At 39.5% G+C, this 57,671-nt stretch carries 53 protein-coding genes (1 of these 53 running past the window's edge); 23 read left to right on the top strand and 30 right to left on the bottom strand.

Translation table 11 applies throughout. The features are described 5' to 3' along the window. The 5 genes in view from O0V13_RS14610 to ilvD are tightly spaced (at most 42 nt apart) and all read right to left on the bottom strand, a layout consistent with a single transcriptional unit that may run on beyond the window. Positions 1-948 carry the 5' portion of a 2-isopropylmalate synthase gene (locus O0V13_RS14610; protein WP_268035708.1) on the bottom strand. 561 nt of this gene lie to the left of the window's left edge, so only the first 948 of its 1,509 coding nucleotides appear in the window; it begins with the start codon at positions 946-948; its stop codon lies beyond the left edge, outside the window. A gap of 18 nt (positions 949-966) precedes the next feature. Further along, on the bottom strand, positions 967-2,010 hold the full coding sequence (gene ilvC / locus O0V13_RS14605) for a ketol-acid reductoisomerase (protein WP_268035707.1): 1,044 nt from the start codon (positions 2,008-2,010) through the stop codon (positions 967-969). Positions 2,011-2,052: 42 nt separating this feature from the next. Continuing rightward, on the bottom strand, positions 2,053-2,553 hold the full coding sequence (gene ilvN, locus O0V13_RS14600) for an acetolactate synthase small subunit (RefSeq protein ID WP_268035706.1): 501 nt from the start codon (positions 2,551-2,553) through the stop codon (positions 2,053-2,055). Between the two features lie 8 nt (positions 2,554-2,561). Continuing rightward, positions 2,562-4,256: a biosynthetic-type acetolactate synthase large subunit gene (gene ilvB, locus O0V13_RS14595; protein ID WP_268035705.1), complete on the bottom strand. Its 1,695-nt coding sequence runs from the start codon at positions 4,254-4,256 to the stop codon at positions 2,562-2,564. Positions 4,257-4,260: 4 nt separating this feature from the next. Next, positions 4,261-5,940 (bottom strand): dihydroxy-acid dehydratase, encoded by a 1,680-nt coding sequence (ilvD, locus tag O0V13_RS14590; RefSeq protein WP_268035704.1) that lies wholly within the window; start codon positions 5,938-5,940, stop codon positions 4,261-4,263. Between the two features lie 527 nt (positions 5,941-6,467). Here ilvD and ispE point away from each other — a divergent pair. Next, positions 6,468-7,274, top strand: a complete 807-nt coding sequence (gene ispE / locus O0V13_RS14585) for a 4-(cytidine 5'-diphospho)-2-C-methyl-D-erythritol kinase (protein WP_268035703.1) — start codon at positions 6,468-6,470, stop codon at positions 7,272-7,274. 4 nt (positions 7,275-7,278) lie between these two features. Here the strand turns inward: ispE and O0V13_RS14580 are convergent, their stop codons facing one another. Genes O0V13_RS14580 through tgt form a run of 3 tightly spaced genes read right to left on the bottom strand, consistent with a single transcriptional unit; the run spans position 7,279 to position 10,402 of the window. After that, complete coding sequence (locus tag O0V13_RS14580; RefSeq protein WP_268035702.1) at positions 7,279-8,196, bottom strand: DMT family transporter; 918 nt, start codon at positions 8,194-8,196, stop codon at positions 7,279-7,281. After that, positions 8,197-9,270 carry an LptF/LptG family permease gene (locus O0V13_RS14575; protein ID WP_268035701.1) on the bottom strand — a complete coding sequence of 358 codons (1,074 nt, stop codon included), beginning with the start codon at positions 9,268-9,270 and terminating at the stop codon, positions 8,197-8,199. 1 nt (position 9,271) lies between these two features. Next, on the bottom strand, positions 9,272-10,402 hold the full coding sequence (tgt, locus tag O0V13_RS14570; RefSeq protein WP_268035700.1) for a tRNA guanosine(34) transglycosylase Tgt: 1,131 nt from the start codon (positions 10,400-10,402) through the stop codon (positions 9,272-9,274). A gap of 122 nt (positions 10,403-10,524) precedes the next feature. Between tgt and O0V13_RS14565 the strand changes: the two genes are divergently transcribed. The 9 genes from O0V13_RS14565 to selD all read left to right on the top strand — a co-directional run bounded on the left by O0V13_RS14565 (position 10,525) and on the right by selD (position 24,158). After that, positions 10,525-11,661, top strand: a complete 1,137-nt coding sequence (locus O0V13_RS14565; RefSeq protein ID WP_268035699.1) for a glycosyltransferase — start codon at positions 10,525-10,527, stop codon at positions 11,659-11,661. Then, positions 11,652-12,263 carry a sigma-70 family RNA polymerase sigma factor gene (locus tag O0V13_RS14560; RefSeq protein WP_268035698.1) on the top strand — a complete coding sequence of 204 codons (612 nt, stop codon included), beginning with the start codon at positions 11,652-11,654 and terminating at the stop codon, positions 12,261-12,263. The genes O0V13_RS14565 and O0V13_RS14560 overlap by 10 nt, the downstream gene beginning before the upstream one ends. Beyond that, positions 12,263-12,907, top strand: coding sequence for a 16S rRNA (guanine(527)-N(7))-methyltransferase RsmG (rsmG, locus tag O0V13_RS14555; protein ID WP_268035697.1), 645 nt, complete (start codon positions 12,263-12,265; stop codon positions 12,905-12,907). Before O0V13_RS14560 ends, rsmG begins: the two co-directional genes overlap by 1 nt. Positions 12,908-13,542: 635 nt before the next feature. Beyond that, on the top strand, positions 13,543-16,353 hold the full coding sequence (locus O0V13_RS14550; RefSeq protein WP_268035696.1) for an outer membrane beta-barrel family protein: 2,811 nt from the start codon (positions 13,543-13,545) through the stop codon (positions 16,351-16,353). A 26-nt stretch (positions 16,354-16,379) separates the two neighbouring features. Continuing rightward, the gene (locus O0V13_RS14545) at positions 16,380-17,120 is read left to right on the top strand and encodes a GLPGLI family protein (RefSeq protein WP_268035695.1); all 741 of its coding nucleotides are present in this window, start codon (positions 16,380-16,382) and stop codon (positions 17,118-17,120) included. 167 nt (positions 17,121-17,287) lie between these two features. Next, positions 17,288-21,574, top strand: a complete 4,287-nt coding sequence (gene dnaE, locus O0V13_RS14540) for a DNA polymerase III subunit alpha (protein WP_268035694.1) — start codon at positions 17,288-17,290, stop codon at positions 21,572-21,574. Between the two features lie 130 nt (positions 21,575-21,704). Further along, positions 21,705-22,025 (top strand): thioredoxin, encoded by a 321-nt coding sequence (gene trxA, locus O0V13_RS14535; RefSeq protein WP_268035693.1) that lies wholly within the window; start codon positions 21,705-21,707, stop codon positions 22,023-22,025. Between the two features lie 65 nt (positions 22,026-22,090). Continuing rightward, positions 22,091-23,128 carry a tRNA 2-selenouridine(34) synthase MnmH gene (gene mnmH / locus O0V13_RS14530; protein ID WP_268035692.1) on the top strand — a complete coding sequence of 346 codons (1,038 nt, stop codon included), beginning with the start codon at positions 22,091-22,093 and terminating at the stop codon, positions 23,126-23,128. Continuing rightward, positions 23,118-24,158, top strand: coding sequence for a selenide, water dikinase SelD (selD, locus tag O0V13_RS14525; RefSeq protein ID WP_268035691.1), 1,041 nt, complete (start codon positions 23,118-23,120; stop codon positions 24,156-24,158). The genes mnmH and selD overlap by 11 nt, the downstream gene beginning before the upstream one ends. Here the strand turns inward: selD and O0V13_RS14520 are convergent. Continuing rightward, positions 24,155-24,712: a DUF502 domain-containing protein gene (locus O0V13_RS14520; protein ID WP_268035690.1), complete on the bottom strand. Its 558-nt coding sequence runs from the start codon at positions 24,710-24,712 to the stop codon at positions 24,155-24,157. The genes selD and O0V13_RS14520 overlap by 4 nt on opposite strands. 173 nt (positions 24,713-24,885) lie before the next feature. On the opposite strand from O0V13_RS14520, the gene O0V13_RS14515 reads away from it, so the two are divergent. Further along, positions 24,886-26,529 carry a hypothetical protein gene (locus O0V13_RS14515; RefSeq protein ID WP_268035689.1) on the top strand — a complete coding sequence of 548 codons (1,644 nt, stop codon included), beginning with the start codon at positions 24,886-24,888 and terminating at the stop codon, positions 26,527-26,529. Between the two features lie 75 nt (positions 26,530-26,604). Here the strand turns inward: O0V13_RS14515 and O0V13_RS14510 are convergent, their stop codons facing one another. The 8 genes from O0V13_RS14510 to cmk all read right to left on the bottom strand — a co-directional run bounded on the left by O0V13_RS14510 (position 26,605) and on the right by cmk (position 33,767). After that, positions 26,605-27,231, bottom strand: a complete 627-nt coding sequence (locus O0V13_RS14510) for a 3-keto-disaccharide hydrolase (RefSeq protein WP_268035688.1) — start codon at positions 27,229-27,231, stop codon at positions 26,605-26,607. 170 nt (positions 27,232-27,401) lie between these two features. Then, on the bottom strand, positions 27,402-28,013 hold the full coding sequence (nqrE, locus tag O0V13_RS14505) for an NADH:ubiquinone reductase (Na(+)-transporting) subunit E (RefSeq protein ID WP_073573205.1): 612 nt from the start codon (positions 28,011-28,013) through the stop codon (positions 27,402-27,404). Between the two features lie 15 nt (positions 28,014-28,028). Then, positions 28,029-28,712: an NADH:ubiquinone reductase (Na(+)-transporting) subunit D gene (locus tag O0V13_RS14500; RefSeq protein ID WP_268035686.1), complete on the bottom strand. Its 684-nt coding sequence runs from the start codon at positions 28,710-28,712 to the stop codon at positions 28,029-28,031. A 29-nt stretch (positions 28,713-28,741) separates the two neighbouring features. Next, the gene (gene nqrC / locus O0V13_RS14495) at positions 28,742-29,503 is read right to left on the bottom strand and encodes an NADH:ubiquinone reductase (Na(+)-transporting) subunit C (protein WP_268035685.1); all 762 of its coding nucleotides are present in this window, start codon (positions 29,501-29,503) and stop codon (positions 28,742-28,744) included. Further along, entirely contained in the window at positions 29,490-30,689 is a 1,200-nt protein-coding gene (locus tag O0V13_RS14490) for an NADH:ubiquinone reductase (Na(+)-transporting) subunit B (RefSeq protein ID WP_268035684.1), read from the bottom strand. Before O0V13_RS14490 ends, nqrC begins: the two co-directional genes overlap by 14 nt. 3 nt (positions 30,690-30,692) lie before the next feature. Then, positions 30,693-32,045 carry a Na(+)-translocating NADH-quinone reductase subunit A gene (locus O0V13_RS14485; RefSeq protein ID WP_268035683.1) on the bottom strand — a complete coding sequence of 451 codons (1,353 nt, stop codon included), beginning with the start codon at positions 32,043-32,045 and terminating at the stop codon, positions 30,693-30,695. A gap of 137 nt (positions 32,046-32,182) precedes the next feature. Next, positions 32,183-33,079, bottom strand: a complete 897-nt coding sequence (locus tag O0V13_RS14480) for a 4-hydroxy-3-methylbut-2-enyl diphosphate reductase (protein WP_268035681.1) — start codon at positions 33,077-33,079, stop codon at positions 32,183-32,185. Then, positions 33,063-33,767 carry a (d)CMP kinase gene (gene cmk, locus O0V13_RS14475; RefSeq protein WP_268035796.1) on the bottom strand — a complete coding sequence of 235 codons (705 nt, stop codon included), beginning with the start codon at positions 33,765-33,767 and terminating at the stop codon, positions 33,063-33,065. Before cmk ends, O0V13_RS14480 begins: the two co-directional genes overlap by 17 nt. 130 nt (positions 33,768-33,897) lie before the next feature. On the opposite strand from cmk, the gene ade reads away from it, so the two are divergent. The 4 genes from ade (at position 33,898) to O0V13_RS14455 (ending at position 37,507) form a co-directional block, all read left to right on the top strand. Beyond that, entirely contained in the window at positions 33,898-35,523 is a 1,626-nt protein-coding gene (gene ade, locus O0V13_RS14470; RefSeq protein WP_268035680.1) for an adenine deaminase, read from the top strand. A 149-nt stretch (positions 35,524-35,672) separates the two neighbouring features. Next, positions 35,673-35,867, top strand: coding sequence for a hypothetical protein (locus O0V13_RS14465; protein WP_268035679.1), 195 nt, complete (start codon positions 35,673-35,675; stop codon positions 35,865-35,867). A gap of 73 nt (positions 35,868-35,940) precedes the next feature. Continuing rightward, positions 35,941-37,101 (top strand): DUF4221 family protein, encoded by a 1,161-nt coding sequence (locus tag O0V13_RS14460; RefSeq protein WP_268035678.1) that lies wholly within the window; start codon positions 35,941-35,943, stop codon positions 37,099-37,101. Then, entirely contained in the window at positions 37,091-37,507 is a 417-nt protein-coding gene (locus tag O0V13_RS14455; RefSeq protein WP_268035677.1) for a hypothetical protein, read from the top strand. The genes O0V13_RS14460 and O0V13_RS14455 overlap by 11 nt, the downstream gene beginning before the upstream one ends. Positions 37,508-37,601: 94 nt before the next feature. Here O0V13_RS14455 and O0V13_RS14450 read toward each other — a convergent pair whose 3' ends face one another. Further along, positions 37,602-39,182 (bottom strand): peptide chain release factor 3, encoded by a 1,581-nt coding sequence (locus O0V13_RS14450; protein WP_268035676.1) that lies wholly within the window; start codon positions 39,180-39,182, stop codon positions 37,602-37,604. A 188-nt stretch (positions 39,183-39,370) separates the two neighbouring features. After that, positions 39,371-40,606 carry a sensor histidine kinase gene (locus tag O0V13_RS14445; protein WP_268035675.1) on the bottom strand — a complete coding sequence of 412 codons (1,236 nt, stop codon included), beginning with the start codon at positions 40,604-40,606 and terminating at the stop codon, positions 39,371-39,373. A 143-nt stretch (positions 40,607-40,749) separates the two neighbouring features. Here O0V13_RS14445 and O0V13_RS14440 point away from each other — a divergent pair, with 143 nt between their 5' ends. Further along, complete coding sequence (locus tag O0V13_RS14440) at positions 40,750-41,220, top strand: Dps family protein (RefSeq protein ID WP_268035674.1); 471 nt, start codon at positions 40,750-40,752, stop codon at positions 41,218-41,220. Between the two features lie 130 nt (positions 41,221-41,350). Here the strand turns inward: O0V13_RS14440 and O0V13_RS14435 are convergent, their stop codons facing one another. From O0V13_RS14435 to O0V13_RS14395, 9 genes are all read right to left on the bottom strand, one after another. Next, complete coding sequence (locus O0V13_RS14435; RefSeq protein ID WP_268035673.1) at positions 41,351-42,655, bottom strand: ABC transporter permease; 1,305 nt, start codon at positions 42,653-42,655, stop codon at positions 41,351-41,353. After that, positions 42,648-43,541: an ABC transporter ATP-binding protein gene (locus O0V13_RS14430; RefSeq protein WP_268035672.1), complete on the bottom strand. Its 894-nt coding sequence runs from the start codon at positions 43,539-43,541 to the stop codon at positions 42,648-42,650. The genes O0V13_RS14435 and O0V13_RS14430 overlap by 8 nt, the downstream gene beginning before the upstream one ends. A gap of 11 nt (positions 43,542-43,552) precedes the next feature. Beyond that, positions 43,553-44,440 (bottom strand): hypothetical protein, encoded by an 888-nt coding sequence (locus O0V13_RS14425; protein WP_268035671.1) that lies wholly within the window; start codon positions 44,438-44,440, stop codon positions 43,553-43,555. 78 nt (positions 44,441-44,518) lie between these two features. Next, positions 44,519-45,628, bottom strand: a complete 1,110-nt coding sequence (gene dnaJ, locus O0V13_RS14420; protein WP_268035670.1) for a molecular chaperone DnaJ — start codon at positions 45,626-45,628, stop codon at positions 44,519-44,521. 2 nt (positions 45,629-45,630) lie between these two features. Next, the gene (locus tag O0V13_RS14415) at positions 45,631-46,191 is read right to left on the bottom strand and encodes a nucleotide exchange factor GrpE (RefSeq protein WP_268035669.1); all 561 of its coding nucleotides are present in this window, start codon (positions 46,189-46,191) and stop codon (positions 45,631-45,633) included. A gap of 77 nt (positions 46,192-46,268) precedes the next feature. Beyond that, a complete protein-coding gene (gene obgE, locus O0V13_RS14410; RefSeq protein ID WP_268035668.1) occupies positions 46,269-47,264 on the bottom strand; it encodes a GTPase ObgE in 996 nt (331 codons plus the stop codon). 77 nt (positions 47,265-47,341) lie between these two features. Then, complete coding sequence (locus tag O0V13_RS14405; protein WP_268035667.1) at positions 47,342-47,914, bottom strand: adenylate kinase; 573 nt, start codon at positions 47,912-47,914, stop codon at positions 47,342-47,344. 22 nt (positions 47,915-47,936) lie between these two features. Then, positions 47,937-48,470, bottom strand: a complete 534-nt coding sequence (gene hpt, locus O0V13_RS14400) for a hypoxanthine phosphoribosyltransferase (RefSeq protein WP_326492732.1) — start codon at positions 48,468-48,470, stop codon at positions 47,937-47,939. Position 48,471: 1 nt separating this feature from the next. Next, entirely contained in the window at positions 48,472-49,380 is a 909-nt protein-coding gene (locus O0V13_RS14395) for a M20/M25/M40 family metallo-hydrolase (protein ID WP_268035666.1), read from the bottom strand. Between the two features lie 170 nt (positions 49,381-49,550). Here O0V13_RS14395 and O0V13_RS14390 point away from each other — a divergent pair, with 170 nt between their 5' ends. The 5 genes from O0V13_RS14390 to O0V13_RS14370 all read left to right on the top strand — a co-directional run bounded on the left by O0V13_RS14390 (position 49,551) and on the right by O0V13_RS14370 (position 54,369). Then, positions 49,551-50,837, top strand: a complete 1,287-nt coding sequence (locus O0V13_RS14390) for an OmpA family protein (protein ID WP_268035665.1) — start codon at positions 49,551-49,553, stop codon at positions 50,835-50,837. Between the two features lie 125 nt (positions 50,838-50,962). Then, positions 50,963-52,255: an OmpA family protein gene (locus O0V13_RS14385; RefSeq protein ID WP_268035664.1), complete on the top strand. Its 1,293-nt coding sequence runs from the start codon at positions 50,963-50,965 to the stop codon at positions 52,253-52,255. A 66-nt stretch (positions 52,256-52,321) separates the two neighbouring features. Then, complete coding sequence (gene upp, locus O0V13_RS14380) at positions 52,322-52,966, top strand: uracil phosphoribosyltransferase (protein ID WP_268035663.1); 645 nt, start codon at positions 52,322-52,324, stop codon at positions 52,964-52,966. A gap of 3 nt (positions 52,967-52,969) precedes the next feature. Further along, on the top strand, positions 52,970-53,914 hold the full coding sequence (locus tag O0V13_RS14375) for a calcium/sodium antiporter (RefSeq protein WP_268035662.1): 945 nt from the start codon (positions 52,970-52,972) through the stop codon (positions 53,912-53,914). Next, on the top strand, positions 53,911-54,369 hold the full coding sequence (locus O0V13_RS14370) for a hypothetical protein (protein ID WP_268035661.1): 459 nt from the start codon (positions 53,911-53,913) through the stop codon (positions 54,367-54,369). The genes O0V13_RS14375 and O0V13_RS14370 overlap by 4 nt, the downstream gene beginning before the upstream one ends. Here O0V13_RS14370 and sdaAA read toward each other — a convergent pair. Both sdaAA and O0V13_RS14360 read right to left on the bottom strand, forming a co-directional pair. Beyond that, positions 54,358-55,266, bottom strand: a complete 909-nt coding sequence (sdaAA, locus tag O0V13_RS14365; protein ID WP_268035660.1) for an L-serine ammonia-lyase, iron-sulfur-dependent, subunit alpha — start codon at positions 55,264-55,266, stop codon at positions 54,358-54,360. The two genes, O0V13_RS14370 and sdaAA, sit on opposite strands and share 12 nt — an antisense overlap. 40 nt (positions 55,267-55,306) lie before the next feature. After that, positions 55,307-55,711 carry an OsmC family protein gene (locus tag O0V13_RS14360; protein WP_268035659.1) on the bottom strand — a complete coding sequence of 135 codons (405 nt, stop codon included), beginning with the start codon at positions 55,709-55,711 and terminating at the stop codon, positions 55,307-55,309. Positions 55,712-55,782: 71 nt separating this feature from the next. On the opposite strand from O0V13_RS14360, the gene O0V13_RS14355 reads away from it, so the two are divergent. Both O0V13_RS14355 and lipA read left to right on the top strand, forming a co-directional pair. After that, a complete protein-coding gene (locus O0V13_RS14355) occupies positions 55,783-56,511 on the top strand; it encodes a hypothetical protein (protein WP_268035658.1) in 729 nt (242 codons plus the stop codon). 55 nt (positions 56,512-56,566) lie between these two features. After that, positions 56,567-57,445 (top strand): lipoyl synthase, encoded by an 879-nt coding sequence (gene lipA, locus O0V13_RS14350; RefSeq protein WP_268035657.1) that lies wholly within the window; start codon positions 56,567-56,569, stop codon positions 57,443-57,445. Positions 57,446-57,671 lie beyond the last annotated feature (226 nt).

Below are 57,671 nucleotides of genomic sequence, written 5' to 3'. Positions count from 1 at the left end.
TTTCGGATCGATGATCTCGTAGTTTTCTCTATGCTTCAAAACTCCATCTTGGTGGATACCAGAAGAGTGAGCAAAAGCATTTCTACCCACGATAGCCTTGTTCGGCTGAACAGGCATATTCATCAACTTGGAAACCAAGCGGCTGGTATTGTAGATTTTTGGAGTAACGATATCCGTATGAACGGGGATAGATTGATGACATTTGATCGCCATCACCACTTCTTCCATAGAAGTGTTTCCTGCTCTTTCACCGATACCATTGATTGTAACCTCAACTTGACGAGCACCGTGTTGCACACCTGCAACGGTATTGGCTGTAGCCATTCCCAAATCATTATGACAATGAGTCGCGATGATAGCCTTGTCAATGTTAGGCACATTGTTTTTCAGACTAGAGATAATCGCACCGTACTGCTCTGGAAGGCAATACCCTGTAGTATCAGGAATATTGACCACTGTAGCACCGGCTTTGATTACTTCCTCAATGATTTTGCAAAGGAAATCAGGCTCTGAACGACCTGCATCCTCTGCATAAAATTCCACATCATCTACAAAGTTTCTTGCGAATTTAACCGCTGCCACTCCCCGACGAATGATCTCATCAGGGGTGGAGCGCAATTTGTATTGAATGTGATAAGGTGAAACACCAATCCCAGTATGAATACGCCCTTTTTTGGCGTATTGGAGAGCTGCGGCTGCGACTTCAATATCCTTTTCTACTGCTCTAGAAAGGGCACAAATGATTGGATTAGATACCGCCTTCGATATTTCCTGCACAGAGTTAAAATCACCTGGGCTGGAAATAGGGAATCCAGCTTCAATAATATCTACTCCCAGTTCTTCTAAAGCTTTCGCCACCACAATTTTTTCTCGGGTGTTCAACTGACATCCCGGCACTTGCTCCCCGTCTCTCAGGGTAGTATCAAATATCCACAGCTTGTCACTCATAATCTTCAGGTTTGGGTTTTAGTTATTTTCTGGTCTCAACTGACGGACGACAGCACCTGCCTGCCACATTTCAGACTCTCTCAATTCTTTCAATTCTTCTTCCAACTTCTCTCTGTAGTCAGTTTTAGAGTTGGAGTCGATAGACTTCTGAGCTTCTTTACCAGTTTTTACAGAATCATACAATTCCTCGAAAACAGGCTTGGTCGCATCTCTGAAAGGCTTCCACCAATCCAAAGCACCACGCTGAGCTGTAGTAGAACAGTTAGCGTACATCCAGTCCATACCATTCTCAGCTACCAAAGGCATCAAAGACTGAGTCAATTCTTCAACTGTTTCGTTGAAAGCCTCAGAAGGGGTGTGACCATTTGCTCTCAATACTTCATACTGAGCAGCAAAGATCCCTTGGATAGCTCCCATCAAAGTACCTCTTTCACCAGTCAAATCAGAAGTTACCTCACGGTAGAAATCAGTTTCGAACAGGTATCCAGAACCAACACCGATACCCAAAGCAACTACTCTGTCTTTAGCGTTACCAGTAGCATCTTGATAGATTGCATAAGAAGAGTTCAATCCTCTACCTTCAACAAACATTCTTCTCAAAGATGTTCCGGAACCTTTAGGAGCAACCAAGATCACATCTACATCAGCAGGTGGAACGATACCGGTTTTTTCTTTGTAAGTCACACCGAATCCATGGGAGAAATACAATGCTTTTCCTGGAGTCAAGTGTTTTTTAACTGTTGGCCAAAGGGCAATTTGACCAGCATCAGATAGCAAAAACTGAAGAATGGTACCTTTTTCACAAGCTTCCTCCAATTCAAACAGGGTCTCACCAGGAACCCAACCGTCAGCGACAGCCTTATCCCAGGTTTTGGAGCCTTTTCTTTGGCCCACGATCACGTTGAAGCCATTGTCCTTCAAGTTCAAAGCTTGACCTGGACCTTGTACACCATAGCCTAGCACAGCGATTACTTCATCTTTCAATACTTCACGTGCTTTTTCCAGAGGAAACTCTTCTCTGGTTACTACGTTCTCTTCAACGTTGCCAAATTTTAATTTCATAATAAGATAGGTATTAATTATTTGAGTTTGATTTTCAATTATTTACTTCACAAAAGAGTCAATTGTCAGCATTCTTTTAGCTACTGCGACTCTCCCGGATCTAGCAAATTCTAATAGGTCATATTCCTTTAGAATCTCCAGCAATTCTTGTGTTTGTTCTTTGTGTCCAGTTAATTCCAATACAACAAATTCCGGTTCTGCAGCAATAATTTTTGCATTGTGCTGACGGATGACTTTCTCCAGTCCTCCATCCAATTTTGCCACAGGGATTTTGTACAAGGCTATCTCTTGATAGACTACCGCTTCATCTTCATGATAAAATGCTTTGATCACGTCGATGATTTTCTCGATCTGATTGACGAGCTGAATGACGGTTTCCTCAGAGGCTGTCACCTCAATAGTGATTCTGTGGATTCCTTCCAGTCTACTTTCAGAGGCTGTCAGTGCATCGATATTTATCCCCCTTCTGGTAAAAATAATAGTGATGCGATTGAGTATACCGATAAAGTTTTCGGTAATGACAAAGATGGTATAACGCTTCATAGGCTCTTTTAGCTTAATCTGACTTCCTCCACAGAACAACCTGTGGCTATCATAGGAAATACATTATCTTCTTTTTCCACGACAACTTCTAAGAAATAAGGTCCGTCGTGAATCAACATATCTTCTATCGCCTCATTCAAATCTCCTCTTTCTGTAACTTTTTGAGCGGCAATCCCATATGCGTCAGCAATTTTGACGAAGTCAGGATTATCCAATTCGGTAAAAGAATAGCGCTTGTCAAAGAACAATTGCTGCCATTGTCTTACCATTCCAAGGTAATTGTTATTCAAAAGAACAATCTTCACAGGAGCTTTGGTCTGCATAATTGCTCCCAATTCCTGGATAGTCATCTGAATACCACCATCTCCCACAACACAGATCACCTGTCTGGAGTAATCATATAATTGAGCTCCCAGAGCTGCGGGCAAAGCAAATCCCATGGTCCCTAGACCACCGGATGTTACCTGTGTTCTACTCTTTTTGTAATTGAAGTATCTCCAAGCGATCATCTGATGTTGTCCCACATCTGTAACCAATACCGCGTCATCTGCTTTGTATTGATTCACTTTATTGATCACCTCACCCATCGTCAAGCCGGTTTTGGTTGGAGTGACATCGTGCTGTACTACAGCTTCTCTCTCCATTTGCTCCAACTCTCTAAATCTTGCGATCCACTCAGGATGTTGCTTCTTTTCCACAGCATCGGTAAGCATTGCCAAACTCTCTTTGCAATCTCCCAAAACAGCTACTTCAGTTTTTACATTTTTATTGATCTCGGCAGCATCCAGTTCCAAATGAATTACTTTGGCCTGTTTGGCATACCTTTTCAAGTCCCCGGTAACACGATCGTCAAATCTCATCCCTACGGCGATCAAAACATCGCATTTGTTTGTCAACAAATTAGGGGCATAATTACCGTGCATTCCGAGCTTTCCTACAAAGTTAGGGTGGTCCTGAGACAATGCACCTGAACCTAATAAAGTTGAGGCCGCAGGAATACCTGACTTGTCTAAGAAGAACTTCAATTCAGCTTCCGCTTTTCCTAAAACTACACCTTGACCATACAATACATAAGGTCTTTCCGCATTGTTAATCAATTCAGCAGCTTGCTGGATTACATTTTTTTCAACCGGAATATGAGTTCTATATGATCTAAAGCCCAAGCAAGGAGTATAATTCATCTCACCAAAGTCAACCTGAGCATCTTTGGTAATATCAATCAAAACAGGACCTGGACGACCAGATCTAGCGATATAAAATCCTTTTGCAATCGCAGGAGCAATATCTTCTACTCTACGAACTTGGATATTCCATTTGGTCCCTGGCATAGAAATACCAACGACATCAGTTTCTTGGAACGCATCCGTTCCCAATAAATGAGACGCCACCTGTCCTGTGATACAGACGAGTGGAGTACTGTCTATTTGAGCATCTGCCATACCTGTGATCAGGTTGGTAGCACCAGGCCCGGAAGTTGCAAGGCAGACGCCGACCTTTCCGGAGACTCGTGCATAGCCTTGCGCCGCATGGATTGCTCCTTGCTCATGACGCGTCAGCACATGCTTAATTTGTTCATGATAGTCATACAATGCATCGTAAACAGGCATAATGGCACCGCCTGGGTAGCCAAATATGATTTCCGCCTGCTCCGCAATCAGAGATTGGACCACGATGTCCGCTCCTCTAATCATTGTTCCCTTCATAGGCTTAGAATTTATCAGTTACACAACCTTCAGAGGCTGTAGAAACCAGTTTGTTGTATTTTTTCAAAGTTCCCTGAAGTCCAGCAGTGGACTTTGGAGACCAAGATTTTTTTCTTTCAGCAAATTCCTCTTCACTTACCTCAACAGATAAGGTCAAGCCATCAGCATCAATGGTGATCACATCTCCATCTTTGATCAATCCGATAGGACCTCCAGAGAATGCTTCTGGAGTCACGTGACCTACCACGAATCCATGGGTTCCTCCTGAGAACCTTCCATCAGTAATCAAGGCAACATCAGACCCAAGACCCGCTCCAATAATCATAGATGTAGGCTTCAACATTTCTGGCATTCCCGGACCTCCTTTTGGACCGATATTTCTGATTACAATCACCTCTCCTTTTTGAATTTGATGATCTCTGATTGCATCATTTGCTTCTTGCTCAGAATCAAAAACATGTGCTGGTCCTGTAAAAGAACTTCCTTCTTTTCCAGTAATTTTTGCTACAGCACCTTCTGGAGCAAGATTTCCGGAAAGAATACATAGGTGTCCAGTAGCTTTGATTGGTGTTTCCAAAGGATGGATTACATTAACCATAGAAACCGTTACCGGCTCAATATCTTTAAGATTCTCCTCAAGAGTTTTACCTGTCACAGTCAGACAGTCTCCATGAAGATACCCATTATTGAGCATGTACTTCATAAATGCCGGAACACCACCCTGCTCGTGAAGATCTTCCATCATGAATTTTCCAGAAGGCTTGAAATCCCCAATCATTGGTACTCTTGCATTGATTGCTTTGAAATCTTCAATAGTGAAATCAATTCCTGCAGTTCTAGCTATTGCAATTAAATGCATGACTGCATTGGTACTACCCCCTAGAGCAATTGCAACCACTACAGCATTTTCAATACTCTTGCGCGTAATGATATCGCTAGGCTTGATATCCTTTTCCAAAAGGATTCTCATATACTTATTCACCTCTCGGCACTCTCTCAATTTTTCAGGAGAATTTGCAGGGTAAGAAGATGAATAAGGAAGAGACATTCCCATTGCCTCAATAGCAGAAGACATTGTGTTAGCGGTATACATACCACCACATGCTCCTTGACCAGGGCATGCATTTCGGATTACTCCGTCATAATCCTCATCAGAAATGGCACCGTTGACACGCTTCCCAAATGCCTCAAAGGCAGAAACGATATTTAATTTTTCTCCTTTATAATGACCGGAAGCAATCGTACCTCCATACACCATAATTGCAGGTCTATCTGTACGGATCATTCCCATTACAGCTCCAGGCATGTTTTTATCACATCCTGCAACGGCGATCGTCCCATCAAAAGAATGTCCTAGGATGAATGACTCAATAGAATCAGCGATGATCTCTCTAGAAACCAAAGAGTATCGCATCCCGAGCGTCCCCATTGACGTCCCATCAGAAACTCCAATGGTATTAAAAACTAAACCGGTCAGATCATATTCCTGAGAGGATTGTTTGATCAGACCGGCAAAGTCGTTCAGGTGCATATTGCAGGGATTGCTTTCATAGCCGCAGCTAGCTACCCCCACAAAGGGTTGTTTCATTTTCTTATCGGACAAACCAGTCGCATACAACATGGCCATGCCTGCTGGATGTTCAGGATTATCAGATATTTCCCAACTGTACTTTTTCAGGGTCATAATTATTAGGGTATAAAAAAAGTGCCTCATTGGGCTGAGGCACTTATGTTTTTTATTTGATTTTAGATAATAGTCTAGTGCCTCACATTAACATCCAATGAGAATAATAAAGCTTAGCAAAACGACCACTCTGTTCATATTTTTTTTGAATTGAATACAGTTCCTCTTAGAACTATGGTTCAAACTTACTCCCGAAATATCAGACTTACAATATTTAATTCGCCTTTTTATTACAGAAGCAAAATATAAAGTATTGTAAAATATTTTTTTTCGAAATATTATACTTTAAAAAATCCAGATTTCTCTTATTTTTTAGATCAAGATTTTATTTTTTCACTATTTTCAAAATTAAATATTGATTTGCATAAAATTCAATATTTCTCAGAAAAGATTTTCTTTTTTTTAAGGAAAAAATCATTAGCAACATCTTCATTAAAATAGAGTTCATTTTTTTGAAGATTCTTTAATTAATTTTTCAAACTTTTTGAATTCGAATTTCCCTCTAATTTTGTCACAAAACTTTTCTGATGATATCATTCCCTAACGCAAAAATCAATTTAGGACTTCACATCATTTCCAAAAGGAAAGATGGCTACCATGAAATAGAAACTTGCATGTTTCCAATTCCACTTTATGATGCACTGGAGATCATTATAGATAAAAAAGGCGGATGGGAAAGCACTGGCACTCCGATCCCTGGAGAACCTAAAGATAATTTGATACTAAAAGCTCAGCAATTACTCCGAAAGGATTTTCAAGGCCTGCCTAATCTCAAAATTCATCTACATAAAAACATCCCTATGGGAGCAGGCTTGGGGGGAGGCTCTGCTGATGGAGCTTTTGCATTAAAACTCATGAGTAATCTGTACGATCTCCATCTAGAAGATTTTTTCTTGGAAGAATATGCGGCACATCTAGGAAGTGACTGTCCCTTCTTTATAGAGAACACTCCAAAAATCGCCAAAGGCAGAGGAGAAATCTTGGAACCCATCGACATTTCGTTGAAAGGGAGCTTTTTGGTCTTAATCAACCCGGGTATCCATATCGGAACAAAAGAAGCTTATGCCGGAGTGACTCCTGAAGCTCCGAAAGTAAAACTAGAAGAGGTTTTAGTAGACAGATCCAGGTGGAAAGCGGAATTAGTTAATGATTTCGAGGCTAGCATCTTTCAAAATCATCAAGAGCTCGCCGAAATCAAATCACAACTCTATAATGCAGGAGCCTATTATGCAGCCATGTCTGGTTCAGGATCCACAATGTTTGGGCTGTTTGATGAAAAGCCTGAAAGTCTTGAGGTAAATCCTGATTATTTCAACTTTACCAAACAACTCTGATTTATTACCCTAAAGTCCGAACAGCCTTTTTCCTTCTCCTATTCCAATAATTCAACACTGGATAGATCAATACTGATATTAAAATAATCAGTGTCCCATAATAAAATTCTGGAGTCATTTTTTCGCTTTCACCAAATATCAGAACAGCCAGAACTATCCCATAAACCGGCTCTAAGTTCACCGTCAAATTGATAGAAAAAACACTTAATCTTTTCATCAACTCCACAGAAACAGAAAAAGCATAAACAGTACAAACCCCTCCCAAAAGGAATAACCAAAACCAATCTAGCCCATGCCAAGCCCATTGAATTGGCTCCCCATCATTGAATCCAAAAGAATAAACTGGTAAAAAAAGTAAAGAAAAGATGCAAGCCCCTGCCATTTCATAGAAAGTGATTTGATAGGGACTATGTCGCTGAGTCAGACGACCATTAATTACGGAAAAAACAGCTGCTAAAAAGGCAGAAACCAAAGCCATAGATAAACCCAACCAATAACCTGATTCAAATTTGAAAATGACCAATAGGCCAGAAATCACGATCAGCCCTAAGAGAACCTCGTACCATTTGATCTTAGTCCTATTAATAAATGGCTCCACAAATGCCGTCCAAAGGGATGTAGTAGCCATTCCTGCCAGACAAACTGAGGCTGTAGAAACCTTAGCCGAACCAAAAAACAGAATCCAGTGAAGCGCTATCAAACAGCCTGTCCCAATTACTTTCCACATTTCATGAAAAGGAATTAAAACCGGCTTGGTTCGAAACCACATTAATATCAGCACTCCAACTGAAGCAATCAGCGTCCTGTAAAACACCAATTCTAAAGCTGGAAGTGTTATCAGTAATCCTAAAATAGCGGTAAAACCCCAGATCAATACAATCAGGTGTAGCATCAAATAATCTTTGATAGAGCCGCCTTGCATTTACCTTGGAACTGTTTTGTACAACAACAATCCCATCAAAGCAAAAACTATGTTTGGCATCCAAACTGCCAATATCGGATATTCGGCACCATTCTCCGCAAATGTTCTCGATAGCAAAAACAACAGGATATATAAAAAAGCAAGCAAAAAGCCCATTGCAATTTGGAATCCAGATCCCCCACGAGTCTTCCTCGATGACATGATCACTCCAATAAATGTCAGAATTAGAGCAGCAAATGGAGACATAAAACGAACATAGCGCTCAATTTTATAATACTCCACATTATCAGCACCTCGATCTTCTAATACCCGAATCTGCCTACTTAACTGAGGGAGCTTCAGCGTTTCATGGTGATTTTCAGGAACTCCAAAATCGTCTGGAACAATTGATAATACAGTATCCCTGTCATCTCCTACGGTCCAAATCTCCTTGCGATCCTTTAGCTCTCTCAACCTCCAATTTCGCAAAGTCCAAGTATGTTTTGCTGTATCCCATTCAATCCTATCTGCAGACAGTTTTGCTAGTAACTTCCCATCTTCGATAGTTTCTAGCGTGAAATTGTATCCTTGATTGCTGGTTTTGTAAAATCTGCTAAAATACGCATAGCTATTTTCACCTACCTTCATGTGAATATTCTGATCTGTAGTTGTTTTACCCTTTTCTAAGTAAACTAATTTGAAAACAGTCATGCTTTCAGTAGCTGCAGGAAGAATCCATCCATTTAGGTAAAAACTAGCAGCTCCAATTAAAGCTGCCCCCATCAGAAACGGTCTTAACAACCTAACAAAACTGACCCCACTACTTAAAATGGCTACAATCTCTGTTCGTCCTGCCATTTTTGAAGTGATGAAAATCACGGAAATGAATACCGTAATTGGAGTCAGGAGATTATTCAAATACAAGCCATAATTCCACATGTACCGAAGTATTTCATTCGTTGGTACCTGATTGGAAATGTATTTGTCATTTTTCTCGGTGAAATCTAAAACCAACACCACCAAGATCAGCATGAGAACTACAAAAAAGTAGGTCTTCAAAAAGTCCTTGATGATGAGTTTATCGATTAATTTCATATTAGAGTCTAGTACTCACTTTTTTAACCATGTGATCCTTCCAAACGGCAAAATCTCCCGCTAGGATATGCTCTCGAGCCTGTCCGACAAGCCAAAGATAAAAGGCCAAATTATGAATACTTGCTATTTGAGCAGCCAAAATCTCCTTAGAAATTGTTAAATGACGCAAATAAGCTTTGGAATAGAATGTACTCGCATAGTTTCCAATTGTGGGGTCTATAGGAGTAAAATCATCCTTCCATTTTTCATTTCGAATATTGATGATACCTTCAGAGGTGAAAAGCATTCCATTTCTGGCGTTTCTTGTTGGCATTACGCAGTCAAACATATCTACTCCTAAAGCGATGCATTCCAAAATATTCGCTGGAGTCCCAACACCCATTAAATAGCGAGGTTTATCTTTTGGAAGGATATCAGTCACCAACTCCGTCATCTCATACATCATCTCAGCCGGCTCTCCTACCGAAAGTCCACCGATTGCATTCCCTTCTCTTCCCCGAGAAGCGATAAATTCGGCACTTTTTTGACGAAGATCTTTATAAACAGATCCTTGAACAATTGGAAAAAGAGTTTGGCTATATCCGTATTTCCCTTCAGTTGAATCAAAACGATCAATACATCTATCCAACCAGCGATGGGTCATCTCCATCGAATTTCTGGCATAACCGTATTCGCATGGATAAGGAGTACACTCATCAAAAGCCATAATGATATCAGCACCTATGGTCCGCTGGATATCCATTACATTCTCAGGGGTAAAATGATGTTTCGAACCATCAATATGAGATTTGAACATCACCCCATCTTCTTTGATTTTTCTTGTTCCCGAAAGAGAAAAAACCTGATATCCTCCACTGTCAGTCAATATCGGCCCATCCCAACCATTGAATTTATGTAGGCCTCCAGCCTTTTCCAGAATATCCAATCCAGGACGGAGATACAGGTGATAGGTATTTCCCAAAATGATCTGGGCTTTGATATCTTCCTTCAATTCTCGCTGATGAACTGCCTTGACACTTGCAGCAGTGCCTACAGGCATAAAGATCGGTGTTTGGATGGTTCCATGATCCGTTTCCAGTTTTCCCACACGGGCTTTGGATTGAGGATCAGCATGCTGTAAAGTAAACTTCATCTTTTTTGATTTCTGGCTTGTGGAGATAATCCACGTTTTGATGGGTTTAGCCTGCAAAAATATCCACTTATTCTTAAATGAATGCTCAAATTGCTTTTATATTTGCCCAGCAAAATCGACCTATGGGCCTTTTTTTACTTTGGTTTCTCTTTGGATTTGGAATAATCATTCAGGTAGTCTACCTACTGGTGATTTTTGGGCGCACTGCCTTTTTCAAAACTCCAAATATTAAGCCCAATTCGGGCGAAGAAGAGCCTGTAACCGTAATGGTGGCAGCTCATAATGAGTTTAAAAACCTCAAGACTCTGATTCCCAAATTATTCGAACAGGATTATCCGAAATACGATGTCATGATCATCAATGACAGAAGTACAGATCGAACCAAGCGCCTGATCGAGGAAATGATGGCAATCTATCCACGTCTTCGCTCTGTCACTATCAAATATACCCCGGATCATGTTACTGCCAAGAAATATGCCTTGACTTTGGGTATCAAAGTGGCCAAAAATGACGTCATTTTATTGACAGATGCAGATTGTATACCTGCATCGGATCAATGGATCAGAAAAATGACTCAACCGATTAGAGAAAAGAACAAGACATTTTCAATTGGATATTCCGGTTACGAGCAAGCCAAAGGATTCCTAAACAAATGGATTCAGTTTGAAACCCTTCAGACTGCTCTTTATTATGTATCCTTTGGTTTATGGAAATCTCCTTTCATGGGAGTGGGAAGAAATCTTTGTTATCGAAGAAGCTTCTTCATGGAGGTAAAGGCATTTAAAGACCTATGGCATATTGAGGGCGGAGATGATGATCTATTTGTCAACAAATACGCTACAGGCAAAAACTCCTCATTGGTATTGGATCCAGAAGCTAATACTTGGTCCAAACCTAAAGAAAACTGGAAAGAATACCGCACTCAGAAAAAGAGGCATCTACACGCAGGAAAATATTATAGAGGAGAAGACAAGAGAAAAATCGGTTTTTACACTCTTTCACATGCACTTTTCTGGATTGGAGGCCTTGGATTACTTATTTATTTCGGATTTGAGCAAAACTGGGAACATTTTCTTTTAGTTTTCGGTATTATTCTAGTGAGGTCACTACTCTTGTTGGGGATTTTCTCTTCAGCAAGTAAAAAAATCAATGGTTCAAAAATTCCTGCAAATATCCTGATCAATGACTTTTTGTATTTAGGTTATTTTTGGATTTTGGGATCAGTTTCCCATCAGGCAAAAAACATTCAATGGAAATAAACGAGCGCGGATTTTCAAATAAGGCACTGGAAGATTTTGATCTAATCGACAAAGCGGTAGATGAAAAAGATCAGCAAGCCTATGCTACCCTTATGAAGCGGTACAAAAAGGCCGTTTATTTCATGATCCTGAAAATGATCAGAGATGCCGATGATGCAGAAGATTTGACCATGGAGGCTTTTGCAAAAGCTTTCAAAAACCTTCATCGCTTCAAAAAAGATTATACTTTTTCTACCTGGCTTTTCCGCATTGCGACAAATAATACCATTGATTTCATCAGAAAGAAAAAACTCAAAACCATGAGTTTGAACAATACCCTTTCGGATGATAGTGGAAACTCTGTCAACATCGACGTGGAAGACGATGACAATAATCCACAAGATGAGTTCATCAAATCCCAAAGAATCGAAATGGTTCGTATTTTTGTGGACAAACTTCCTGCGAAATATAGAAAGTTGGTTCAGTTGCGATATTTCGATGAGCTCTCCTATGAAGAAATCGCTCAAGAACTTGACAAGCCTCTAGGCACTGTCAAAGCTCAACTTCACAGATCCAGGGAGCTACTTTACGAAATCGCCGCAGGCAAAGAAAAACATATCTGATGAATTCAGGAACACAGCTGATCCTATCCTATTTCCCTGATTTGACCGAAAAGCAAATCGAACAACTGGATCGACTTCAAGATTTATATACCGAGTGGAATTCCAAAATCAATGTGATCAGCCGAAAGGACATGGATCAGTTTTACATCCGTCATGTCCTTCATTCGTTGGGAATCGCAAAAGTGATGGCCTTCCAGCCAGGCACCAAAGTTCTGGATATTGGAACAGGTGGTGGTTTTCCCGGAATTCCTTTAGCAATTCTATTTCCTGACACCCATTTTCATTTAGTAGACTCCATTGGCAAAAAGATTTCCGTAGTCAAGGATGTAGCCAAGCAACTCAAACTTTCCAATGTAGAGGCACAGCAAGCTAGAGCGGAAACCTTGGTAAGAAAGTATGACTTTGTGGTAAGTCGAGCAGTGACCCGAATGGCAAACTTTTATCCTTGGGTCAAAGGAAAAATCAAAAAAGAGGATTTTAACGAATACCCCAATGGCATTCTATACCTCAAAGGTGGAGATGTAGATGAAGAATTGGAGGAAACAAGAAAGTCCTATGTCACCTACCATTTGGAGGACTATTTCAAAGAAGACTTTTTTGAGACAAAAAAGGTAGTCTACATGCCTTGGGAAGACAAACGCTAATTTTCTCGAATTACAAACAATTACATCTAACAAATAGATAAGTTTTCTCTCCTATCTAATTTTGCTAGATTTTTTGTTTAGAAATAACCAAAGTCTCTGTCTGATTTTTTGAACTATAAATCCCAAGGCAAATAACTAAGGGTGATTGCAAAAAGATCACTTCAAAGCCTCTTTTACCGGTAAGTTCTAGCCCATTACATTATTCATTTCTCTCAAACCCCATCTACTCCTAAAAGACTCAATAACATTATTTAACAAAGTAGTTACACTACTTCAAAAAAATAATCGTTAATATCATCTCACTAAAAAAATTCTTTAGTGAATACTCATTTTAATATATAGATACCATCAGATTGAAAGAATTTTTGAAATCATGAGGTATTGTTCAAAGCAAAAAAGATAGATGCCAATGATATCTATTTTTTTAATAATCACGCTTTAATGGCGAGTGTTTGTATTTGGTAATCTCAGAGTTGAAAAGGTAAAGCACTCATTTTTTCAACTTATTCAGATTAAGTCACTTTCCTTTCATTCTAGATTACTTCATCTTCTATAAAAGTGGGCTAGTAATGAATTTGGAATGCAGTCTAGTTTTTGTCATCGCTTTTATAATTACATCAAATAACCTTGATAAAATGAAATTTTTACTTTCATTCCTTTTTTTGCTAGCCTTCACAATTGCTACGCAAGCCCAATCTAAACTTACCATTCGAGGGACAGTAAAAGACACCACCAATGCCCCACTGGATTACACCTCCGTACTCCTTCTTAGTCCAAAAGATTCTGCCTTAGTAGCTTATACTTTGACCAATAAAAATGGTGAATACCAATTCAAGAACGTAGATCGCCAACCACTACTTATCAAAGCCACTTATATGGGCTATATACCTTATCAAAAGGAACTGAACCTACCAGAAACTACCGAATTGGAGGTCGAAGAGATTTACTTGACCCCTATTCTTCAGGAACTTTATGAGGTAGTGGTCAAAGCGGCCAAAGCACCCTTAATGATGCGGGGAGATACCCTTGAGTATGATGCAAGTAAATTTAAGGTTCCACCAGGAGCGACACTTGAGGAACTGCTGCGAAAGCTACCCGGAATGCAGATTGATGCTGATGGAAATATTATAGCACAAGGGGAACAAGTACAGAAAGTTACGGTAGACGGAAGGCGTTTTTTTGGAGGAAATACAAAAATGGCCACACAAAATCTGAATGCGGAATCAGTTAGCAAACTGCAGCTATATGACGATAAGTCAGAACAGGCTAAACTCACCGGAGTAGATGATGGCGTGAAGGAAAAAACATTGAACGTTGAGCTGAAAGAGGAGGCGAAAAAAGGAGGCTTTGGAAAGATTTCAGCAGCTGGAGGGACGGATGATAGGTGGTCTTCTAATGCATCTTTTAATAAGTTTGACAAAACAAACCAATTCTCAATCATCGGGTATGGGAATAATGTCAATCAAACAGGTTTGAGTTGGGATGACCTTCAAGAGTTTAGAGGGAGCAGCGCATTCCAATTTGGCGACACAGGAGATTTCGGATTTAGTAGTAGTGGAGGGATGACTATCATATCTTTTGGGAGTGGTGAGGAATCCTTCGAAATCCCTTTCAACAACCTTAGCTCCGGCTATTCCAATAATCAAGCATTTGGAATCAATTATAACTATCTCAAGGACAAAAAAGATTTCAGTAGTAACTATTTCTATAGCCGAAGTGACCAAATCATAGAAAGTGTAAATGCGAGGACCACTTTCCTTGAGGATAATACCTCCTTCACATCTACTGACCAAAGTAAGCAAAACAACGTAGCTGGTCACCATCGGGTAAATCTCCGTTTTCAAAACGAGCTTGACAGCACCAACACCATAACTCTTACTGCAAAGGGGAGATTAAGTTCATTAACCACCTCTTTGTTAAGCCTTCAAGAACTGATACGCAGCAGTACAGAGCAAAGCCAAATGGAACGTAACAACCAATCCGATAGATGGTCTGGCGCGTTCCAGGGAACTGCAATCTTTAGACATAAATTCAAGAAAAACGGAAGGAATTTCGCCGCAAGTATCAGTAATACCTACAGCAAAGGAGACCAAGACGGCATCCAAAAATCCGTAGTTGACCTCGTGAACTCTACGGACCCTAACACCTATTTTAGAAATCTGGATCAGGTAAATAAGGCATTGAACACTTCAAACCTGTTCAAGTCAAGCTTGCTATTCGTTGAGCCCATCAAAAAAACCCTTTTTTGGGAATCGTTCTATAATTTCAGCCTTTCAAATAGCGAAACAGACCGAAAGGTATTCGACGTGGAGGCAAGCGATACTCCACAGCTAAATCCCGATCTCAGCCGGTTTTTCGACAACGCAATCACCTACAACCGAATCGGTTCCAGTATCAGATATGCCAACAATGGTTCTAATCTAAGCGTCGGATTAGCAGCCTCCAACTACAACCTGAACGGTCAATTTTCAGTCGTAGAAGAAAGTGAGAATCTGGGGACTGTGGATAAAAATTACCTCAATATAACCCCTAATGTATCTTACTGGAAATCTATGAAGGGCAACAAGCGCCTCAACGCAGGTTATTCCATGGGAGTCACTCCTCCTAACATCTCCGATCTTCAGCCCTACAAGGATATTTCCAATCCACTTTATATCCGTGAAGGAAATCCTGATCTAAAGCCTGAGGTAGCTCACTCTTTTAATGCTGGGTACAATATGTATGATCCTGCAACATTTATCAATTTCCGAGTTTCATTGAATTCCACCTTCTACGAAAGCCAGGTAGTTCAAAACCAAACGATAGACCCTGAAACTTTTGTCACTACTTATAAGGCAGGAAATGTTTCTGGGGGACAGCGCTATTTTTCCTATATAGGATTTGGATTTCCTATCGTGAAAACCAAATTCAATGCATTTTTGAATGCTAACCCTTCCTATACTAAAAGTCTAACTCTCATTAACTCACTCGAGACTGAGACCAATACTTTTAGCCATAACTTTGGGATAAACCTAGACTTGACTCCACTCGAATGGTTCAATATGTACGCAGGAACCTCATTCCGTATCAGCAATACCAAATACGAACAGAATCCTTCTCAAAATCAGGATATCATTAACTGGAGTGCCTATACCAATATGAACATTAAGCTTCCCAAAAATTTCTATTTAGACATGAAGTTCAACTACAGCCGATATAAAAACGAGAGTTTTGGATTTGATCAGGAAGTACCAATTCTAAATGCATTTATTTATAAACTTCTCGGTCAGGCTAAAAAATGGGAGGTCAGACTTTCTGCTTATGACATCTTGAATCAAAATCAAACAATCAGTCAGTACGCAGGTCAAAACTTCGTTTCCACCGGGCGAATTGAGACTTTGGCGAGATATTTCCTTCTAGGGGTGACCTACAATATGCGTGGAATAGAAGTGAAAAAAAGAAGATAATTTAAACCACAGTCAATTTTTAAACAATGAAATTAATTCTTAAGACAATTGCATTGATACTGATTACCACTGGATTACAAGCCCAAAATATAGTGGGAGAGGTAGAATATCGATACAAAATTTTCTACGACAAAATCTATTCAAGTCTCCCCCATCTTACCCAGCAGGAAAGGGACAGGATTCTACTCACTTGGGGGAATGAAGAAGGCTATAGCACCAGGATGAAACTCCAGTTTTGGCCAGAGAAAAGCATCTACACTTATGGAGCTCCTTATGTAGTGCAAAGCTATTCTTGGCAGGTAGAAGATTATATCATTGAAAATAATCTTCAAGACCAAACCTACCTAAAATTCATGGATCAAATGGGCAAAACATATATAGTTCGTGACAGCCTGAATGCCCCAAAATGGAGAGTAATGAATGAAATTCGAGATATTCTTGGGCACATGTGCATGAAAGCCGTGAGTGAAGACAGTATCAAAGGTCAAAAGATCACAGCTTGGTTTGCTTCTGATATTCCTGTTCCTGTCGGCCCTGAGGAACTATATGGACTCCCAGGTTTAATTTTAGCCTATGATATCAACGACGGTATGCTTATCGTTGAGGCTGAAAAAATTGAATTTGGAGAACCTGAGGAAATCATCACTTTCCCGAAAAAATTGAAAGGAAAAGAGGTTACAGGCAGTGAATATCAGGAATTAGTCAAAGACTTTATCCAGACTTCCGTTGAAAGCAAGCGAGCTTGGATGTGGGGTTTAAGATATTGAACATTTACCATTCTATCAGGAACTGCATAGAAAAAGAGAGAAATTACTCATTTATCAAAGGATGAATTTATTGATAGTAATTTCTCTTTTCTTTGACAATTACCTCCGCTGGAGTTGGCAGCTTTGGGACTTTAACCCTAATTTGAAGTCCCAATTTTCGAAGCTGTATGTATTTAATTTTCGATACCGAAACTACTGGACTTCCTAGAGATTACAATGCCCCCATGTCAGACCTGGACAACTGGCCCCGCCTTGTCCAACTTGCATGGCAACTACATGATTCTAAAGGAAATCTGATATCCAATAAAAATTACATTGTCAAGCCGGAAGGTTTTACCATTCCCTACAATGCCGAAAAAGTCCATGGTATTTCTACCAAACGAGCATTGGCAGAGGGTCATGACCTTCAGGAGGTATTAGAAATTTTCCAAAAAGATGTAGATCGCACCAAATACCTGGTAGGCCACAATGTCGAATTTGACGTCAATGTAGTCGGGTCTGAATTTATCCGAACTGAACTTGGGATGCCGCTTACGGCAGATCAGTTGGACACCAAGGATATCTCCACTGATTTCTGTGCCATCCCAGGAGGAAAAGGTGGGAAATACAAATGGCCTACACTTACAGAATTACACCATAAACTATTTGGAGTTGGCTTTGATGATGCTCACGATGCAGCCTATGACGTAGATGCAACAGCACGTTGTTTCTTTGGTTTGATCACTCAAGATGTCTTGAAACCTGAAGAAGGGATTGCAGTATCAGATGTAGTTTATGAAGCTCCGAAACTAGCCGAAGCAAACTTTGCGCAAGCAAAGGACACCCAAAAGGCTGCAGCAAAAGATGTCCTGAAACAAGCTGGTAAAGCCGACATCTCAGACTTGGTGGACGTTCCATTTACTCATCTGCATGTCCATACTCAATATTCAGTTTTACAGGCCACTTCCGAAATTCCAGCATTGGTAGCTAAGGCAAAATCACTGAATATGCCTGCGATTGCCATGACAGATCATGGAAATATGATGGGGGCTTTCCATTTTGTAAAAGCTGCAATGGGGGCTGAAATCAAACCTATTGTCGGATGTGAATTTAACCTATGTCGAGATAGAAAGAACAAATCCCAAAAAGACGATGGATACCAAACGGTACTAATCGCGAAAAATAAAACAGGCTATCATAATCTTGCAAAGCTTGCTTCCTATGCAAATATCGAAGGGTTTTATTACGTCCCTCGAATTGATAAGGAAGTTTTGGTTCAATACAAAGGCGATCTGATTGCTACTACTGGAGGGCTTTGGGGTGAGATTCCTTTTCTCATTCTAAATGTGGGTGAAACTCAAGCCGAGGAAGCGTTTGTCTGGTGGAAAGAGCAATTCGGGGATGACTTTTATGTAGAATTGAATCGCCATGGGATTCCTGAAGAGGAAAAAGTCAATGAAGTTTTATTGGAGTTTGCCAAGAAATACGACGTAAAGTATTTCGCAGCAAACAACTCCTACTATAATGACAAGGCGGATGCCAAAGCTCACGATATTTTGATCTGTGTGAAAGATGGTGAGTTGGTAGAAAAACCTAAAAAATACATCGGTAAAAGAGGTAGAGAATTCCGTTACGGTTTCCCAAATGACGAATTTTATGTCAAGTCACCGGATGAGATGAAAAAGCTTTTCGCAGACCTTCCTGAGGCAATCGAATGCACCCAGGAGATTGTAGAAAAGATTGAAGCTTACAAACTCGCAAGAGAAGTCCTTCTCCCAAAATTTGATATCCCTGAGGAATTCAAAGATCCACAGGATGATGTCGATGGAGGAAAAAGAGGTGAGAACGCTTTCTTAAGACATCTCACCTATGAAGGTGCAGCAAAACGATACAACGAAATCACCCCTGAAATAAAAGAACGTCTGGATTTCGAATTGGCAACAATTGAAAACACAGGATATCCGGGTTATTTTTTGATTGTTCAGGATTTTACCCGTGCAGCAAGGGACATGGGAGTATCTGTAGGCCCTGGAAGGGGCTCGGCAGCAGGCTCAGCAGTTGCATATTGTATTGGGATAACCAATGTCGATCCTATCGAGTATGATCTCCTTTTTGAGAGATTTCTGAATCCAGACAGGGTTTCCTTACCCGATATTGATATTGACTTTGATGATGAAGGCCGTGGAAGAGTAATTGATTATGTCATCAAAAAATACGGTTCCAATCAGGTAGCCCAGATTATTACGTACGGTACGATGGCTGCCAAATCAGCTATTCGGGATACTGCAAGGGTACTTAATCTACCTCTACCCGAAGCAGGGAGATTGGCAAGTTTGGTACCCGATATTAAGCTAAAGGCTTTGTTCAGCTTGGCATCCAACAAGTCCGCTCTTTCTGACAAATTGAAAGGCCAAGGCGAATTGATCCAAAAAGCTGAGGAACTCATACGAATCGCACAAGGCCAAGACGAATCTGCCAAAACAGTCAATCAAGCTACCGTTTTAGAAGGATCTGTACGAAATACCGGAATTCACGCCTGTGGGGTAATCATCACACCTGATGACATCACTAATTTCGTTCCGGTAGCCTTGGCTAAGGATTCAGACATGGTTTGTACCCAGTTTGATAACTCTGTTGTTGAATCTGCCGGTCTGTTGAAAATGGATTTCTTGGGTCTCAAAACCCTAACACTGATCAAGGATGCCTGCAAAATCGTCAAAGAAAGACACGGAATCCAGCTGGATCCGGATAATTTCCCGATAGATGACGAGGAAACATACGAGCTATTCCAACGCGGTGAAACTGTCGGCATTTTCCAATATGAAAGTGCTGGAATGCAAAAATACATGAGGGAGCTGAAGCCTACCGTTTTTGCAGATTTGATCGCCATGAACGCACTTTACCGCCCAGGACCTTTGGCATATATTCCTTCTTTTATTAAAAGAAAGCATGGAGTAGAAGAGATCACTTACGATCTCGATGACATGAAGGAATACCTAGAGGAAACCTACGGTATTACAGTTTACCAGGAACAGGTAATGCTTCTTTCCCAAAAGCTGGCAGGTTTTACCAAAGGTGAGGCCGACGTTTTGCGTAAGGCTATGGGTAAAAAGCAAAAAGACGTTTTGGATAAAATGAAGCCCAAATTTGTCGATCAGGCTGTAGCCAAAGGACATGATGCCAAAAAACTGGAAAAGATCTGGACTGACTGGGAAGCCTTTGCGTCCTACGCTTTCAACAAATCCCACTCTACTTGTTACGCTTGGGTTGCTTACCAAACTGCCTATTTAAAAGCACATTATCCTGCAGAATACCTTGCTTCAGTATTGAGCAACAATATGAACGATATCACGCAGGTGACTTTCTTCATGGAGGAATGTAAAAGAATGGGCATCCCTGTTTTGGGACCTGATGTCAATGAATCCAAAAATGGATTTACCGTAAATGCTGCAGGAGAAATTCGTTTCGGGATGGCAGCTATTAAAGGTGCAGGATCTGCCGCCGTAGATGAAATCATTAAGGAAAGAGAAAAAAGTGGCCCATTCAAAAACATCTTTGAATTTGCGAAGCGTGTGAATTCCAGAGCTCTCAATAAAAAAACGATGGAAGCTTTAGCTATGGCTGGAGGATTCGATTGTTTCCCAGAGCATCATCGTAGACAGTACCTAGAAGCTCCAGACAACGATATCACCCTAATTGAAAAGGCGGTAAAATACGCCCATAAAGTTCAGCAAGAAGAAGAGAGTTCTCAGGTAAGTTTGTTTGGGGGAGGAAGTGGTAGCATGGACATCCCTATGCCTTCTGTGGCTCCTATGGAGAAATTCTCCCAACTTCAGCAGCTCAATATCGAAAAAGAAGTGGTTGGTCTTTATATCTCCGGTCACCCTCTGGATCAATACAAACTGGAAATCGAAAACTTTACAAATGCTTCTCTTCCTGATTTGAATGATTTAGAAACACTAAAAGGGAAAAACGAAATCAGGCTAGCAGGTTCTGTTTCAACATTTGCTCACAGGACAACCAAAAATGGAAAACCTTTTGGAACCTTAAGCATGGAAGATTACCAAGGTGGTTTTACATTCTTCCTGTTTGGAGATGATTACATCAAGTATAAGGAATATTTTATGACTGGATGGTTCCTCTATATCAAAGGGAAGGTAGGTCAGAAAAAATGGAATGAGCATGAAATGGAATTCAAAATTGACAGCATTTCCCTACTTTCAGAAGTACGATCCAAAATGGTCAAAGGCCTACGTGTCAATATTGATCTGGATGATCTGACCTTGGATCTAATGGAAAAATTAGAGGCAATTACAGAAAAATACAAAGGAGAAGCCAAACTTTATTTTGATGTTGTTGATAGAAAAGAGAATATCAGCTTGGAGCTTTTTTCAAAGCGGTTCTCGATTGACCCAAGTGCGGAAATGATTCAGGAATTGAAAGAAATCCCAGAAGTGGTTTATAAAGTAATCTAAATCAAGCTGATCAAAGTGACTACAACTATGGGCCATAGACAAAATTTATCTTCACTTCGGAACTTATTGCCAGATGATTCACTTTCTCTCATATATTTGAAACCTGAAAAAAATCTAAATACTATATAAAATGGCAAAAGCAATCGAAATCACTGACGCAAACTTTGAAGAAGTAATCAAATCTGATCAACCAATCTTGGTGGATTTTTGGGCTGAATGGTGTGGACCTTGTAAAATGATCGGGCCAGTAGTTGAAGAATTGGCTGGTGATTACGAAGGAAAAGCAGTAATCGGTAAAGTAGATGTGGACTCCAATCCTGGGGTGGCTCAAGCTTTCGGTATCCGTTCTATTCCTACCCTTTTGTTCTTCAAAGGTGGCGAAATCGTTGACAAGCAAGTTGGCGCAGTTCCAAAGGCTGTTTTAGCTCAGAAATTGGACGCTCAACTATAATTAATACACACTGACAATTCAAAGCCGCAAGGATATCCTTGCGGCTTTTTTTATATTCGTTCTTTATGAATGAAACCCTCATTTCACTTTCTGATTTTTTCGAACTCCGGCAATCCCTTCCTGTTCTGGATGCCAGATCCGAAGGAGAATTTTCTCAAAGCCATATTCCCAATGCTTTCAATATACCGATCTTGAACAATCAAGAACGAATTGAGGTAGGCACTCTTTATAAAAATGAAGGAAGCGAAAAAGCCACATTAAAGGGATTTGAGTTGGTTGGTCCAAGATTTCATCAAATTCAAAAAGAGGCCATTGAGCTTTTCCCTGAAAGGAAAATCATTCTTTATTGTTGGAGAGGTGGTATGCGAAGTCAAATCCTATCTTGGCTTCTTTCTATGGTCGGATTTAAGATATTCAGAATAAAAGGCGGGTATAAAACGTATAGGACTTTCACTTATCAGGAAGTTAGAAAAAAGAGAAAAATCTTAGTTCTTGGAGGAAAAACTGGTGTTGGAAAAACTGTTCTTCTGGAACAACTTAGAAGAAAAGGAGAGCAGACCATAGACTTGGAAGGTTTGGCAAATCACAAAGGCTCTTCTTTTGGTTCTATCGGACAAAAGCCTCAACCAACTGTTGAGCAGTTTGAAAACTTCCTCGCAGAAGAAATGCTAAAATTGGATACTGAGAATGTCTTATGGCTTGAAAATGAAAGCAGAAAAATAGGGAGAATCATTTTACCGGATCTATTAAACAATCAAATGAAATCAGCCCCTCTGATTGACATTCAGAAATCAGAGACTGAGCGGGTACAACATATTTCTGAGGAGTATGGATCACTGCCAAAAGCGGATTTAATCGCTGCTATCAAACGCTTAAGCAAAAAACTGGGAGGGCTCCGAACTCAACAAGCCATCGATGATGTAGAGCATGAAAAAACAGCCAATTGGGTAGAAAATGTCTTGATTTATTATGACAAGGCTTATGATTTTGACTTAGAAAAACACGAATCCCAACAGGTTAACGAAATTAATTTGAGTGAAAAAAATTGGGAAGAGCAAGCAGAACTTTTGATCACTTTGAAAAATAAAATATATGGAAGCTAAAGATATCAAGTTAACGGAGTGGAGTGAAGGGTCTGGTTGCGGTTGCAAAATCGCCCCTGCTATTTTAGATCAAATTCTTTCTTCCAGCAATTCATTTTCACAAAGTGACTCCAACTTATTGGTTGGGAATTCAGGAAAAGACGATGCCGCTGTCTACCAAGTTTCCGAAAACATTGCCATGATCAATTCTGTAGATTTTTTCACCCCGATTGTTGACATTCCATTTGATTTCGGGAGAATTTCAGCCGCAAATGCCATTTCCGATATCTATGCGATGGGAGGAAAGCCCTTATTCGCAAATGCCATTTTAAGCTGGCCCGTTGAGAAAATCTCTCCAGAATTGGCTGCAAAAGTGATGGAAGGAGCAAAGTCTATTTGTCAAAAAGCAGGAATAGAATTAGCAGGAGGGCATAGCATCGCGGCAAAAGATCCGATTTTCGGCTTATCGGTTAATGGTGTGGTTCATCCCAGAAAAATCAAAACTAATCAAGGTGCCAAATCGGGGGATTTGATTTATCTTACCAAACCGCTTGGCATTGGAGTTTTGGCCACTGCTTTGAAAAGAGGAAAAATCAAGGAAGAGGACTATTCCAAATTGGTTGAGACGGCCTGTCTATTGAACTCCATTGGAGCAATTCTTGGAAACCATGAAGAAGTAAAAGCCATGACCGATGTAACCGGTTTTGGCCTATTAGGACATTTGATAGAAATGACAGAGGGAGCGAACCTTTCTGCTGAAATAGAAATCTCTAAGCTACCCTTGATTGATGGGATTCAGGAATATATCAACCAGTTCATTTTCCCTGACAACACGTATAGAAACTGGAATGCCTTTTCTCCAAAAACCGAGGGAGTCAATGGGATGGATTTGGTCAAGCTTTGCGATCCACAAACCAGCGGTGGTTTATTGATAGCAGTTTCGCCAGAAGACAAAAAATGGTTTGAAGACACTTTGAAAAGTGAAAATCAGAATTTTTGGGAAATAGGTTTATTTACCGATCGTCAAGAAAAGACCGTATATGCCTCTTAACTTTTCAAATCAGAAACCCCTCCACTAACCATAAATTTCATTACATCGGCGCTCTTGACTCCTTCCAAACGCTTTACTTTTTCCTTTGGGACTAAAAACACATTTCCAGAAACGTTGTAACTATGAGGAAAATAAACGGCTACCAATTCCTCATTTCCAATCACTGACATTTCATCTTGGGTAATAAACCCTAACCTAGAAAGGGTATCTGAAACTTGGACAATCACCGGAGAGCTGAATTTTTTCTTTTCCCCGACAAAAGCACCCATCAAATCCTTAATGGAAGTGTATAGCAAGTTTACCAGTGGAATTCGAACCAAACCTCTCTCGAACCAGTCAAAAAATCTACGGGTAAAGAACAGACTTGCCAGATATCCAATAAATGTAATCAGCCCCAACACCATGAGAATCCCGATCCCAGGAATTGGTACCGGAATTAAATTGTCCAAAAAGACGAAAATCGCATAGATCACATAGATGGTGATTGCCAAAGGAGTTAAAAACAACAAGCCTCGGAGGAAATAGGAAAGAATCCTTTTGTATGTAAATGCCATATTCCCACTTACTCAAAAAAAATGCCTAACCATTTTGGATTCCAATTCCCCTTCAGAATTTTGGTTATACGGGAATAGCCGCTTAGAATAAAGAAGGAGTATTCTTTCTATAAATGATATACATTGAAGTAGCAACCCACTAGCCAATAATCATAAACCAAAATAAACAGTAAATGAAAACTCACTTTTTAAGTCTACTTTTCCTTCTATTGATTTCAATGAAGGCTTATTCCCAAGCAGAATTCACGATTTCATATTCCCAGTCTCAAACACATGTTCAGGTAGATGAAAATGGTTATTTGGAAATCCTTGTTTCAGATTCAGATCTAGAAAAGTTTAAAAACCAGGCCTATGTCAGATATAGTGATTTCGGCGCAGTTGGTGATGGAAAAACAGATGATCAAAATAGTATTGTTGGAACTCATGCTTTCGCAAATGAGAATAGTTTAAATGTAAAAGGAGATGATGAAGCAACCTATTACATCGGAGGAAATGATAGGAAAGCCATTATTCAGACTGACACGGACTTTGGAAAGGCTTCTTTCATCATTGATGACAGAAATGTAAAAAACCGTACTGCTCCTATTTTCGAGGTAAAGTCCTCCTTGGAGCCAATCAAACTAGAGGGCATCCACTCTCTTAAAAAAGGACAAAATAAATTGGATTTAGAGCTCGATCAGGCCTATCTGGTTACGGTTTCTGACACGACAGTTCGACGATATATCCGTTTTGGCTTGAATCAAAATAATGGATATCCTCAAACTGATAATTTCAGAATTGATAAAAACGGGAAAATTGACTCCAAAAGTCCTATTATTTGGGACTTTGATCAGATCACAGAAATCACAGCACTTCCAATTGATAAAAAAACGCTAAAAATCACAGGTGGGCATTTTACCACCATTGCAAATCAAGAGGAGTCCAAATACAACTATTACAGCAGAAATCTTCTTATTAGGCGCTCAAATGTCATCCTAGATGGAATTGAACATCATGTGACTGAAGAAGGCGAGCATGGAGCTCCTTATGGTGGATTTATCACTATCCAAGATTGTGCAGATGTCAAAGTCATGAAAAGCATTTTCACGGGGCACAAAACGTATAGCACCATCGGAAGAGCGGGCAAACCAGTGAGTATGGGATCCTATGATTTGACTGTGAACCGGGCTTTGAATGTTTCCTTTATTAATTGCTCCCAAACAAATGACATCAATGATAGAACCTATTGGGGAATCTTTGGCTCTAACTATAGCAAGAACCTTCTTTATGACAACTGCAAATTATCCAGATTTGACGCCCATATGGGAGTAGCAAATGCGACTATCCGAAATTCCGAATTAGGACATATGGGAATCAATGCAATTGGTACCGGAACTCTATTAGTGGAAAACTCAACCATCAATAGTGGAAGACTAATCAATCTTCGTTCTGATTATGGGAGTACTTGGGAAGGAGAATTCATCATTAAAGACTGTGTATTCAAACCCAATGCGGGAAATGTCAATCAGGCAGATTTAATAAGTGGATATTATTCTGGTCAACATGATTTTGGATACGTTTGCTATATGCCAGAAACAATCAAAATCATAAACCTAACGATCGAGGATTCAAACCATTCCCCTGAATATAATGGACCGATGCTTTTTGCCAATTTCAATTCAGATAGAAAAGATGAGACTTATTTGGAGGAATTCCCTTATGTAATTACAAAAAAAGTAATCCTCAAAAACATTAAAATAAAAAGCGGAAAGCAATTGGGTGTAAGTAAAAATCCTGTCATGTTTCAAAAGGTGGAAATAGAAGGACTTAAAAAATAATGCTAGTCATTACTTCCAGAAATAGAAATACCCAACCGGTTGGCTGGGCATTTCTATAAATTCAATTCGTGAAAATCAGTCTTTATATTTCACTTTGATGCTTTTGTAATAAATCACTGAATTAGGATCATGCGCTTGAAGAGCAATGGTACCATGACTCAACTTTTTAGTGCCTAAATCACCTTCTTCTCTATCTTTTGACTCATCAAATTTATTGATGGTTTTTCCATTGACTTTCACAGTGACTTTATCCCCTTTGACGATGATATGCTCTGTATACCATTCTCCATCTTCTACAAAAACGTCTTTCACATCTTTGAAAGAATATACACTGCCGGTTTTTCTCCAGTCACCATGGCTTTGGTTTACTTGAATTTCATAACCGATATTAGGCCATCCATCTGCCTGATATTGTGTGTGGATGAAAATCCCAGAGTTTGCCTGTGGCATTGTTTTCAAAGTTACGATCACTTCAAAGTCTTTGAAATCATGGTTTCCAACGGGGCCATCATAGAAAAGGTGAGCTCTTTTTCCAGCCACTTTGATCACTCCGTCTTCAATTTGAAATGATTCAGGACTATCTGTAGTTAATTTCCAGCCATCTAGATTCTCACCATTAAAAAGCTCAATCCACTCTCCGGATTGGGCATAAGAAAAAGAAGCTACCAGGGTCAAAATTAGTAATGAAAATATTTTTTTCATGCTGTTGTAATTAGGTTTGAACTCGAAATTTAGGTTTTTCTTAAGAACAATTTTAACCGTTAAAAAAACAATTAAAACTGATTTTTTGACAAAACAGAAAGGGCAAAAGCCCTATCAAAAAAAAAGGGCTCTGAATTTCTCCAGAGCCCTTTTTAGATCTTTATTTTCTCTTACAGGTCTATACCCATAAAAGACATAAATGCAATACCCATCAAACCGGTCAAAAGCATGGTAATACCCAAGCCTTTCAATCCGTTAGGAACTGCAGAATATTTCAATTTTTCACGGATCGCAGCCAAAGCAACAATTGCCAGACAAAATCCAGTTCCTGAGCCAAAACCATAAACAGCAGACTCAGCAATGGTATAGTCTCTTTGAGCCATGAAAAGGGATCCACCCAAAATCGCACAGTTTACAGCGATCAAAGGCAAGAAGATTCCCAATGCACCATACAAAGCTGGAGCAAATTTCTCCACAACCATTTCTACCAACTGAACCATCGCAGCGATGATCGCGATGAACATGATAAATCTCAAGAAAGTCAAATCGATAGATGCCAAATCAGCACTTACCCAAGTCAAAGCACCTTCTTTCAATACATATTCGTTCAATAGCCAGTTCACAGGTACAGTAACCGTCAATACGAAGATTACCGCTGCACCTAGACCGATTGCAGTACTTACTTTTTTGGAAACTGCCAAGAAAGAACACATTCCCAAGAAGTAAGCGAAAATCATGTTGTCGATAAAGATCGACCGAATACCTAAGTTAAATAATTCCATTTCTTCAATAGGATTTTAGTGTTCTACATAACCAGTTTTGGTACGCTGTACCCAGATGATCAAACCTAGGATTACGAAAGCACCTACAGGAGATACCATCAATCCGTTGGTTGCCAACTTGAAGTCAGGACCAAATAGACCAGAGATCGTGTCGTAAATAGGAAGTCCGAATACAGACCCAGATCCTAGCAACTCTCTAAAAAAAGCTACTGTCAAGATGATCCAAGAATATCCCAAAGCAGATCCAAATCCATCCAATACTGAATCATAAGGCTTATTACCCAAAGCAAATGCTTCTAGGCGACCCATTACGATACAGTTGGTAATAATCAAACCGATGAATACAGAAAGTTCTTTGTACATATCATAAGCAAAAGCTCTCAACACCTCGGAAACCAAGGTTACCAAGGTAGCTACTACTGCCAACTGTACAATGATACGAACTCGGCTAGGAATGGTATTTCTCATCAAAGAGATCACCAAGTTGGACATTACAACAACAAAAATTACAGAGATTGCCATTACCAAAGTAGGCTTCATCTGTGTTGTTACCGCCAAGGCAGAACAAATACCCAATACCTGTATGGTAATCGGGTTATCATCTACCAAAGGATCTGATACTAATTTCTTACGGCGCTTGGAAAGAAGAGCTTCTGCTGGCTTCTTTTCAATTGCTTTTTCTACTGTTTCAGCACTCATATGATTATAATTCTGTGAGTTGTTTAAAATTAAAGAGCGGCTACAGCCCCAGACTTCTTGGATTCAATGTAAGCCTCGTAATGACCAAGGTAATCCTTCAACATGGCATTGACACCTTTTCCGGTAATCGTTGCTCCAGACATCCCGTCAATTTGATGAGGTTGAGAAGAATAATCTTTTCCTTCACCTTTTTGCATTTCCACAGCTACAAGATCTCCTGATTCGTCAAAAATTGTCTTTCCAACATATCTAGCTTGTACTCCTGGTTCGGTAATTCTAGCTCCCAAACCCGGAGTTTCACCAGCATGAGCCAAAGTAATACCACCAACAGTATTCATATCAGTATCCAAAGCGATAAAGCCCCAGATAGCATCCCAAAGACCTGCTCCATAAAGTGGGAAAATATAAGACTCCACTTGATCAGCACTTCCTTCTGCATGGTAAATAAATACTGGATACAATCTCTGATCAGCTGGCTTCTTGTAGTTCTTAGCTATATCAACAGTTTCAGCTGTTACAGCTACGCCACCTTGCTCAGATACTTCTTTTCCATTGATATCAACTACAATAGAAGAAATTCTATTGGTATAATATTCATTCACTTCTTGAGGAGTCATTGCGCTGATTTCCTCACCGGAAATCACTGCTCCCAAGATTTGTTTTTTCTTATCCAAGGCTTCTGCTTCACGCTGCAGCGGTCCCAATACTTGAGAGGTACCAGAAAGAAGCAAGCCAAGAACTACGGTCAAGATGACCGAAAATGTGATAATATAAGCGTTAGACTGTTGCACGTTGTAACCTCCTTGTTTTATTGGCTTTTACTACATAATAATCGATCAAAGGAGCAAACACGTTCATCAAAAGAACGGCAAGCATGATTCCTTCTGGGTATGCTGGGTTTGTTACTCGAATCACCACGGTCATGAAACCGATTAGGATTCCGTATATCCATTTACCTGTTTCAGTTTGAGCGGCAGATACCGGATCAGTTGCCATAAATACAACACCAAATGCCAAACCACCCATTACCAAATGATACTGAGCAGGCATTGCCATGTATTCGTTTACAGCAAGAGCATTCATCAAAAGACCCATTGCATAAGCACCACCAAAACCACCAACGATGATTTTCCAGCTAGCTACACCAGTATAGATCAAGATAACAGCTCCGATCAAGGCCATCAAAGTAGAGGTCTCACCGATAGAACCTGGAATCCATCCCATAAACATATTCATAAAGCTGAAATCGGCTCCCAATGCTGCATTGTGCGAAGCTAAGGCCTCAACAACTGGTGTCCCTTCAGTACTAGCTCCGTAAGCAACACCCAGTGCTGTAGCTCCAGAGAATCCATCTACTGCAGCTTTATCGCCAAGGTATGTCCAAACTTGATCACCAGAAATCTGAGCAGGGTAAGCGAAATACAAGAAAGCACGTGCCGTCATAGCCACGTTCAAAATGTTCATCCCTGTACCACCAAACACTTCTTTACCAATCACTACTGCGAAAATGGTAGCCAAAGCAACTTGCCAAAGTGGAATATGCGGAGGCATCACCAACGCAATCAACATCCCTGACACCAAGAAACCCTCAGAAACTGGGTGATTTCTTACAACGCAGAAAATAAATTCAGTAACCAAACCTACACCATAAGAAACAATCAGGATTGGAAGTACAGAAATCAATCCGAACAACACCTTATCTCCAAATCCAGCAGACTCACCTATTGCTAGAAAGTGCTGCTCTCCTACGTTTAGAATTCCAAAGATCAAAGCTGGAATCATCGCAATCACCACTGTGATCATGACACGCTTTAGATCTGTTGCATCTTTAATTTGAGCACCTTTGGCTTTGGTTACCAAATCCGGTGCAAAAGCAATCGTTCTATGGCCCTCATAAAGGGTATAGAACTTTTCCCATTTGCCGCCCTTTTCAAAGTTTGGCTTAATACTATCGAAGAGATTTTGTAATGCCTTCATATCTTAGCTATACATTAATAATTCAATCCCAGATCTCACCAACTCCTGCAGCTCATTCTTAGAGGGATCCACAAATTCACAAAGAGCAACGTCTTCTTCGACGATCTCATACAATCCAAGCTCTTCCATCTCGTCAAAGTCCTCAGCAATGATTGCCTTGAACAAATAAGTTGGAAGGATGTCCATTGGAAGAACTTTTTCGAAAACTCCGGAAACTACGAATGGTCTTTCTTCTCCGTGAGTATTAGTATCTACTTTGAATTCTCCCTTGTTCATAAAGGAGAACATACCGATTGCTTTATGGAAGCTCAATTTGGAAGTTGTTGGCTTCAACCAACCCAAGAACTCTTCATAATCACCTTCAGGGATTACAGTAACCTGATTGTGGTAGAATCCAAGGTATCCTTCAAGAGAGATTTTTTCTCCAGTCAATACATTTCCAGAGATGACTCTGACATGTCCACTGTTCAAATTCCCTTTTACAAAAGTGGAAACAGAAGCTCCAGAAACAGTTTTCACATATCCTGTTTTGGTCAATTCTGAACCTGTAATCGCAATTACTTTTGAAGCATCAAAAACACCGTTCAAAACCAATTTACCGATTTGAACCACTCCTACTGGAGAGATAGTCCAAGCGATATCTCCTTTGTTGATCGGATCCAAGTGATGAATCTGAACCCCCACGTTTCCTGCTGGGTGTGGCCCGGAGATTTTATTGATTTCAACTCCTTTTGCATTTGCAAAAATCGCCGGCACATTTTTAGATCCGTCCACGTTTAAATGAACTTTTCCATCGGTTAATTTTGCAAGTGCATCCAAACCAGCTTGGAAATATTGATCCTCTCCTTGAAGAGTAAATCCATAATCTGGAGCTAATGGGCTAGAGTCAAAAGCAGAAATGAAAATAGCCTTAGGAGTATCTGCTGGATTTGCAACGATACCAAAAGGTCTCTGAATCAAGTTTGGCCAAACCCCGCTTTCAGCAAGTTTTGCTTTCAAAGACTCACGATCTACTTTACCCAGGTCGATTTTACCCAAGTCTTCGAAGGTGGTTTCTTTGTCTGCCAAAATTTTGATTTCGAGTAATTTCCTCTTTTCTCCTCTTTTGACTTCGACAATCTCGCCAGAAACCGGAGCCACATACTTGACTTGGTCCATCGCTTTGTCGAACAGGATTGGAGTACCAGCCTTTACGGTATCTCCTTCATTGACAAGAACTTTCGGTCTTTGAATACCAAGAAAGTCAGTCGGCTTAATGGCGAAGGTTTGAGCAGAGGCAAAATCAGCAAGCTCTAAAGCTGCCTTTCCTGCAAGGTTAATGTCAAAACCTTTCTTAAGCTTCACTAATTTAGACATATCTGTTTTTGAACTATGAGCTTTTGAAAAACGCCCCAAATCTAATAAATAACCTCTTTATTTATAGACTATCTGGAAGTTTATGTTTGATTTTCTCCGGAATGGCTTTCCCTATTTCCGAAAGGTGAATTTTGTATTTAAGCCGGAAGAGCATTTTCTTCCAAAGATTCTAAGTAATTTTTTACCTGCTCCATCAGCCACATTGGTGTCGAAGTCGCCCCACAAATCCCAACTTTATCATCCGAATTAAACCACTCACGATTCAATTCTGTCTCATTTTCAACGAAATAGCTCCTCTCGTTTTCCGCAAGACATACTTGATATAGTGCTTTCCCATTGGAGCTCTTTTTCCCGGAGACAAAAACAATCACATCATTTTCCTTAGAAAATTTCTGCAACTGAGGCTCTCGATTTGACACCTGACGACAGATAGAATCATTGGCATTAAAATCTACAGTTTCAACTTTTCCTTTCTCTGTCTGGATTCTTTCTTCGATTTTTCGTGACAATTCGTAGAAACCTTTGGTGCTTTTAGTAGTCTGACTGAATAATGTCACAGGTCTGGAGTAGTCGATTTTTTCCAAATCAGAATCTTCCATCACCACAATTGCTTTCTCCAAAGTCTGACCTGTCAAGCCAATAACTTCGGCATGGCCTTTTTTACCATAAATGACAATTTGCCCCTTTTCACGCTCCATTTTGTCAAAAGCTGTTTTGACACGGTGCTGAAGTTTTAGAACCACTGGACAAGAAGCATCTATCAGTTCAATATTATTTTCGATGGCAGTTCGGTAAGTTTCCGGTGGCTCACCGTGGGCACGAATCAATACTTTGCAGTCATTCAACTCGGAAAGCTGCTCCCTATCAATAACGACTAGGCCTTTTTCAGCAAGCCGTTTTACTTCCATATCATTGTGAACGATGTCACCGAGACAATACAACTTGTCTGCCTGCTCCATTTCGTCCTCAGCCATCTTGATGGCAAACTCTACTCCAAAGCAATAACCGGAGTTTTTATCAATGGTTACTTGCATAATCTTTTGTGTGATTAATTCTCTGCTGAGCCAAATCCACGATTTGTGCTACTTGCTCAGCGAAATTCAAATTACTTGTATCAATCTCAACTGCATCCTCCACTTTAATCAATGGCCCTTCTTCCCGAGTCGAGTCGATTTGATCTCTTTCTGCTAGATTCTTCTGGATTTCTTCCAAATCCACCAAATCACCTTTTGCTAATAATTCTTGCTGTCTTCTGTAAGCTCTTGTTTCCAAGTCGGCCGTCATAAACACCTTCAGTTCTGCATCCGGAAAGATTACCGATCCAACATCACGGCCATCCATGACCACACCTTTGGATTTTCCTAGTTTCTTCTGCTGGGCCACCAAGACTTTCCTAATCGCTTTTTCCTTAGCAAGATTACTTACATTTTCCGAAACCCGCATGGTTCTGATCTCTTGTTCTACATTCAGTCCATTCAGATAGGTTTCTTGCTCACCGGTATCAGGATTTGGTTGAAATTCTATTTCCAGATCTTTCAGACCTTTCTCGACATCATGAGGATTGGAGGGTGAAAGATATGAATTCAAAAAATGTAAGGTTGCGGCTCGATACATGGCTCCAGAATCGATGTAGGTGTATCCCAAATCCTTGGCTACAGCCTTGGCAGTTGAGCTTTTACCACATCCTGAATATCCATCTATGGCGATGACAATTTTACCCATCAAAAATCCTAAGGTTTATGCTTTTTTATTCCGTGGCAAATATAGTAGTTTTAATCCAATTGAATTTTGAAGGGGCGATTATCTCCAAGATTTCTTTCTTTGCCTCAGTTCATTTTTAACTCTGATTTTCATGATCATCCACGCACAATTTGTCGATATTCTTGCCAGAAAAATCTATCCTGCAGAAGTAGCTTTCGAAAATGGAAGGATTCTTCAAATTACTCCCATCGAAACCACTGAATCACTTCCATATATTTTACCGGGATTTATTGATGCCCATGTCCATGTGGAATCCTCCATGCTTGTCCCCTCTGAATTTGCAAGATTAGCGGTATGTCATGGGACAGTTGCCACCATTTCAGACCCTCACGAAATCGCCAATGTTTGCGGAATAGAAGGAGTCGATTACATGATAGAAAACGGTAAGCAGGTCCCTTTCAAATTTTACTTCGGAGCTCCCTCCTGTGTTCCTGCCACTCCATTCGAAACAGCCGGAGCAGAAGTAAATGCTAAAGACATAGAAAACCTGATGTCCCGACCTGAAATCCATTATTTGGCTGAAATGATGAATTGGCCCGGAACAGTCAATCGTGATCCACTGGTCATGGAAAAAATCAAAATCGCCCAGAAATACGGAAAACCAGTAGATGGTCATGCCCCAGGACTCAAAGGTGAGCTAGCAGAAAAATATGTCAGCGCAGGCCCTAGTACAGATCATGAATGCTTCACCTATGAAGAAGCCTTGGACAAAGTCAAATTGGGAATGAAAATCGCCATTCGGGAAGGATCTGCAGCCAAAAATTTTGAGGCATTGATCGATCTCATTGACGACTATCCAGAAATGATCATGTTCTGTTCTGATGACAAGCACCCGGATAATTTGGCCATTTCCCATATCAATGAACTGGCCGCAAGAGCTGTGGCAAAAGGAAAAGATGTCTTCGATGTTCTTAAAGCAAGCTGCCTAACCCCTATTTCACACTATTCATTGAAAGTTGGTCAGTTAAGGGCTGATGACCCGGCTGACTTTATTTTGGTTAAAGACCTCAAGGATTTTCAGGTACTGGCTACGTACATCGATGGAGAAAAAGTAGCTGAAAATGGAAGGACACTGATTTACCCGATCAAAAATGAGATCATCAATAATTTTGATACAGATCTGAAAAACCCGGAAGATTTTAAACTCAAATCAAAAGGAAATCAAGTCCGTGTAATCGAAGCATTAGATGGACAATTGATAACCCCTGAAATCTCCGGTGAAATATTGGAAAAAGACGGTTTCGCAGAATCCAATTTAAAAAAGGACATTCTCAAAATCGCCGTGGTCAACCGCTACCAGAATGCAGAACCAGTAGTAGCCTTTATCAAAAATTTTGGCTTAAAAAACGGCGCCATCGCATCTTCGGTGGGACACGACTCGCACAATATTATTTCAGTGGGAGTGAATGATGAATCCATTTGCAAAGCGGTAAATCTGATCATTCAGGCAAAAGGAGGGGTATCTGCTGTTTCAGGAGATCGGGATGAAATTTTACCGCTTCCTGTGGGAGGTATTATGTCTGCTTCTGATGGCTATGAAGTGGCTGCCGCTTATACCCGAATAGACAAACTAGCAAAAGAAATGGGTTCCAACCTCAATTCTCCATTTATGACTTTGAGCTTTATGGCCTTATTGGTCATCCCAGACCTCAAACTGAGTGACAAGGGTTTATTTGATGGACAGAAGTTTGAGTTTACTGATATTTTTCTTTTTTAGAATTAATGTTTTAAAATATTTCTTCATAATAGTTGGTTTTTAGCCCCCCCCTACCACTATATTGCTAGTGATCTTTTGGCCAATGATCTTTTTATCAGGGTTTTACCTGACCAATTAAATTTTCTTTTATTCTCAAATTTTAAAAAATCATGAAAAAGCTAAAGTTATTAGCCCTTGGAATAGGGATTTCAACCTTTTCTATCATTGGAGTTTCTTATTTAACTTCTTCTTCCGCAGAGGCGCAAGGAGAGATTGCTAAATGTGATTGGGATGGCAAGACTTGTACAAAACCAAAAGACAAGTTGCCTTGTGGGTGTGAAGACGATGGAGGTACAATAGAATAATTAAAAACTAAGGCTATTTTAATTTTAACTTTTAATAGGAGAAATTTAAAATAGCCTTATTCCAAAACAAAAAATGAGAATATCAAATCTGATTTTATTTATAGGCATAATATTTTTTGGTTGTTCGCCAACTCCCACTTCAAGAAAAAATCCCGAAATTGGATTTACAATTGAAAGGGGATTAAGGATTCCCATTGAAGATGACTTTAATCCCGATATTTCAAGAGTCCAATATTTCGAAAGTGATTCTGGCGAATTTTTAGTAATTCAAAACAAAACAAATTTTGAATTAGGTTTTTTTAGCCTAGATGAAGAAAAATTAAAGAAAACTATACCACTTTCAAAAGAAGGCCCAAATGGCATTGGAATCACAAATGGTTTTCAAGTGATTAATAAAGACTCAATATTAATTGCCTCAATCCCTCCACGAATCCATATATTAAATTTCCTTGGAGAAAAAATAAATTCAATAAAAATTACTGACCCGGACAATAAAGCCAATTACCTCTCTTCAAATAATGAAACTCCATTAATCTTCTCTGAAAAAATAATTTATGGAGCCCAACCATTTTTCCAAGATATATATACAGCTAAGATATCAGAATTAGCAAATTCAAAACCATTTTTTAAAACGATCTTAAATAAAGATAGTACTAGAACGGATTGGATTAATATTCACAGACCAGAAGACGAATGGGTATTTGGGAAAAAAAGTTTGGACATCTCATGGGCAGAATTTGGGGACACGATATTAGTCTCCCCCCAATTAGACCACCAAGTTTGGGCAATTTCTAAATCCTCGGAAAAAATTTTAGCAACAAAGAAAATTAAAGCCAATAATATCAATGGATTTAGAATAATTGACTCTTCCCCGGTTGGCGACTCCGAATTAATTAAAGACCTAGAAAATGGACGATATGAAATTCTATTATATGACACATACAGGAATGTTTTCTATAGATTTTTCTACCCAGGAATTAATATTGATTCATTCAATCTTACCCCGAGACAACTTCTTGCTAACCATGCTAAAGTTGGAATAATAATTTTCAATAAAGAATTTGACATTATCGGCGAGCATATTTTTGAAAATAATTTCGTACAGCCATGGAATTACTTTGTTGGTAAAAAAGGCCTATATGTCTCTACCAACAACCCAAACAGGGATGATTTTGATGAAAGTATTCTTCGGTATGATATTGTAAGGTTTGAAGGCCTGAATTATGAAAACTAGCTTTCTCCCCTTCTTTCTATTCACTTTGATTTGTCTATCTTGTAGTCCAAAGAACAAGAAAGAAGTTGCAGATATCCTGAAAATTAAAGAGCCAAAGGAATGGATATTAGTCATTCATCCCGAAGGCTGTAAAACATGCCTGGAAAGCCTTTATGCTGAATTGGAGAACCTACCTACCACTAGTCCTGGAGGGATTGTCGTTATCGCAAAGAACTCCAAGGATTTAAGACTCCACCCTTTATTCGAAACTTCTCCAATACCCCTGTTCCTTGATGAAAACAAGACTTTAATTGAACATGGACTAGTAAGACCTGAAGATCAAATCCTTCTTTTCCGAAATGATGGTATCCAAAGATTTGACATTTTGAATTATCATGCTGCTTTGTCAAAACTTAGAGTTATGTAAAAGCACTTCTTAGCCAAATACTCCTTAAAAATTAAATCTCATATGAATAAACCCTCGAAGAGTTTGAAACTCTTCGAGGGTTTGCTTTATCTCTTTAAAACTCTGAAGTAAAGTGGAATTCAATATCCGGATAATTATCCTGTACCATTTGAAGCCATGCTTTGGATTCAGCCATAAAGACTAATTTCCCATCCTTGTCATGAGCAATGTGACGATTTTTGGAACGAACAAATTCATCTAATTGCTTTTTGTCCTTGCTACTGATCCAGCATGCTTTAAACAGGTTCATCGGATGAAACTCTACAGTCGCATTGTATTCATTTTTCAATCGGAACTGAATCACCTCAAACTGCAATTGCCCTACGGTTCCGACTACTTTTCTGGATCCCATATCGAAAGTAAATAGCTGAGCTACCCCTTCCTCCATCAGCTGCTTGAGACCTTTTTCCAACTGCTTGGTTTTCATCGCGTCCTTGTTGACTACCTCTCGGAAGATCTCTGGCGAGAAACTAGGTATCCCTGTAAAGACCATTTCTTCTCCATCAGTCAAGGTGTCTCCGATTTTCAGATTTCCGGTATCATACAAACCGATGATATCACCCGGGTAGGCAGTATCAATGATTTCCTTATCCTGAGCCATAAACTGAGTCACATTGGAAAAACGTAAGGGTTTCGGCCCCAAAACATGCTTGTATGGCTTATTTCTCTGAAATTCCCCTGAACAAATTCTCAAGAAGGCAATTCGGTTTCGGTGATTCGGATCCATGTTGGCGTGAATCTTAAACACAAAGCCAGAGAACTTATTTTCGCTCGGTAAAACTTCTCTTGTATCCGTATTTCGGCTTTTTGGAGCTGGAGCAATTTTGATAAAAGTATCCAGCATTTCATTGACACCGAAATTATTTACAGCAGAACCAAAGAATACAGGAGCAACTTTTCCTTCTAAATACTCTTTGGTATCGAATTCAGGGTAAACCCCTTCAATTAACTCCACATCTTCTCTCAATTGATCAGCAGCATTTTGCCCAATCAATTTATCCAATTCAGCATCGTCCAGATTTTCAAATGTTGTTCTGGCATCTGAAAGCTTTCTCTGAGAAGGAGTAAATAGATTCAGTTTCTGGTCAAACAAATTATAAACGCCCTTGAAACTTTTACCCATTCCGATAGGCCAGGAAAGTGGACGGCATTGAATATTGAGCTTAGATTCCACTTCATCCAACAAATCATAAGGATCACGTCCTTCACGGTCCAATTTGTTGATAAAGCAAATCACAGGAGTATTTCTCATGCGACACACCTCCATCAATTTTTCAGTCTGGATCTCCACACCTTTCACACAGTCAATCACCATAATTACCGAATCGACAGCAGTCAAGGTCCGGTAAGTATCTTCGGCAAAGTCCTGGTGACCTGGAGTATCCAGCAAGTTGATTTTAATGTCTTTGTACTCAAAACCCATTACGGAAGTAGCGACAGAGATACCTCTTTGCTTTTCAATTTCCATCCAGTCAGACTTGGTAGCCGTATCGATTTTATTCGACTTTACAGCGCCTGCAGTATTGATGGCTCCTCCAAAAAGAAGCAATTTTTCCGTCAGGGTTGTTTTACCGGCATCCGGGTGGGCAATAATTGCAAAAGTTCTACGCTTTTTGATTTCTTCCGTCAGACTCATGGGATGTGATTTTCAGCCGACAAAGGTAAGGAAAAATGACTGAAAGCCATTTGGAAATCAGAAATACGAAAGTAGAAGTCACCATTTATAAAGAACTTGAAAATCATAAGTGGAAGAATGAAGAAAAAATGATTAGATGAGGAGTTCGTCAATACCTCCTATTTCCAAATTCGTATTTCGTCAATCCATTAGTATTCTAAGATTCCTTCAGTCACGAATTGCTCCGCCCCTTCACGGGTACTATGGAGAATGATTCTAAAAGTTGTACCCACTCCAACCTCAGAGCTTTTTACATAAATCTTCCCTCCATGATAGCTTTCTATAATTCGCTTTGCTAAGGTAAGCCCCAAGCCCCACCCTCGTTGTTTGGTTGAAAAACCGGGATTAAATACTCGTCGATACATCTTTTTCTCCATTCCTTTCCCAGTATCCGTGATATCTATAATCACGAATTTGTCACTATCCTGAAGCAATTCTAATGTGATTTTACCCTTGCCCTTCATGGCATCCACTGCATTCTTACAGATATTTTCCACGACCCATTCAAAAAGGGGCTTATTCATCATGGCATCGAGATCCTGAGAATCAGCTTTGATGATCAATTCGACTTTCGTAGAAATCCTTGGTCTTAGGTAGCTTATAGTTTCTTCAATGATTTGATACAAGTTCTCTGCTTGGATCACCGGCTTGCTCCCAATACTACTGAATCGCTCCGTCACCATCCGCAACTTCACCACATCCTTATCCATCTCGGTGATGATTTCCTTATTCTCTTCCCAAACAGGTGAATTTCGCAAGTAATCAATCCAAGCCATCAAAGAGGCGATCGGAGTCCCTAATTGATGAGCAGTTTCCTTCGTAAGTCCAGCCCATACTCGATTTTGCTCAGCTATTTTACTTTGGTTAAAAAGCGCGTATGCCAAGGCTCCAAAAATCAATATTACCGCCAACTGGATATAAGGGTAATACTTCAAGTTCAATAAGAGCTCCGAATTCCGATAATAAACATGAATATCTGCCTCTTCCAAAAGAATTGGTTCATACTCCTCCTTCATTTCGATCAATTCTACTTCCAAGGTCTTCGCTGAGTCCTGAGCTGTTGCATTCTTTTTAAAAATGATATTCCTATACTCAAATGGATTTCCATTCGGGTCCACCATGATAATAGGAATAGAATAATTCTGCTGGATAATTTCTTGATTGATGAACGTGAGGTTTTCCGCAGTGGATGCTGCATACTCCAAAGCACTGGAGAGCAACTCAATTTGCCTTCTTTCCCTTTCTCTCAATTCCTCCACTAGGCTATTGGTATACCAGATAGAGCCGGCACCTATAAGTAGTGACACCAAAACTAATAGCCACTTAACCTGCTTTCGGTTTTGGTAAAAATCAATGGAAGTAAGATCCTGAAATCGGTTTTTCATGAATTGCGGAATTGCCCTTAAGGCTATTAACTGACCAAAGTCATAGATAGTATATCTCGGTGATAGATATTATCAGTTGGCTTTTGAGGCCTGTTTGCCGTAAATTTATGGTATTAAAAATAAGACAAAAACAAATAAGTAATATGAAAACGAACGACATCGGTTTAGAAGTAAAAGACAGCATTGTTTTGGTTGAAAAACTAAATAGGCTGCTTGCAAACTACCAAGTTTACTATCAAAATCTCAGAAATTTCCACTGGAATGTATCCGGACCGAATTTCTTTGAACTTCATGCTAAATTTGAAGAACTTTATAATGAAGCAAATGCATCAATAGATGAATTGGCCGAAAGGATTTTGACTTTAGGAGCTAGACCTTATTCTTCCTATCAGGAATATATTGAGACAGCATCCATCAAAGAAGCCAAAAAGGTTACCGAACCAGTGAAAATGGTTGAAATCGTTAGAGACAACATTACTACACTATTAGAATTAGAGAGAAATGTACTAGAAGCGGCAGGTGACTCTAGCGACGAAGGTACAGCCTCTTTAATGAGTGATTATATCACCGCTAAAGAAAAGGTTGTTTGGATGCTTTCTGCTTACTTGAGATAATGACAGAAAGGAAAAACATCAAAAAGTCCCGACCAGTGCCGGTCGGGACTTTTTTTGGTTATCAAGCATTGAGTACAAAAATCTCGTTTCTTGATTCTCGATTTTTAAATCTATCCCCTTTTTTCTAGAATTAATTATTTGTTTTAATCCACTTCCAAAGCGTCTTATAGGAAGGCTTGGTTCCATGCATCAGAATTCCGATTCTATATATTTTTCCTGCCAACCAAGTGGTTCCAAGAAAACCTAAGATCAACAATATCATTGAAAGGGCCAGTTCCCAAAAAGGAACTCCAAAACTCACTCTTCCCATCATTGCAATTGGCGAGGTCAAAGGTACCACTGAAAGCCAGAATGATGCAGTACTATTTGGGTCTTGCAGTACAAAAACAAATAGCCCCATATAGGAAACTATCAAAGGGATAGTTACAGGCAACATAAATTGCTGTGCATCTGAAGGAGCATCCACGGCAGAACCAATCCCAGCGAAAAGAGCCCCGTACAGCAAATAACCTCCCAAGAAATAGAAAACAAAACACAGCACCAAAGTCACAAAGTCGATACCATTGATCACTTGAAGGATTTCAGAAACTCCACTATCTGGAATTTGCTCCATTCCGACTTGAGCCATCTCCATTGCTTGTTGCTGAGGCATCTGCATTCCGAGATAACCCGTCACCAAAGTGGTCAATCCTCCCACCAAAACAATCCAAATCAGCAACTGGGTCAATCCAACACCTGCAATCCCAACAATTTTTCCCATCATCAATTGAAATGGTTTGAGAGAAGAAACCAAAATTTCGACAATCCTACTGGATTTCTCTTCGATGACTCCTTGCATGATTTGATTGCCATAGATGAATATGAACATGTAAATCAAAATGCCTGCAACAAAACCTATGGCATAATTAACAGTGGCATTTGATACCTTTTCCTCACCTTGTTCATTGACGGTTATGGATTTGATGTCCACTTTTGTCCGAATATCAGATATCAATTGAGGGTCAATTCCTGACTCATACAAGCGTTGATCTTCAATTTTCTTTTTCAGACTTGACTCCAAATAGGACATCAAATTCATATTTGGGTTCTCTTCCCCGAAAAATGTAATTCCCTTGGGATTTTCCAGATCAAACTTAGGGATATGGAGAAAGCCATATCGATCGCCATTTTTCACCAAATCCTTTGCTTCTTCATCACTTCTATCTGAGAATGAAAAAGCATATTGATCGGAACTCTCCAAGAAAAAGAGCTTATTTTCATCAACTACTTCAATGATTCTCAAGGATTGATTATCCTTTTCCTCCATGGCAATCCAAACAAAAATTGCCATGATCGCCGGAAAGATCAAAGGAGTCAACAAAGTGGCCAAAAGGAAAGATTTTTTCTTTACTCTTGCCAAATATTCCCGCTGCATTACCAACCAAATCTTATTCATCGTGTGTGGATTTTACTTGGTGGATAAAAATTTCTTCCATGCTTGGGATTACTTCTTGGAATCTGCTAATCTGCCCATAGTCCATCAACTCTTCCAATAATTCGTTGGGATGCTTTCCGCTAAGTGGCAAAGTAAAATGATAAGCGCCTTCATCTTCTTTCGCTGTCCATTCGGCAGGGATTTCTTTTACCGGATTCTCAACTGTCACATGAAAAACCTCTGGTCTAAAGCTATTTTTTACCTGACGAATGGTCCCATCCAAGATTTTATGAGACTTATTAATCATAGCCACCTGATCACAAAGCAACTCCACCGATTCCATTCTGTGAGTACTTAGAATCACCGTAGTCCCCTGTTTTTTGAGCTCAAGAATCTGATCTTTGATGATTTCAGCATTGACAGGATCAAATCCGGAAAATGGTTCATCCAAAATCAAAAGTGGCGGATTATGAATAATGGTTGAAATAAACTGGACTTTTTGAGCCATCCCTTTGGAAAGATCTTCTATCTTTTTTTCCCTCCAGGTACTCATTTCCATTTTATCCAGCCAGTTTTTTATTCGGGTCTTTGCCTCGTGTTGGGAGAGCCCTTTAAGTCTTGCGAAATAGATCATCTGATCCCAGACTTTCATTTTTTTATATAGTCCTCTCTCTTCAGGCAAATAACCAATTTGGCTAATATGGTCAGGAGCCAAGGGCTTTCCGTCTATCAAAACCTGACCTGAGTCAGCATCTATGATTTGATTGATAATTCGAATGAGAGTTGATTTTCCGGCACCGTTAGGGCCTAAAAGTCCAAAAATCACCCCCTTACTCACCTTTAGGTCCACATCGGTCAATGCCCGGTTGGCTCCATAGGATTTATTGAGTTTTTGGGTTTCAAGCATGTAATGAAAACTTATTCTACTTTGAGAGAACCAACCCCAACATCAATTATCAAATCCAAAAGTTTAGGGTCATTTTCTTTGTAACCTCGAGTCACATAGGTCTCTTTGTCCAAAGAACGTAAATATTTCGGGATTGAAACCCTACACATCGCAGTGGTTTTCATTTTTATCTTGACTGGATAATTGTCAGAAGGTAGTTTCAATTTTAGAGTTCCCGCTCCCACAGCTGCAATAACCTGCGAAGAATTGGACATTCCTTCGGAAAAATTCAAATGAATATTTCCATAATTCACTTCAAAAATCATCTTTTGGGCATTCGTAAAATTGGCTGACTCCACGTCTACCGTTCCCATATTCAATGTAACCAACAAGGTGTCCATTTGAACTTGATTCGGATCCTCGCTGCCATAAAAAATATGTACATCTGCACTGGCACTTCTGACTTTCAGCTGGCTAATCGGCAACTGTGACAAATCAAAATCAGCCTGTCCTACCCCCAGATTAAAATTCAGGTGATATAAATAGTTGGAAGCCAGGCCTACATCCCAACTATGCCCAAATCCGTCTTTTCCACTGGAAAAAAACTTAGAAGTGATGCTTTTACCTAAATTATCAGACTCTACATTTTTGTGAGAAAGATTAGTCCAAAGAACATTCTCTTTGACTTCATGTGTAAATGAAGGTAAAATATTGGTTTGCTCTAAATGTCCATGGATATAGATCGGTTCCATGGACCGGACTCTTTTCAGGTGAGTAGCACTTTTATAACTCGAAAAATCGAGTACCACCAAATCAAAACCCTCTTTCTCAGGGGCCCTGTATTCTTTCACCAACTGTGCCTGACTAACACCTATCCCACAAAACAAACCTAGGAAAAGCAGACATAATTTTCTCAGCATACGGATAGGTTACGACTCGACATAGAAAAGGTTTTAAAAATATAAAAAAAGCCAGAATTGCTTCTGGCTTTTTCATTTCTAAAAGAATTCTTTCATCTTATCGAAAAAGGATTTATCTCCATTACCAGGATCTGGTTTGAAATTCTCGGAGTTTTTCAGATTTTCCAAAGTTTGCTTTTCTTCTTTGGACAATTGGGTTGGTGTCCAAACATTAACCATAATTAATTGGTCGCCTTTTGAATATCCATTAATATCCTTAATTCCTTTACCTTTCAGTCTTAGCATTTTCCCTGACTGAGTTCCAGGATCGATTTTAATCTTAACCTTACCGTCAATAGTAGGAACTTCAATAGAAGCACCTAGAGCTGCATCTACAAAGGAAACATAAAGATCAAAAACAACATTGTTCCCATCCCTTTGAAGCACTTCATCCTCGATCTCTTCGATCACGATCAACAAATCACCTGGAATACCACCAGGGATCTCATTTCCTTTTCCAGACATGCTTAGCTGCATACCTTCGGCAACACCTCCTGGGATATTGATAGGAATAATTTCCTCTTTTACGATCAAGCCTTTCGCATCGGCTTCCGCTGGTTTTTTATCCACTATTTGGCCGCTACCCCCGCAGACTGCACAAGTACTTGCCGAAACCATTTGACCAAGCATAGTATTCACCACCTTTTTGATCTGGCCACTTCCGTTACATGTTGAGCATGATTTGAAAGTAACTCCAGCGGCAATTACATGTCGTTTAACTTTGATCTTCTTTTCAACACCATTGGCTATTTCTTGAAGATTCAACTTCAACTTCACCCGAAGGTTGGTGCCTTTTTTGGTACGACGACCTCCGCCTCCTCCGCCACCGAAGAAAGAAGAGAATCCTCCCCCACCAAAAATATCTCCAAACTGAGAGAATATGTCATCCATATTCATTCCTCCGCCTCCAAAGCCACCATTACCACCAAGACCTTGATGGCCAAATTGGTCATATCTCTGACGCTTCTCTTGGTTACTTAAAACCTCATAAGCTTCAGCAGCTTCTTTGAATTTTTCTTCTGCTTCTGGATTGTCCGGATTTTTATCTGGGTGATACTGGATTGCTAGCTTTCTGTACGCTTTTTTGATTTCGTCAGCAGATGCAGATTTACTAACACCCAATACCTCGTAGTAGTCTCTTTTTGCCATAATTATGCTCCTGTCACAACTTTGGCAAAGCGAACCACCTTATCTCCTAAAGTGTATCCTTTCTCTACCACATCAATTACTTTTCCTTTCATTTCTTCAGTTGGGGCCGGGATTTGAGTAATGGCCTCCTGTGTATCCGCATCAAAAGGTTGACCGATCAAATCCTTCATCGGTGTTAATCCTTTATTCTCTAAAACTTTCATGAATTTGTGAAAAATCAACAGATTCCCTTCTCTGATTTTTTGAGCATCCTCCTCCTTCTCGTTTGCCTTGATAGCTCTTTCAAAATCATCAACCACAGGAATCAGGTCTCCAAGAACACCTTCAGAAGCTGTTTTGATAAGATCTAAACGCTCCTTAGCATTTCTTTTTCTGAAATTTTCAAAATCAGAATACAGCCTCAAATATTTATCCTTCATTTCGGCAACATCCGCCTCCAACTTTGCCATTGGATTTTGTTCTGTTTGCTCAGTAGCATTTTCTCCTGAATTGATATCTTGATCTACAGTTTGATCTGCTACTTCCTGTAGGTTTTCGTTCACTTCTTCTTCCTTATTTTTCATAATAATATTTTCAATAGCTGGCTTTTCCTTTCTCAACAATATTGTTGCCAGTGATCAGAAACTGACAAACTGACACCTCACCCTTCCTGAATAGCCTGCCAAATCATATCCTTTAACTTATCAAGGTTCTTTTGGGCTACTGCAGAAATAAAAATAGAAGGAATTCCTTTAGGCAATTCCTGTGTCATCTCTGCCATTAATTCATCATCAAGCATGTCTGATTTTGAAATTGCTAGCAACCTCTTTTTATCCAAAAGTTCTGGATTATATTTTTCCAATTCCCCCAACAAAATCTTGTATTGTTCCGCAATGCTTTCAGCATCCGCAGGAATCAAAAACAACAAGATGGAATTTCGCTCAATATGTCTCAAGAAACGAATACCAAGACCTTTCCCCTCAGCTGCTCCTTCTATAATTCCCGGGATATCCGCCATAACGAAAGATTTATCATCTCGATAGCCAACTACTCCCAGATTTGGAACCAATGTAGTAAAAGGATAATCTCCAATTTCCGGTTTTGCAGCTGAAATGGAAGACAAAAGAGTAGATTTTCCCGCATTAGGGAATCCTACAAGACCTACATCCGCCAATAACTTCAATTCGAGAATGATCCATTCTTCGATCCCCTCTTCTCCAGGTTGAGCAAAATGAGGAGCTTGATTGGTAGCAGATTTAAAGTGATGATTTCCTAATCCTCCTCTTCCACCTTTGGTTAAAATTACCTCTTGACCATCCTCGGTAATTTCGAATCTTTTTTCTCCTGTTTCAGCATCCTTAGCCACAGTCCCTAGAGGAACATCAAGAATAATGTCTTTCCCATCGGCACCAGTCCTTCTTCCTCCTTCGCCTCCTTTACCAGCTTCAGCAATGACATGTTTTTTATACTTCAAGTGAAGCAATGTCCAATGCTGGGCATTTCCTCTTAATATGATATGCCCGCCTCGACCACCATCTCCTCCATCTGGACCACCTTTGGGCACATGCTTTTCTCTTCTGAAATGAAGAGAACCAGCACCTCCAGCACCAGATCTAGAACAGAACTTTACGTAATCAATGAAATTGGAATCTGCCATAGATATGTTATTAATAAAAAAGGCTAAGCAAAAAGCCTAGCCAAATTGAGTTTGCAAAATTAGCAAATTATGTCAAATCAGTAGCTATCAATCACCTTACTAATAGAATCAAAGATAAAGTCAATCTCACCTACTCCATTGATTTTTCGAAATTTACCTTGTTTCTCATAATAACCTGCCACAGGTAGAGTTTCATCTAGATAGACTTTGATCCTTGTATTGATTTTCTCGTCATCTTGATCATCCACTCTACCTGAGGTTTTCCCTCTTTCTTTGATCCTTTCTCTGAGAATATCTTCCTCAACATCTAAAGCGATCATTCCAGAAATCTCCATCCCATGCTTTTCCAACATGGCATCAAGCGCCTCAGCTTGAGCAGTAGTTCTAGGAAATCCATCAAAAATAAACCCTACCGCATCTTTAGTAGACTCAATTTTCTCTTCAACCATCCCAATTACAACCTCATCAGGAACCAATCGTCCTTCATTCATATACTTCTTTGCTAGGTTCCCGAGTTCTGTTCCTTCACCCAGGTGTTTTCTAAACAAATCACCAGTAGACAAATGTGTCAAACCATATTTCTGAATCAATTTTTCACTTTGAGTGCCTTTTCCAGCACCTGGAGGGCCAAATAGTACTATGTTATGCATCCTGATTATTTTAAATTATAGATCACTTTAATTGGTAGATTTCTGGGAGCTCTCTCCCCAAACCATCGTAATCCAGTCCATATCCTACGACAAATTTATTGGGAATTTCAAAACCCACATAATGAAGTTGATATTTAAAGCGAAAAGCTTCCGGTTTGAATAGTAATGTAGCAATAGAAATCGACTTGGGATTTTCATTTTCCAATCGATGGAGCAAATAATTCATACTAACTCCAGTGTCTACTATATCTTCAACTATTAGTATGTTTTTATTTTGAAGATCATCCGGTAATCCTATTACTTCTTTGACAATTCCTGTACTCTGAGTACCGGAATAAGAAGATATTTTTAAAAAGTTGGTTTGAATCGAGACACCCTTTATTTCCCGACAAAGATCAGCCATCACAATAAATGAACCATTAAGAACTCCTATAACCAACAGATCCTCGTCTTTGAAATCGCTTGATATTTGTGTTCCAATTTCCTTTAATCTATTTCTTATTTCTGTCTCTTTCAAATAGACCTCAAAAGATTTATCCTTAAGTGTAACCACCATATTATAAATGTTTCATTAAATATCGATGCATTTGAATCATTGCCTCCAAATCTGCCAGTGCTACTTTTTCATCTGGGGTGTGAACATTTTCTTCGGCCGCGCCAACAAAAACCCAGTCTATCGCGTACGGAGAAAATTGAACCTCTCTTCCATCACTACCTCCATAGGCCTCAACTTCCAACTGATACGGAATACCGCTATCTCGGGCGAGGCTTATCACTTTGTCGATGAATTTCTTTCTGGGAATAAATTTATCTCTTATTGAAATAACCACACCTTCATTGGGAAAGACTCCATCTGTAATCCAAGTAATATCTGATATCAAGGCATTCTTAATGGGGTGCGTTTGTTGGATAAATGACAACAAAAAGGGCATACTTCCACCGCCATGCTCTTCATATGTGGAAAACACTACCCATCCATGTTCCAATTCTTCACACACTTTTAGTGCAGTGTAAACTCCCAACCTATTGTCAAGATATGCTGCCTGAATAAATTCATCATCAATTCTCACATTCTGAGCAAAGGCCAATCTTGTTCCCCTCTCGATTGTCCGAGCAAAGTCATGCCTTAAGTTTTCCTCATCTCCCAAAATCCTGCAGGAAATTTGACCGAGACTATCTTGACCTTCCAATAAAGTACCTTCTTGAATCTCCGGGCCACCCACTGCAACCAACTGATTCTCATATCGTGACATAAAGCCAATGGTGTCGATATGTGCAAACACAGCTGTTGTTGGTGTGCCAAACTTCAACAATATACAGTCATGAAATTCATCACCAGCAAAAATTTCTGGCTGAAAATCCCAATTCTTTTTTTGTTTGTCTATATATTGAAGGATAAATTTTGTTGTAGGCCCTTCATCACCGGAAACCCCGAACTGAACTAATAAATCACGTAATAATTTCATTTTGGCATCAATTATGTGAATATTTTATCGTTAATTGAAAAAAAGTAGGCGAATGTTTAAATGAAAAATTGGCATTTAAATATTTCGTCTAGATTTGCAGTAAATTAAAAGTTTATAAATTTGTAGTCACATCAATCAAACACTTAAAATTTGAACAAAAATTTTTTGTTATGAAAAAACTAATACTCTCAACACTTATGGCAGGAGCCTTGGCTATTGGAGCCAATGCTCAGGACTTCGACAAATGGTCCTTAGAAGTCAATGGAGGCTTTAACAAACCAATGGCTCCATTAAACGGATCATTCCTATCACCTTCTCTAAATTTGGGACATGTGGACTTCGGAGTTCGCTATATGTTCAATGAGAAGTTTGGTTTGAAATTAGATTATGGATTTGGCTCTATGCATGAAGCAAGAGGTGCTGATTCAGAAAGCCTTGAATTCGACACAAACTATAGCCGACTTGATCTTCAAGGAGTAGCTAACATGGGCCGCGTATTCAATTTTGAATCATTCACAAGATCATTTGGACTATTGGTTCATGGTGGTGCTGGTATCGGTACTGTTAAACCTCAAATGAATGCGATCAGTGATTTCGATGACCAAGTTTATACTTTCATCTTCGGTTTCACTCCTCAGTTCAAAATCTCTAACAGTGTAGCGATCGTCGGTGATATCTCTACTGTATTGAACGGTCGTCAGACTGTTACTTGGGATGGTTCTGAAATGTTGAATCCAGATTTAACAAACGGTTTCTATGGTACTAATGGTACTTGGTGGACTGGTACTCTTGGTTTGCAATTCTACCTTGGATCTAAGGAAGAGCATGCTGACTGGTACATCGCTGCTGACAAGTATGCTACTAAAGAAGAATTGGCATCTCAAATCAACGGAATCAAAGATATGTTGAAGGATTCTGATGGCGACGGTGTTCCTGATTACCTTGACAAAGAACCTAACACTCCAGCTGGTGCTAGAGTAAACTCAGCAGGTATGACTCTTGACTCTGACGGTGATGGAACTCCTGATCATATGGATAATTGCCCATTCCTTCCTGGTCCTGCTTCTACAAATGGATGCCCAGTTGAAGAGGTTGTTGAGCAACTTGACTATTTCAAGAAAGCGATCAATGATGGTTATGTGAACGTATACTATGCATTTGATTCTGCTAAGCCACTAGGTTATTCTTCTAGCGCTGCTTCTTACGTAGCTAACTTCATGCAGAAAAATCCAGGTGTAAGTGTAGAAATCAAAGGATATGCTGACGAATTAGGTCCTGAAGATTACAACATGAAGCTTTCTGAAAGAAGAGCAAAAGCTGTTTATGATCTTTTGATCGCTTCAGGTATCGACGCTTCTAGACTTTCTTACAAAGGTTACGGTGAAGATACTAGCGTTGACAAGTCTTCTGCAGATGCAAGACAAATGGCAAGAAGAGCTAGTTTCGAAGTGAAATAATTGACGTTTAAATACGTTTTAAAAACCTGGTCATTCAGACCAGGTTTTTTTTTGCCCAATTCTAAAATATATTTCCCGTTTATATACATTTGTTGCATCATCCTTATACAATCAAGTCAATTACAATGAGAAAACTATTTATTATCCTATCCCTATTCGGGGTTACTCAGGTTTCTTATGCCCAAAAAGATTATAACCAATGGTCTATTGAAGCAAATGCGGGGTTCAACAAGGCTATGGCTCCATTATCGCCAGATTTCTATTCTCCATCTCTGAACATTGGACATGCCGATTTTGGTTTAAGGTACATGATCAATGAATATTTCGGTGTGAAAGGAGACTTGGGATTTGGGAGCTTCTCAGAAACGAAAAATAAAAGTCCTGAATTCACTACCAAATACATCAGGATGGATATCCAGGGTGTGGTCAATTTTGGAAGAATGTTAAATTTTGAATCATTCTCCAAAAAACTAGGATTTCTTGGACATCTTGGAGCTGGTTTTGGCAGAATGAGTTTTGAAAAAACCATTCTTAATACTTCTCCTGATTATCATTACAACATCATCTCTGGATTAACTGGCCAATATAGACTTTCTGAAAAGGTAGCCTTAGTTGGAGATATCTCAATGATCACTAATGGTAGACAAACATACACTTTCGACGGTAATTACTACAATGCTGACAAGCAACCCGACAACCCGTACGAAAACCCAATGGTTCATGCTATGGGCAATTGGTGGACAGGTACTTTGGGTCTAAACTTTTACCTTGGATCAAAAGACCAACATGCTGACTGGTATCTAGCATCTGAGAAGTATGCCACAAAGGAAGAACTCGCATCTCAAATCAATGGAATCAAAGACATGTTGAAAGATTCAGATGGCGACGGTGTTCCTGATTACCTTGACAAAGAACCTAACACTCCAGCTGGTGCTAGAGTAAACTCAGCAGGTATGACTCTTGACTCTGACGGTGATGGAACTCCTGATCATATGGATAATTGCCCATTCCTTCCTGGTCCTGCTTCTACAAATGGATGTCCAGTAGAAGAAATCACTGAACAAGTTGATTACTTCAGAAAAGCAATCAATGAAAATTATCTGAACGTTTACTTTGCATTTGATTCTTCCAAGCCCTTGGATTACTCAGTTTCCTCAATACAATTTGTATCCAATTTTCTAAAAAAGAATCCCGGAGTTCAATTAGAGGTGAAGGGTTACGCTGATGAATTAGGCTCTGAAGATTATAACATCAAATTATCTAAAAAAAGAGCAAAAGCTGTTTACGATGTTTTGATTGAATCAGGAATTGATTCTTCGAGACTTTCTTTTATAGGATATGGTGAAGACACAAGCGTTGACAAGTCATCATCTGATGCAAGGCAAATGGCAAGAAGAACAAGCTTTGAAGTAAAATAGCAGGTATTCAGATTTTAAAAGATTAAACCCGACAAGAATCGTCGGGTTTTCTGTTAAATTTGCTTCATGTTCATACTTTCTGATCAGCCTTCTATTGCAAATCAATTCATTGCAGAAATGAGAGATCCTGTGATCCAAAAAGATCGCTTGAGATTTCGGATGAATTTAACGAGGCTAGGAGAAGTCATGGCCTATGAGGTTTCGAAAGCTCTTACTTATGAGCCCAAAGAAATAAACACCCCTCTTGGAGTGGCAAAAAGTTTAATCCCAAGTGAACAGCCAGTCTTAATTTCAGTCTTGAGAGCTTCCCTTCCTTTTTATCAGGGGTTTCTCAATTTTTTTGATCAGGCTGAAAATGGATTTATCGGAGCCTTTCGACAGGAAAATGAAGGAGAAGATCTAACCATCAATCTAGGATATTCTGCAAGCCCTTCCCTCGAGGGAAAAACGATCATTATCGCAGACCCCATGTTGGCCTCTGGAAAGTCAATTCTTTCTACTATAGAAAAACTCAAAGAGCATGGCATCCCTAAATTCATTCATATTGTTGCTGCCTTTGCAGCTCCTGAAGGGATTCAGCATATTGAATCAAATCTAAAATCACCTTTCAAAATATGGACTGGCGTCCTAGACGAAAAGCTTAATGACTTGTATTATATCGTTCCTGGTTTGGGGGATGCAGGTGATTTGGCATTTGGTACTAAATTATAATTTATGACGGCTTATTTATTACTAGCAATCGGGCTTGTAATTTTATTATTCGGAGGTAAAATCCTAGTCGACGGAGCTTCAGCTATAGCCTTAAAATTAGGAATGAGTAGTGGACTTATTGGACTTACTATTGTCGCGTTTGGAACCTCCGCTCCTGAATTATTGGTAAGCGTAAGTGCGGCACTAAAAGGGAATAGCGACATTTCTATTGGAAACGTTATTGGTTCCAATATTGCTAATATTGGCCTCGTTTTAGGATTTAGCGGTGTCTTTTATCCCATCATGATCAAAAGGACCCATTTGAGGTTTGACTACTTAATCACCATTCTGGTAACTGTCCTCTTTTTTGGATTGAGTTACAATGGGTTTATTCAACTATGGGAAGGTATCTTACTTTTTGTCCTCTTCATCATTTTCAATCTATATTTATTTAAAAGTGTAAAAGGTGGAGTAAATAAAGAAGCTGGACATGAAGCTGAAGTAGAAATTGAAAATGTAAAAGGCTATGGGTGGGCTACTGCAATTGGCTTATTTATCGGTGGAATTGTCGGTCTTTATTTTGGTTCAAATCTCCTTGTTGAAAATGCCGTTTTAATCTCCAGAGAGTTTGGGGTTTCCGAGCGAATAATTGGAGTCACCATTATTGCAATAGGAACGAGCTTACCCGAATTAATCACCTCCATTATGGCTGCTTTGGCTAAAGAAACAGATATGGCTTTGGGGAATATACTTGGAAGCAATATCATGAACATTCTATCAATCATTGGATTGACGGCAATCATCCAACCCATCACTGTTTCTCAAGAATTTATCCAAAGTGACTTTATTTGGATGATCGGATTTACCCTAGTTTTATTTCCTCTGATGAGAACAAAAATGCAAATTTCTAGGTTTGAAGGAGTGGTATTACTAGTGGGTTATTCTGCTTATTTGTTTTTCCTATTATGAGCGACTCTCTGATCACCTTTCTTGGAATTTACTTTCTAACCTATTTCAAATTTATCGCTGGACCCCTTTTGGGATCTGCGGCGGGCTATTCTGTTTTCGAAACAATATTGATTACAGTGGCAGGAACTATGTCAAGCGTATTTGTATTTACACTCCTTGGTAAAAAGTTTAAAGAATTTCTTCAGTTAAGATTTTCGAAGAAAAAGCCGATTTTTTCAAAGAAGAATAGAACAGTGGTAAAACTTTGGAAAAAATATGGGGAAATCGGAATTGCCCTGATTACCCCATTGGTACTTACTCCTATTGGAGGAACATTAATATTGGTTTCTTTTGGTACGAAAAAGAGAAGAATCTATTTCCATATGCTTTGGTCTTCTACCCTTTGGGCCACTTTTTTTAGCCTTACTATAGACCAAATACTTTCTATTCCTTTATTTCAGAATTTACTCGGGTGATTTCTCATCTGGTAAAATCTCAATATCCTGGATCAAAACCCTTTTAGAAATTTCTTGCCCAGTAAGAGTTGCTGCTAATCCTCCCATTGCTGTTTCTTTATATTTGCTTTCCATAGAAGCCCCAATCTCACCCATTGCTTCTACGCATTCATCTACCGGGATCACTGCATTCACACTAGCCAAAGCAATTTGAGCGGAACTAAAAGCTATACTTGCGGCACTAGCATTTCGAACTACGCATGGCACTTCAACCAATCCAGCGACAGGATCGCAAACTAATCCTAGCATACATTGAATCGTTATTGCGACTGCATTGAAAACTTGATCTATATCCCCTCCTAAGCAATAAACTATGGCGCCTGAAGCCATTGCGGCCGCAGAACCAGTTTCTGCTTGACAACCACCAACAGCTCCAGCCAAACTTGCTTTTTGTTCAATAATCAATGCTATACCCGCACCTACTAATAAGCCTTTGACAATTTCTTCATCAGATAACTCATGAATTTCTTGAAGAGTGACCATCGTCCCAGGGAGAATCCCTGAGGCTCCAGCAGTTGGAGCAGCGACAACTCTGCCCATGCAACTATTCACCTCTTTGGCTGCTAAAGCTCTGGAAATTAACTTTTGAAATTCTGGAGACAAAACGGTTAAGGAGTGGTTGTAAATTTTCTTAGCACCGTTATCAATCATACCACTATGAGATTTCATATCCTGCTCCAATCCAGTCTTCACAGCATCCTTCATCACAGAGTAGGCCTTCAAAAGTCCGTTGAGAATATCTTCTTCATTGGCTCCCTTCTGTTCACATTCATATTCAATAACGGATTTATCCAGAGTGATATTTTTTTTCTCACAGTAGGACTTCCAATCTCTAAAGTTTTCAAATAAGTAACACATGTATATTTGGGTTTAAAGATTTATGATGTTACTGTATCAATCAAAAATTAAAATTAATAGTTTGCTTGACCGAAGGATCCAAACTTAAAGCCACCGGACATGTTCTAGCTGCATTTTTCAATTTCTGAATCATAGCGGGGTCTGAAACAGGATCCTCCCAATGAAAATCAATTACAATTTCTCCAATTTTCCGAGGATTCGATGCCATAATTTTGGTCACTTCCCAATCAAGACCTTCCAAGGAAATATTATTTCTTTCAGCTACAATTCCCATAATAGTCACCATACAAGATCCAAGTGCCGAGGCCACTAAATCTGTTGGAGAAAAAGCCTCTCCTTTTCCATTATTATCTACAGGTGCATCCGATATAATAGTCTTACCTGATTGAATATGAGATGATGTGGTTCTTAAATTTCCTAAATACGAACTTTTTATCGTGGGCATAAACTCTTACTTTTAATTTTCAGTTAAATACTTGTATTCAAAAATAGGTCAATATTTTCGACTCAAAGCCAATGAACAGTTTTAAAATTTTCTTTTTAGCTTGTTTTGCGATGATCGCATCAACGGCTTATGCCCAGAGAGAGGATGCAGGTAATTACGAATATGACAAGGAGTTTCTCTTTGGTTTAAATAAGAATACAAATGGCGGGTTAATTGGAGGATTTGTATTCAAAGTAGGAACTCGAATAACTGATGATCAATTTTCTTTTTTTGCAGTTGAGCTTTCCAATGTAAAAAACCCAAAAGAAGTAAGATATAATACTGTTTTGGGAAACAGTTACATATTTGGAAAATCAAATTACCTCTATGCTATAAGACCTCAATACGGCCGCGAAGTGATTCTCTTCAAGAAAGCCCCAAACCAAGGGGTTCAAGTTTCCGCTCTAGCTGCAGTAGGACCTTCAATTGGATTGATAGCTCCATATTATATTGAATATGCAATCAATCGCCTTGAGTCAGTCAGAGAGCAATATGACCCCGAGATTCACGGTGTCAGATATAACATCTTGGGTACAGGCAGATTATTTGAAGGTATTGGTCAATCACAATTAGCCGTAGGAGCTAATTTAAAAGCTGCAATGAATTTCGAATTTGGGGTATTCAAAAGTAATGTCACTGGTCTGGAACTAGGATATATGATCGAGGGTTATTCCAAAGAAATCCCCCTAATTCCAACTGCTGAAAATAAACAGCTCTTCCAATCCGCTTATTTTACCTTCTATTATGGATTCAGGAAGTAAGGAAGATTGGGTTTTGATTCATTAAACCTTAATTTTGCCTTCAAATTACATCGATATGATTGAATTGCCGGTAATATCAGAAGAAGCTACTCGAAGAAAGAAACCAGACTGGTTAAGAGTGAAGCTTCCTGTCGGAAAAGAATACGCAAAAGTCAGAAAACTAGTAGATCAACATAAACTCCATACCATATGCGAAAGTGGAAACTGCCCAAATATGGGTGAATGTTGGGGTGCTGGTACAGCGACTTTTATGATACTTGGGAATGTATGTACTAGATCATGTTCATTTTGTGCAGTAGCTACAGGACGTCCACCAGAATATGATGAAGACGAACCTAGAAGAGTAGCTGAAGCTATCCAATTGATGGGAGTAAAGCATGCAGTACTTACTTCAGTCAACAGAGATGAATTAAAGGATAAAGGTGCTGAAATCTGGTACCAAACAGTTGTTAAAACCAAGGAACTTTCCCCGGAAACGACAATCGAAACCTTAATCCCTGATGTGAAATCAAATTGGGATGCATTGTATAGAATGATTAGCGGTGGCCAGGAAGTAGTATCACATAATATGGAAACTGTTGGTTCACTCTATAGAAGAGTAAGACCACAGGCGAAATATGACCGTTCTTTAGAACAAATCAAATTGACTAAAGAATATGGAAAAAGAACCAAGACTGGTATTATGCTAGGTTTAGGGGAAACAAAAGAAGAAGTCTATAAAGCTATGGATGATTTAGCTTCTAACGGTTGTGACATTCTTACACTTGGACAATACCTTCAACCGACCAAAATGCACATAGAGGTTGCCGAATTCATTCATCCGGACTTATTTGATCATTACAGAGAAGAAGGTCTTAAGAGAGGATTGAAATACGTTGAATCTGGTCCATTAGTAAGGTCTTCTTACCATGCAGAAAGACATGTAAACGTCTAATTGTACAAACGATATTTAAAAAAGCTCAGAGAAATCTGAGCTTTTTTTATGACTTAGGACTAGCATAGGATCCTTAAACAAGGGCAAATAAGCCTATGAACAGGTAACACAAAAATAAAATCTAACCCTATAAACCACAAAAGCTCTTTGGCGTGAACCAAAGGGCTTAAATAATGAGGCGCCCCCCGATGATTATCTCGTAGGCTACTCTCCCGGGTATAAGCCG

Source organism: Algoriphagus sp. PAP.12 (assembly GCF_026652115.1).
GTDB lineage: Bacteria > Bacteroidota > Bacteroidia > Cytophagales > Cyclobacteriaceae > Algoriphagus.
This window is presented reverse-complemented; position numbering and strand designations above follow the sequence as displayed.

What these genes read in the sequence shown, in the direction of transcription:
- O0V13_RS14435 (WP_268035673.1), bottom strand. Translation starts at nt 42,655, where the DNA reads ATGAATAAGATTTGGTTGGTAATGCAGCGGGAATATTTGGCAAGAGTA.
- rsmG (WP_268035697.1), top strand. Translation starts at nt 12,263, where the DNA reads ATGAATTCAGGAACACAGCTGATCCTATCCTATTTCCCTGATTTGACC.
- trxA (WP_268035693.1), top strand. Translation starts at nt 21,705, where the DNA reads ATGGCAAAAGCAATCGAAATCACTGACGCAAACTTTGAAGAAGTAATC.
- O0V13_RS14370 (WP_268035661.1), top strand. Translation starts at nt 53,911, where the DNA reads ATGAGCGACTCTCTGATCACCTTTCTTGGAATTTACTTTCTAACCTAT.
- mnmH (WP_268035692.1), top strand. Translation starts at nt 22,091, where the DNA reads ATGAATGAAACCCTCATTTCACTTTCTGATTTTTTCGAACTCCGGCAA.
- O0V13_RS14490 (WP_268035684.1), bottom strand. Translation starts at nt 30,689, where the DNA reads ATGAAGGCATTACAAAATCTCTTCGATAGTATTAAGCCAAACTTTGAA.
- O0V13_RS14465 (WP_268035679.1), top strand. Translation starts at nt 35,673, where the DNA reads ATGAAAAAGCTAAAGTTATTAGCCCTTGGAATAGGGATTTCAACCTTT.
- O0V13_RS14395 (WP_268035666.1), bottom strand. Translation starts at nt 49,380, where the DNA reads ATGAAATTATTACGTGATTTATTAGTTCAGTTCGGGGTTTCCGGTGAT.
- O0V13_RS14510 (WP_268035688.1), bottom strand. Translation starts at nt 27,231, where the DNA reads ATGAAAAAAATATTTTCATTACTAATTTTGACCCTGGTAGCTTCTTTT.
- dnaJ (WP_268035670.1), bottom strand. Translation starts at nt 45,628, where the DNA reads ATGGCAAAAAGAGACTACTACGAGGTATTGGGTGTTAGTAAATCTGCA.
- ispE (WP_268035703.1), top strand. Translation starts at nt 6,468, where the DNA reads ATGATATCATTCCCTAACGCAAAAATCAATTTAGGACTTCACATCATT.
- dnaE (WP_268035694.1), top strand. Translation starts at nt 17,288, where the DNA reads ATGTATTTAATTTTCGATACCGAAACTACTGGACTTCCTAGAGATTAC.
- O0V13_RS14415 (WP_268035669.1), bottom strand. Translation starts at nt 46,191, where the DNA reads ATGAAAAATAAGGAAGAAGAAGTGAACGAAAACCTACAGGAAGTAGCA.
- selD (WP_268035691.1), top strand. Translation starts at nt 23,118, where the DNA reads ATGGAAGCTAAAGATATCAAGTTAACGGAGTGGAGTGAAGGGTCTGGT.
- O0V13_RS14360 (WP_268035659.1), bottom strand. Translation starts at nt 55,711, where the DNA reads ATGCCCACGATAAAAAGTTCGTATTTAGGAAATTTAAGAACCACATCA.
- O0V13_RS14445 (WP_268035675.1), bottom strand. Translation starts at nt 40,606, where the DNA reads ATGAAAAACCGATTTCAGGATCTTACTTCCATTGATTTTTACCAAAAC.
- O0V13_RS14425 (WP_268035671.1), bottom strand. Translation starts at nt 44,440, where the DNA reads ATGCTGAGAAAATTATGTCTGCTTTTCCTAGGTTTGTTTTGTGGGATA.
- O0V13_RS14405 (WP_268035667.1), bottom strand. Translation starts at nt 47,914, where the DNA reads ATGCATAACATAGTACTATTTGGCCCTCCAGGTGCTGGAAAAGGCACT.
- O0V13_RS14455 (WP_268035677.1), top strand. Translation starts at nt 37,091, where the DNA reads ATGAAAACTAGCTTTCTCCCCTTCTTTCTATTCACTTTGATTTGTCTA.
- O0V13_RS14385 (WP_268035664.1), top strand. Translation starts at nt 50,963, where the DNA reads ATGAGAAAACTATTTATTATCCTATCCCTATTCGGGGTTACTCAGGTT.
- hpt (WP_326492732.1), bottom strand. Translation starts at nt 48,470, where the DNA reads ATGGTGGTTACACTTAAGGATAAATCTTTTGAGGTCTATTTGAAAGAG.
- ade (WP_268035680.1), top strand. Translation starts at nt 33,898, where the DNA reads ATGATCATCCACGCACAATTTGTCGATATTCTTGCCAGAAAAATCTAT.
- ilvN (WP_268035706.1), bottom strand. Translation starts at nt 2,553, where the DNA reads ATGAAGCGTTATACCATCTTTGTCATTACCGAAAACTTTATCGGTATA.
- upp (WP_268035663.1), top strand. Translation starts at nt 52,322, where the DNA reads ATGTTCATACTTTCTGATCAGCCTTCTATTGCAAATCAATTCATTGCA.
- O0V13_RS14460 (WP_268035678.1), top strand. Translation starts at nt 35,941, where the DNA reads ATGAGAATATCAAATCTGATTTTATTTATAGGCATAATATTTTTTGGT.
- nqrE (WP_073573205.1), bottom strand. Translation starts at nt 28,013, where the DNA reads ATGGAATTATTTAACTTAGGTATTCGGTCGATCTTTATCGACAACATG.
- sdaAA (WP_268035660.1), bottom strand. Translation starts at nt 55,266, where the DNA reads ATGTGTTACTTATTTGAAAACTTTAGAGATTGGAAGTCCTACTGTGAG.
- O0V13_RS14450 (WP_268035676.1), bottom strand. Translation starts at nt 39,182, where the DNA reads ATGAGTCTGACGGAAGAAATCAAAAAGCGTAGAACTTTTGCAATTATT.
- tgt (WP_268035700.1), bottom strand. Translation starts at nt 10,402, where the DNA reads ATGAAGTTTACTTTACAGCATGCTGATCCTCAATCCAAAGCCCGTGTG.
- O0V13_RS14545 (WP_268035695.1), top strand. Translation starts at nt 16,380, where the DNA reads ATGAAATTAATTCTTAAGACAATTGCATTGATACTGATTACCACTGGA.
- ilvC (WP_268035707.1), bottom strand. Translation starts at nt 2,010, where the DNA reads ATGAAATTAAAATTTGGCAACGTTGAAGAGAACGTAGTAACCAGAGAA.
- O0V13_RS14375 (WP_268035662.1), top strand. Translation starts at nt 52,970, where the DNA reads ATGACGGCTTATTTATTACTAGCAATCGGGCTTGTAATTTTATTATTC.
- ilvB (WP_268035705.1), bottom strand. Translation starts at nt 4,256, where the DNA reads ATGAAGGGAACAATGATTAGAGGAGCGGACATCGTGGTCCAATCTCTG.
- O0V13_RS14430 (WP_268035672.1), bottom strand. Translation starts at nt 43,541, where the DNA reads ATGCTTGAAACCCAAAAACTCAATAAATCCTATGGAGCCAACCGGGCA.
- obgE (WP_268035668.1), bottom strand. Translation starts at nt 47,264, where the DNA reads ATGGCAGATTCCAATTTCATTGATTACGTAAAGTTCTGTTCTAGATCT.
- O0V13_RS14500 (WP_268035686.1), bottom strand. Translation starts at nt 28,712, where the DNA reads ATGAGTGCTGAAACAGTAGAAAAAGCAATTGAAAAGAAGCCAGCAGAA.
- O0V13_RS14390 (WP_268035665.1), top strand. Translation starts at nt 49,551, where the DNA reads ATGAAAAAACTAATACTCTCAACACTTATGGCAGGAGCCTTGGCTATT.
- O0V13_RS14565 (WP_268035699.1), top strand. Translation starts at nt 10,525, where the DNA reads ATGGGCCTTTTTTTACTTTGGTTTCTCTTTGGATTTGGAATAATCATT.
- ilvD (WP_268035704.1), bottom strand. Translation starts at nt 5,940, where the DNA reads ATGACCCTGAAAAAGTACAGTTGGGAAATATCTGATAATCCTGAACAT.
- O0V13_RS14480 (WP_268035681.1), bottom strand. Translation starts at nt 33,079, where the DNA reads ATGCAAGTAACCATTGATAAAAACTCCGGTTATTGCTTTGGAGTAGAG.
- O0V13_RS14515 (WP_268035689.1), top strand. Translation starts at nt 24,886, where the DNA reads ATGAAAACTCACTTTTTAAGTCTACTTTTCCTTCTATTGATTTCAATG.
- cmk (WP_268035796.1), bottom strand. Translation starts at nt 33,767, where the DNA reads ATGGGTAAAATTGTCATCGCCATAGATGGATATTCAGGATGTGGTAAA.
- O0V13_RS14550 (WP_268035696.1), top strand. Translation starts at nt 13,543, where the DNA reads ATGAAATTTTTACTTTCATTCCTTTTTTTGCTAGCCTTCACAATTGCT.
- O0V13_RS14440 (WP_268035674.1), top strand. Translation starts at nt 40,750, where the DNA reads ATGAAAACGAACGACATCGGTTTAGAAGTAAAAGACAGCATTGTTTTG.
- O0V13_RS14485 (WP_268035683.1), bottom strand. Translation starts at nt 32,045, where the DNA reads ATGTCTAAATTAGTGAAGCTTAAGAAAGGTTTTGACATTAACCTTGCA.
- lipA (WP_268035657.1), top strand. Translation starts at nt 56,567, where the DNA reads ATGATTGAATTGCCGGTAATATCAGAAGAAGCTACTCGAAGAAAGAAA.
- O0V13_RS14355 (WP_268035658.1), top strand. Translation starts at nt 55,783, where the DNA reads ATGAACAGTTTTAAAATTTTCTTTTTAGCTTGTTTTGCGATGATCGCA.
- O0V13_RS14560 (WP_268035698.1), top strand. Translation starts at nt 11,652, where the DNA reads ATGGAAATAAACGAGCGCGGATTTTCAAATAAGGCACTGGAAGATTTT.
- O0V13_RS14520 (WP_268035690.1), bottom strand. Translation starts at nt 24,712, where the DNA reads ATGGCATTTACATACAAAAGGATTCTTTCCTATTTCCTCCGAGGCTTG.
- O0V13_RS14580 (WP_268035702.1), bottom strand. Translation starts at nt 8,196, where the DNA reads ATGCAAGGCGGCTCTATCAAAGATTATTTGATGCTACACCTGATTGTA.
- O0V13_RS14575 (WP_268035701.1), bottom strand. Translation starts at nt 9,270, where the DNA reads ATGAAATTAATCGATAAACTCATCATCAAGGACTTTTTGAAGACCTAC.